Origin of the sequence: Sphingomonas sp. NFR04 (genome assembly GCF_900114095.1) — a bacterium.
In the GTDB taxonomy this organism is placed as follows: Bacteria; Pseudomonadota; Alphaproteobacteria; order Sphingomonadales; family Sphingomonadaceae; genus Sphingomonas.
Map to the genome: position 1 here is coordinate 170871 of NZ_FORV01000008.1, position 53972 is coordinate 224842.

Sequence of the window (53972 nt, forward strand, 5' to 3'; positions counted from 1 at the left end):
GAGGCCGGTCTGCAGCCCCGCGACGAAGCCGCCACTGGCGCAAGGGAGGGCAAAGCCCACCTGCGCCGGCGCATCCCAGCTCTTCTTGTCGCCGGTGGCGGGATCATAGCGGTGGATCTTGTGGCTCTTGATGTCGACGAACCACAGCGCCGCGTCGCGCTCCACCCAGACGGGGCCTTCGAGAAGCGGGGCACCGAGCCCCCACACGCTCTCCGGCGCCGATACCACCACCTTGTCGGTCATCTTATCTCCAGCCTGCATCCACGAAGAATTCGTGGCTCGTTATCAGGCGTGCATCGTCGGATGCAAGGAACAGTGCCAGCGCGGCGATGTCGTCGGGCACGAGGCGGCCGGGCAGGCACTGCGCCTTGACGATCTCGGCCTCGCCCTCGGGCGTGTACCACTTCATCTGGCGCGGCGTCTTGACGTTGCCGGGAACGATGCAGACCGAGCGGATGCCGTCCGGGCCGAGCTCACGCGCCAGGCTGCGGGTGAGGCCCTCGATCGCGGCCTTGGCGGTCTGGTAGAGCGTCAGCTCCTCCAGCGCGAGGTGCCAGGAGATCGAGCCGAGATTGATGATCACGCCGGCGCGCTTCGCCTTCATCGCCGGGATCACCGCCTGCGCCATGAAGAACTGGTGGCGCAGGTTCACGTTCATGCGGTTGTCCCAATACTCCGGGGTCACCTGCTCGATCGTGTGGCGGTCGTCGTTCGCGGCGTTGTTGAGCAGCACGTCGAAGCCGCCCTCGGCATCGATCAGCGCCTGCACCTGCGCCTGCGCGGCGCGGATGTCGGTGAGGTCGACCTTATAGAAACGCGGCGCGATCGCAGCGCCCGACAGGCTGGCGACCAGCGCCTTCGAATCGTCTTCGGCGATGTCGAAAAAGGTCACGTCCGCGCCCTGGCGGACGAACCCCTCGACCAGCCCGGCGCCGATCCCCGAGCCACCGCCGGTAATCAGGATGCGCTTGCCCTTCAGGCTCGGATAGACGGCACGCTCAGCGGCCGGGATCGGGCCCTGCTGGAGATCGGCTTGCGACATGGACACCCTTATGCGTTGGAGAGAAGGCCGCGCGCGGCGAGGTTGCGCATCAGATCGCGGATGCCGAACGTCCAGGGCGCGGCGGCCTTGGAGGTGGTGACGCGGTTGACGAGCGTGCCGAGCTTCGGCGTCGAGATGCGGACGACGTCACCCGGCTTGTGGGTGAAGCCGCGGCCGGGATGGTCGCGATCCTGCACCGGCGCGAACAGTGTGCCGAGGAACAGCGCGAAGCCGTCCGGATACTGGTGCTCGCTCAGCGTCTGGCGGACCAGCTCGGTGGGATCGCGGCTGATCTCGCTCATCTTGTTGGTGCCCGAGAGGCGATAGCCCTCCGGCCCGTCGATGGTGAGGTCGACCACGGCGCTGCGCACGTCGTCCATGGTGAAGCTGTCGTCGAACAGGCGGATGAACGGCCCAATCGACGTCGAGGCGTTGTTGTCCTTCGCCTTGCCGAGCAGCAGCGCGCTGCGGCCCTCGAAGTCGCGCAGGTTGACGTCGTTGCCGAGCGCGGCGCCCTTGATCGCGCCGTTGCGGTCGACGACCAGCACGACTTCCGGCTCGGGGTTGTTCCAGTCGCTGTCCGAGCGGATGCCGATCTCGGCGCCCCAGCCCATCGCCGACAGCACCGGCGCCTTGGTGAACACTTCCGCATCCGGCCCAATCGCGACTTCGAGATACTGCGACCACATGCCGGCGTCGATCAGCGCGGCCTTGAGGCTGGCGGCCTCGGGCGTGCCGGGGACGACCGAGCGGATGCCCGAGCCGACCTTGGCTTCGAGGTCGCCGCGGATCTCGGCCGCCTTGGCAGAATCGCCGCGGGCGCGCTCCTCGATCACGCGCTCCAGCGCCGAGACCGCGAAGGTGACGCCGCAGGCCTTCACGCACTGCAGGTCCACGGGCGCGAGGATCGCCGGCGCCGACTCGGTGCCGAGCGCGTCGACGCTGCACAGCACCTCGCCGCTCAGCGTGGCGATGTCGTCGCGCTCCAGCAGGTCGGCGACGGTGGGCGCGGTGGCCGACACGTCGATCACCTGGCCGTCGCGGAGGATCACGGGGCTGGGGCCGGCAGCGGTCTGCACGCGACCGACCAGAATCGCCTGCGCATGATCGGCAGGCAGCATGTCTCTAAGCGCTTCCAAGGGACCTCTCACCAACTCGTTTCGGATTGTGATAGCGCTACCATTGGCGCTCCGGCAAAGCAAATGTCAAGCCGGGCATAGCCGGGTTCAGCGCGGTTTCAAATATAAGATAAAATTTCGCCGACGATCGCCTCGGGCGCCCGCATCGCGCCATCCTCGCTGGCGCGGACGACCTTCCACGGGCCGAGCAGGTCAGCCGCGACGATCGCCTCGTAATTGCCGCGCACGCGCTGCTGGAGCGCGATGTCCGCCTCATATTCGTCGAAGCTGCGGTCGGTATAGCTGCGCTGTGCCTTTTGCAGGATGAGTTCGCGGGCAAGATCCCAAGGCGTGTCGAGATAGATCGAGAGGCGCGGGCGGGGCAGGGCGAACTGCCCGGTCTCGAGCGCGAGGATCCAGTCCATCAGCGCGCGGCCTCCGTCGCCGCCCAGCTTGGCGCCCTGATAGGCCATGTTCGAGGCGATGTAGCGATCGAGCACGACCACGTCGTGCGTGGCCTGCGCCTCGAGCAGCGCGTCGCGCCACTCGAACCGATCGAGCGCGTAGAGCACGGCGGCAGCATGCGGGGTGACGGGGACGGGGAGTTCGCCGGCGAGCATCTTGCCGATCGTCACGCCCGCGACGGTCTCGCCATAGCGCGGGAAGCCGAGCACGGTGGCGGTGCGGCCCGATGCCTGCAGTGCCGCGCACAGCCCGCGCGAGGCAGTGTTCTTGCCGACGCCGTCGGCGCCCTCGATTGCGATGAGTTCACCCATAAGGGCGCCATAGCATGCTGCGGCAGGTTGTCATCAAGACTCCCCGGACGGTCGGCGGGAAGAGGGCGCCGCGGCACAACGATCGTCATTCCCGCGAAGGCGGGAATCCATTTGCCAGGCCGCTTAGGGCAGGAACCGCAGCTTCAGCGCCAATGGATCCCCGCCTTCGCGGGGATGACGGCAGTGTGTGATGGCCGGCTTCCAACTGCGAACGCTGGAGCGATCAGATCCTCAATGAAACGACGCGGTCTCCGGCGGTGCGCACAACAGTGCGCAGGGGCCTTCGCCGTCGAGCGGGAGGATCGCGGTGAGCGCGCCCTGTCCCCCGGCATGGTGCATCAGCCAACCGGGCTCGGCCACGGCGGGACGCTCGGGCGAGAAGGCGACACCGATTCCGTCGGTGATCACGCCCAGCCGGCGGGGCGGGGTGGGCCAGCGGCCGGAAAGATAGGTGATGCAGGCAGCGGCCGCGTCTTGCAGCGCGCCCTCGTCGCTGTCCTCGGGGCAGAAGCCCTCGGGGGTGGCGTCGATCTCGGCGACCAGGCGGAAATCGTCGCCCCGCCACCAGATCATCCGCAGCGATCCGTCGGTTTCCTGCTGCAGACCCAGAAAAAGCCGACCGCCGGCCGGGAGCAACGGTTGCGCACAGCGCACCATTTCCTCGGCCAGTTCGGTCAGCTTGTAGTTCGACCGGGGTAGCATCTGCATCGCACCTCGGCCGATCGTCTGGGAGTTTCGGGGCATCGGGTTGTTCCGAAGGAAAGGTTACCCTTCCCTTATAGAACGCTTTTGCCCCGATCGGGTATCAATGCAGCGCAGCGCGGTTCGCAAGCGGCGCGGCGGCGATCGCAATCGCTTCCACGGTCTCGCGGTTCGCCTCGGCGGCAACCACCATGTCGATGCTCGCGGCGTCGATCGCGACGACGCTGGAGAGCAGGTTGTGCGGCTGGCTGGCGTCCGGCAGGATCGGCGTGGCGGTGCGGGCAGCGGCCGGCTGGCGGCGCTTGGCGGTGGCGGGCTCGCCATATTCGGCCATCACCGAGAAGCGCGGATCGGCAGCGGCGATCTCGGCGATCACCTTGGCGGCGCGCTTGGTGATCTGGCGGACACGCTCCTTGGTCACGCCGGTTTCCATTGACAGGTCGTCGAGCGTGGCGGTCTGGAACACGCGGCGGGCGACGATCTCGCGGTCGCGCTCCAGCTTGGCTTCAAGCTTCTCGAGCTCGGCGGGATCGATGCCGTGAGTGGCGGTGCGGAGACGCGGGCCTTCGCGGCGCAGCGCTGCCTCTTCCCGCTTCGGGCGGGGACGACGGCGGAGCTGTTCGATGCCCACCTTGCGGAGGTGATCGACATAGGCCTCGATCAGCGAGGAGATCGCGCCATCGGCGAGATAGTCCGACGCGGCGCTCTCGGTGCGCTCCAGGGCGTCCTCGTCCTCGATCATCGCTTCGGGCGACATTTCGTCGCCATCGGCGGAGCTGACCATCGCGCTGAGCGAAACGGTGGTGGCTTCGACCTTCTTCGCCGAGGGGCGCTGGTCGGTCATCAGGCGGAAGCGCAGGCTCTGCAGCTCGCCGCGGATCTGCCAGTTGACGAAGGTGGTGAACTGGGCCTTTTCCGGCTCATAGGCCTGGATGGCGCGGTGCACGGCAATGGCGCAGCACTGCTCGGCGTCGTCCCAGTGGGCGGTCAGGCCGTACTGGCGGATGAAGTGACGGATGCGGGGAGCGATCAGCTTCAGGATGCGGGCAAAGGCGCGATCGATTTCAGCGCGCTGACGGTTGGTCTGCTTGCCGTCCTTGGGCGCGTTCTCGATGACGGTTTGGACTGCGGCCTCGAGAGCGATCGTGATCTTCGACATCTGTATTCCCCTGGTTCAGCGCCGGTCCGATCGTTTCGGCGCCGTCGACAGGAGACACATTTCGTCTGAAACCTTTAAAGGAGTGCTAATCGGGGACTTAGGTAGTTTTCCGCAAACGCACTCCCAAGCTTTATAGCAACGCCGATTCGCTTGGCGACCTAAGTGCCTGAAAAAATGATGGTTAACCGCTGTTTAGCGGAGCCGCTAACGCACGAAAAAACGGCCTAAATGGCGGTTTTAGGAGGCAAATTTGTCCGGTTGGACGTGGCGATCGATGAAATCGAGTAACCATTGCCGGTGCGCGCGGGTCGCATCGCCGGCGTTGGCGATGCGCTGATCGGCCGCCGATCCGCCGACTTGCGCGGCCAGCAACGTGCGTGCGCGCTCTGCATCAATGTTGCCGGCAAGAAACTTCTTTGCGTCCCCAAGCCCCAGATGGTGGCCCAGATAGGCCGCCTTGGCGAGGGTTTCCGAATCGGCGCGGACGTTGAGCCCTGCCGATTCGAATTGTTGCAAATTGTTCTTCGCCATGTCGGCGACACTCAGGATCGACGCCTGCGGATCGTAGCGGAGCGCCAGCAGTTCGCTGCGGCGCGAAGGATCGACCTTGCCCTTTTCGGTCAGCCAGCCGCGCGCCTTGGCGACATCGTTCAGCCAGGTGCCGCCCTGTTCGGCGAGCGTCTGCCAGGTGCCGCTGAGGAACTGGCCGAGCCCTGCCGCGCTCGATCGCGGGTTGCGCGACAGCGGATTCCAGCTGCCGTCCTGCCCCTTGCCGGCTTCGGCATCGACGATTGCAGCGATCGCGGAGCGCGGGATGCCGCTGCGCGCCTCGGCGGCGGCAAGCGTATCGGCGTAGCGGGCGTTGCTGCCGAGCGCGAGCGGGCCCGAGGCCTCGGCCGGCTTGGCGGACGTGCCGCCGGAAAGCGCACCGACGATCGAGCCGGTGCCTGGCATGGTGCCCCGGTCTACCGCGGCGGCGGCATGCGCGCCGTTCAGGGCACGCTTGGCGAGCGCGGCGATATCGTCGGGCGCATCCTCGTCGTTGCACGAGCAGGCGCACTGGCACTTGCACTTGCCCTTGGCCGATTTCGGCGCCTGGGTGCCGAGCAGCTCGAGCAGCGAATCCATCGCCATGTCCGATCCGCCGCCCAGCGGCGACTTGCCCTTCTCGTTGTCGCGGTCGCCATCGCCGATCGCGGCGCGCCACAGGCGGGTCGAGAGTTCGGACTGGGCCTGCGCGTAGATCACGTTGGCGCGCTGCGCCGGCGTGAGCGCGGCAAGGTCGGTACGGTGGATCATGCGGCCTTCACCAGCATCCGCTTGCGCTCGCGCAGGAAGCGCGCCGCGGCAATGTCATCGATCGCCGCCTGTTCGGCGGCTTCGGCTTCGCGCTCGGCATCGGCGCGGAAGCGTTCTGCGGCGCTCTCGATCGCGCGGCAGGTGCCATAGGCCTCGCGCGCAAGCTCGCGAAGGTTGAGCAGCCGCGCCTGTTCGGCCACGACTTCCTCGGCGATGCGCGCCTGGGCGTGCTTGGCGGTGGCGAGCCACGCGTCCGAGGCGAAGGGCAGGGCGTGTGCCAGCACGCGCTCTTCACGGACGCGCGCAACGAGGTCGCGGCCCTGCTGTTCCAGCTCGGCGATGCGCTCGATCGCGGCGCCGATCTTGACCTTGAGGTCGTCGACGGTGCGCTGCTGCATGCGCAACGCGGTATCGAACGGCGTCTTCATGCGGCGAGACCCACGTCATGGCCATGGCGCGGATCGCCCGAGGCCTCGCCGGAAAGGATCGCGGCCAGCTCGGCAAATGCCGCCTCGGCATGGCCCTGGTCGTTCTTGCCCTGGTTGAGCAGCGCCTCGATGCGGGGCGCCAGCGCGACGGCGCGGTCGACATCCGGCGAAGAGCCGGCCTTGTACGCACCCAGCCGCACCATCTCTTCCATGTCGGCATAGGTCGACAGCAGCTTGCGCGCGGCGAGGCGGGTCTCGTTCTGCTCGTGCTCGAGGCAATGGGGCAGGGTACGCGACACCGATTTGAGGATGTCGATCGCCGGATAGCGGCCGCGCTCGGCGATCGCGCGGCGCATCACGACGTGGCCGTCGAGGATACCGCGCACCGCGTCGGCGACGGGCTCATTATGGTCGTCGCCGTCGACGAGGACGGTGAACAGGCCGGTGATCATGCCCTGGCCGGGGGCGCCGGGGCCGGCGCGCTCCAGCAGCCGCGGCAGCTCGGCGAAGACGGTGGGGGTATAGCCCTTGGTCGCGGGCGGCTCGCCCGAGGCGAGGCCGATCTCGCGCTGCGCCATCGCGAAGCGGGTGACCGAGTCCATCAGGCACAGCACGTTGAGGCCCTGGTCGCGGAAATGCTCGGCGACGGCGAGGGTGGTCCAGGCGGCCTGGCGGCGCATCAGCGCCGGCTCGTCCGAAGTGGCGACGACGACGACCGAGCGGGCCATGCCCTCGGGCCCCAGATCGTCCTCAATGAATTCCTGCACTTCGCGGCCGCGTTCGCCGATCAGCCCGATCACCGCGACGTCGCACTGGGTCCAGCGCGCGAGCATCGAGAGAAGGACGGACTTGCCGACGCCCGAACCGGCGAACAGGCCGAGGCGCTGGCCGCGGCACAAGGGCACGAAGGTGTCGAGGCAGCGGACCCCGGTCTCGATTCGCTCGGCAACGCGCGCGCGGCCGGCGGCGGCGGGGGGCGAGGCCTTGATCGGCTGCGGATCGGCGCCGTTGACCAGCGGACCCTGTCCGTCGACCGGGCGGCCGAGCCCGTTGATCATGCGGCCGAGCCAGGCCTTGGAGGGGCGGACGGTGAACTGGCCGGCGCCGAGTTCGGCAACCGCGCCCAGGCCGACGCCCTGCGGGTCGACGAAGGGCAGGCAGAGCGCCACGCCGCGATCGAGCGCGGTGACTTCGGCTTCCACCTTGCCGCTAGGGGACTGGATCTCGACGCGGCTGCCGATCTGGGCGACGCCGGTCAGGCCCTCGACTTCGATGAGAGCGCCGCGCACCGCCACCACACGCCCGAAGCGACGGTCGGGGACCATCTCCTTGATGGCGCGCGCGGCACTGGCGAGCGTCTGCATCGCGCGGGCTCCTTCAGGCGGCCTGCGTCGTGGCGGGGTCAGCCGCGGCAGCGTCTTCCATGGCGATCAGCTCGCGGGCGGCGGCGAGGGCCTTGTAATATTCCACCTGGGCAAGGTCGTTGGCGAAGCGGATGCACAGCTCGCGCGCCTCGGGGGTGCCCAGGCTGCCGATCAGCAGGCTGAGCAGCTGGACCACCGCGTCGTGATGCGCGTCGCGCCCCGCGGGATCGATATAGGCGAGCATCGTCGCGAAATAGAGCTGCCGCGCAGGCGTGGTCGCTTCCTCGGGCCGCATCACTTCGCGGCCGCGCAGGATCGATACCATATTCTCGACGGCGATCTGGGTCCGGCCCACGGCGCGCAGCACTGCACCGTTGACGATCGCCTTTTCACCGTCCCGGAGCGTGATGCGAAGCATGGAACTGGCCTTTCGATAAGCGTTCCTCAACTTATAGGCGCGTTCGGGGCGGAGATGGACAAACACCCGGCAAATTTTGCCGCCTTACAATCGTAACCGGCAAAATCGCCCCTTTGATTTGGGCGATGCCGCCAGCCCTCTACAATGAGGATGTCGCCGGCGTGGGGATCGCGCGGGCATCTCGAGGAGTTTTGAACTTGAGCCTCTATTCCGCTCTATACGCTGGCGTTTCCGGGCTGAGCGCGCAGTCGAGTGCCATGGCCACCGTTGCCGACAACATCACCAACATCAATACCGTCGCCTATAAGGGCGTCGAGGCCCAGTTCCGCACGTTGGTGACCGATGGTCGCACTTCGGCGAGCTACTCGGCAGGTGGTGTCGCGGCCGCGCCGCTCGCACAGGTTTCCAAGCAGGGCCTGCTCCAGGCCTCGGGCAGCAGCACCGATCTCGCGATCGATGGCGGCGGGTTCTTCATCACCCGCAGCGGCCTGAATTCGAACGACCCGGTCGCCTATACCCGCGCGGGCTCGTTCAAGCCGGACGAAGAAGGCTATCTGCGCAACTCGGCGGGCCTGTACCTCTATGGCTGGCGCCTGGACGCCACCGGCGGCTACACCAACACCGGCAACCTCGACACGCTGACGCCTGTGCGTCTGACCGACCTGGTCGGCACCGCGGCGCCGACCAACAAGCTGCAGGCGCACATCAACCTCCAGTCGAGCGCAACGAACTACGACCCGACCTCGCCGACGGGTGCCTACTCCGCCGGCAAGATGGCGGATGGCACGATCACGCCGCAGTTCTCGCGTTCGTTCACCGTCTACGACTCGCAGGGCAGCGGCCACGAGATCAAGATGTCGTTCCTCAAGACGGACGCGAACGAGTGGCAGATGGAAGCCTATGCGGTTCCGGCCAGCGACGTGACCGCCACCAACGGCCTGCTGCGTTCCGGCACGGTGAAGTTCAACGGCGACGGCAGCCTCAACCTGGGTGCGTCGACCGCAGGTCTCTTCAATCCGCTCACCGTCACCTACACCAACAGCTCCAGCTCGGTCCCGATCACGCTGGACATGGGCAAGGATGGCGGCACCAACGGCCTCACCTCCTTCGGTGACCCGTCGTCGCTCGTCACGGGCGGCACCAACGGCGGTACGCTGGGCAACATCGCGGCGACCGAAGTCTCGTCGGACGGCGTGGTCAGCGCGATCTTCGACGATGGCGCCAGCCGCCAGGTGTTCCAGCTGCCGATTGCAACCTTCCCGAACGCGAACGGCCTCACCCGCATCTCGGGCAACGCCTATTCGTCGAACCGCGCCTCGGGCTCGATGACGATGAACCCGCCCGGGCAGCTGGGCGCAGGCAAGATTTCGTCGAGCACGCTGGAGGCCTCGACCGTCGATCTGGCGGGCGAGTTCACCAACATGATCCGCTTCCAGCGCGCCTACAGCGCATCGTCGAAGATCATCACGACCGTCGACGACATGCTGCGCGAAGTCAGCGACCTGAAGCGCTGACGAATAAGGCCGGGGGACGCACGACATGGCGCTGAACGATATCCTAGGAACCGCCGCTTCCGGCCTGGCTGCTGCCCAGGCCGGGTTGAAGGCGGTATCGAACAACATCGCCAATGTCGGCGTCACCGGCTATGCCCGCGAACGGGTCAACCTGACCACCTCGGTGATGTCCGGGAACGTCACCGGCGTCTCGGTCGGCGAGTTCGAGCGCGTTGCCGATCGCTTCCTGGAAGCCACCGTCTATCGGCGGGCCGGCGACTATGGGAAGGCGGAAGTCACCTCCGGCTATCTCGACCGGCTGCAGTCGCTGCTCGGTGAACCCGGCGCCAAGTCGGGCCTGCCGGCGCGGCTGGACGCGATCAACGCCTCGGCGATCGCGATGACCGGCTCGCAATCCTCGGCGCAGACCAGCGCCGTGTTCATCGGCAACGTCTCGGACGCGATTTCGTCGATGCAGCAGATCACCAAGGACGTCGAAGGGCTGCGCAGCGATGTGGAGTCCGAAGTCGGCTATTCGGTCGACAAGATCAACACGCTGCTCCAGCGCATCTATGATCTGAACGGCACCGTGTCGCAGGCCACCGGCCTCGGCCGCAACGCCAGCGGCGCCGCCGACCAGCGGATGAGCGCAATCGAAGAACTGAGCGGCATGCTCTCGGTCAACGTCCGCGACCAGCCGGACGGCCGAGTGATCATCGAGACCACCTCGGGCCAGATGCTGCTGGATTCGCGCCTGCGCCAGCTCGACTATCCGAACAAGGACAGCGGCGTCGGCAACGCCCAGGCGACCTACCCGGACATCTCGATCCGCTTTTCGGACAAGAACGGCAATCAGGGCGCGCTCACCGGCGAGAAGCTCGATTCTGCCGCCGTCGGCGGCAAGCTCGGCGGCCTGCTCGACCTGCGCGATCGCACGCTGCCATCCTTCTCCGAACAGCTGGGCGTCACGTTCAGCGGCCTTTCGGAAGCGCTGAACGCGGTTTCGAACGAAGGTACCACCGTGCCGCCACCCGCCAGCCTCAATGGCCGGCAGAGCGGCCTGGTCGGCACCGATCGACTGGGCTTCAGCGGCAAGGCGACATTTTCGGTGGCGAGTTCCACCGGCACGATGGTCGCCAAGACCGAGATCGATTTCGACGCGCTCGGGCCCGGCGCGACCGTGAACGACATGGTCAACGCGATCAACGCCGGCCTCGGCGGCGCGGCGACCGCCAGCTTCACCAACGGCGTGCTGAGCTTCACCGCCGCGGGCGCCGGCAATGGCGTGGCGATCTCGCAGTCTGCAACCTCGCCGAGCAGCCGTGCCGGGATCGGCGTGTCGCAGTATTTCGGCATGAACGACCTTATCCAGAGCGATAGCAGCACGCTGGTGCCAACCGGCTTCAACGCATCGGACCCGCACGGCTTCACGACCGGCCAGAGTGCGCAGGTGATCCTGCGCGACTCCTCCGGGCTGGCGCTGACCAGCTACACCCTGCAGCCTACCACCGGCGGCACGATGGGCGACGTCATCACCGAGCTCAATGGCAGCGGTCTTGGCAAGTTCGGCTCCTTTTCGCTGGATAGCCGCGGGCGGGTCCGCTTCGATCCGGCAAGCGGCCTGTCCGGCGCTTCGCTGCAGATCGCGACCGACTCCACCGACCGCTTCGGCAGCGGGCGCACCTTCTCCTCCCTGTCGGGCCTCAGCGGGATCAACAGCGGCCTGGACGTGGCCCAGGTCCGCACCGACATCGCCAACACCCCGTCCAAGCTGCCGCTCGCCCGGGTCGACACCAGCGTTGCGGTCGGCAGCAAGGCGATCGGCGCCGGCGATACCCGAGGCGCTACCGCCTTTGCCGACAAGCTGGCGACCGCGCTCGATCTCGGCAAGGACGGCGTCGTCACGGTAGGCCGCTTCTCGACGGCGCTGCTCGGCCGCGCCGGCCTGGAGGCCAGCCAGGCGCAGAGCCGCTTCGACGATGCCGACGCGCGCAAGTCCGACGCGGTCAACCGCCGCGACAGCTATTCGGGCGTCAATATCGACGAGGAACTGTCGCAGATGGTCGTCCTGCAGAACAGCTACTCGGCTGCGGCGCGGGTGATGAGCACCGCGACGCAGATGTACGACACTCTTCTCCAGATGGTCCGTTAAGGGGAGCTGACCCATGACCCGTGTTGCCACCATTCCGCTCCAGCGCACCATGGCCGGCGCCATTTCGAGCGCGCAGGAAAAGCTCGCGATCACCCAGAAGCAGCTGTCCACCGGCAAGAAGGCGACCGATTTCGCCTCGCTCGGCACCGAGGCGGTGCGCAACCTCTCGGCACACACGCTGCTCGAACAGCAGAAGGCGCAGTCGAACGTCGCCAAGCGCGTCGGCACCACCATGTCGCTGTACCAGGGCCATATCGAAGGCGTGCAGACCGCCAACACCGACCTGCGCAAGCAGATCCTGACCGCGATCGGCACCGGTCAGTCGGCGGGTCTGCAGCAGGCGATGGAGAGCGCCTTCTCCCAGATGCGCTCCTCGCTGAACGCGACCGAAGGCGGCGTGCCGTTGTTCGGCGGCTCGCAGACCGACAGCGCGCCTTTCTCGGTCGCGACGCTTGCCGATGCGGCGACGGTACCGGCCGACCAGGCCTTTCATGACGACAATGTGCTCGCCACCGCCCGCGTCGCTGACGGCCTCGATGTCCAGTACGGCGTCAACGCCAGTTCGTTCGGCTCGGGTCTGTACGACGCCTATCGCGCGATGGCGCAGATCGGCCCGATCGGCGACAAGCTTACCGACGCGCAGGTGACTGCGCTGCAGGGAGTCGTCACCAAGATGGATGCGGGCCTGAAGCAGCTCAACGCCGTCAACGCCGACAATGGCCGCAAGCAGAGCCAGATCGAAGACCTGACGGCGCGGGGCGAAGATCGTTCGCTGCTGCTGCAGCAGGTGATCGAGGACAATGAAGACGCCGATCTCGGCCAGGTCGCGATCGACCTGTCGCAGCAGAAGACGGTGCTCGAGGCCAGCTATTCGGTGTTCTCGCAGCTCTCCAGCCTGAGCCTCGTCAAATATCTCTGAGCGCGATCGCGCGTTCGAACACGGCGGTCAGCATCGGCTCGGTCAGCCGGCCGATGCTCTGATTGTACCGCGATACGTGATAGCTATCGAGCACCGTCTGCCCCTTGGGCAGGCGGTGTTCCGCGCCGTGCGCGAAGCGTGCCTTGGGCAGCTTGCCGCCCAGCGCCTTCACCGTCGACTGGTGCGCGATCTCGCCCAGCGCCACGACGATCGGCGCGCGCAGCTGCCCGGCGAGAAACGGCCGGCAGGCATGGATCTCTGCCGGGGTGGGGCGGTTCTCCGGCGGCAGGCAGCGCACCGCGTTGAGGATCTGCACGCCTTTCGGCTCCCCCGCCTCCGCCAGCCCGAGCTTCTCCAGCACCGCGAACAGCAAGGCACCGGAATCGTCGCCGGTGAAGGCGCGGCCGGTGCGGTTCGCACCCGTCCGCCCAGGCGCCAGCCCGACGATTGCGATCGGCGCTTCGGGATCGCCGAGCATCGGCACCGGCGCATTCCACCATTCGGGCTGCTCGGCGCGCAACTGGGTGCGCAGCGCGACGAGGCGCGGGCAGAGCGGGCAGTCGCGATCGGGTTCTAGGCTTGGCGTGGACATCAGGGGGCGATAGGCGCGGGGGCGTGTCCGTCACAAGCTACATCCTCGCCCTGGGCTCCAACCGCCGCGGCCGCCATGGCGGGCCGCGTGCCGAGCTGCGGGCGGCGCTGGCGGCGATCGGCGGTGTACGCGCGGTCTCGCGAATCCACGAGACCGCGCCGCTCGGCCCGTCGATTCGGCGTTTCGCCAACGCCGTCGCCGCGATCGAGACCGACGAGGCACCCGAGGATCTGCTGTACCGGCTGAAGACCATCGAACGCGCATTCGGCCGGCGGCGGGGGCAGCGCTGGGGGGCGCGGGTGATCGATCTCGACATCGTGCTGTGGTCGGGCGGCTGCTGGGCGAGCCCGACGCTGACGGTGCCGCACCCCGAATATCGCAAGCGCCGCTTCGTACTGGCGCCGCTGGCGGAGGTAGCGCCCCAGTGGCGCGATCCGGTGACGGGCCGCACGACGCTTCCGTTGCTGCACGCGGTTGACCGGCGGCGCCCCTGCGCCTAGGTGGCGGGATGTGGGTCCGTAGCTCAGTCGGTAGAGCAAGCGACTTTTAATCGAGAGGTCCCGGGTTCGAATCCCGGCGGACCCACCAGCCTCTCCGGACACCCAAGGACATCGAAGGACACAAGGTTGCGGAAACCCTCGGTTTCTGTTGAGCCTCGACGTGCGTCCAAGGACACCCAGGGACACCCGAGGACGGGGCATCCGGGGGCATTTTTGGGGGCATCGTTCCGAGATTTGGGGGCATCCGTTCCGTGCCGTTGACCGACACCCAGTGCAAGAAGGCCGCGCCAGCCGAGCGCGATTACAAGCTCTCCGACGCCGGCGGGCTCTACCTGTTCGTGACCACCAAGGGGCACAAGTCCTGGCGGCTGAAGTACCGCTTCGCGGACAAGGAGAAGCGGCTGATACTCGGCGCCTATCCGGACATGCCGCTGCGCGACGCGCGCGACGCCCGGGAGGAGGCAAAGCGCCTGCTGCGCGAGCACCGCGACCCGGCGACCGAGCGGCGCAAGCAGAAGATCCTCGCGCACGCCGCGGCCGGCGCGACCTTCAAGGTGGTGGCCGAGCGCTGGTACACCGCGCAGTTGGGCCGCTGGTCGAAGGTGAACGCGACCAAGATCGACCAGGCGCTCAAGCGCGACGTGTTCCCGGAGATCGGCGCGCTGCCACTCAGCGACATCGACGGGCCGACGGTGCTGGCGCTGCTGCGCAAGATCGAGCGCCGCGGCGCTATCGACAGTGCGAAGCGGATCCGCCAGCATATCTCGGCCGTGTTCGGCTACGGGATGGCCGAGGGCTTCTGCGATCGCGACCCGGCCGGTCGGCACCTGGTGAAGGCGATGCTGCCGACGCCGGTGGGCGGCAGCCAGCCGGGCCTCAGCAGTATCGAGGAGATCCGGCAGCTCCACGCGAAGATCGACGCATCGACCGGTGGCCCGCTGACAAAGCTGGCGTCGCGCCTGCTCGGGCTCACCTTCGTGCGGCCGGGCCTGGTGCCGACCGCGCGCTGGACTGAGTTCGAGGGCATCGACTGGACAGACCCGAGCGGGGGAGGGGACAGCTTCGAGCCGATCTGGCGGATCAGCGCCGACCGCATGAAGCTAGAGCTGGAGAACAAGGCCGACGAGGCGTTCGAGCACATCGTGCCACTGCCCGCCCAAGCCGTCGACGTGCTACGGGCGGTGTACACGCTCAGCGGCTGCTTCCCCTACCTCTTCCACAGCGTGCGCTCGACGCACCAGCCGATGTCGAACAACACGATCGGCTATCGCTACAACCAGTGCGGCTATCGTGGCCGGCACGTCCCCCACGGCTGGCGTACCGCGTTCTCGACGATCATGAACGAGCGTGCGACGCAGCTTGGGCTTGAGGGCGATCGCCCGATCATCGATGCCATGCTCTCCCATAAGCCGAAAGGGGTGTCCGCCGCAGAGATGGCGTACAACCGTGCCCGGCACATGTCTCGGCGGTGGGAGCTGGCGCGCTGGTGGGCCGACCAAACCCTCTCAGATCTGCCCGCCGCCAGAATGTTACTCGTAGGTTTCTCACGCGCAGGGTGAACAGCCGAGCTCAGCACGCCCCGGAAATCAAGTACTTGGCCAAGGTGCTGCGGGAGATCCTCCGTTATCCATCACTCTGAAACACCATCGACGTTGGAACAATCATCGAACGCCATTGCGTTCCGAGGGGTTAGTGTGTATGGTGATTCGCATGGACCAGAACCCTGTAATAGCTGCGATCCAAAGCCAGCTTGCTGCACTCACTAATGAGCGTGAGCGTTTGATGGCCCGTGTGCGTGAGATTGATGAGAATCTTGGGAAGGTAGTTCGGAATTTGGGGCTCGAACCGGAAAAGCTGGTCGCCTCCCATTCCGATCTACCTCGCCTTGCGAAGCCGGATGCCAGGAGCAACGGCACAATGGCTGCTAAGATGCTCGAGATTTTGATGGCCGCTGACCACGGATATTCCAGAAGCGAGATGAAGGACGCGTTGTCAGCGGCGTCCCCGCTTTTTCGATCGCAGATCGAGAAGAACGTCAACACATTCTACAACAACGTGAGCCGCTACCTTAAGGCCGGTAAAATAGTGGACGTGGAGGGCTATCTCTACCACGCTTTGCGTGCGCCGTCCGACGACACATCAGAGGACGATGGGGCGGATAACGGAGTTGTGCGGCTGGTGCCGCGAGAGAGCAGATTGGATCTAGGAAATTGAAACGGGGCCGGACGCTTCCACGGCAATCGCGACCCCGTCTCATATTGCACTAACTAGGAAGGAGACCACTGATGCGGCCGCCATAGTACAGCTTTCGAGCCAATAGGGGGAAACAGGTCTGCAACACCTGCCAACCTCTCAGCGTAAGCAGTCGCCAACATCATATTACGTACTGCAGCCGGGGCCCGTGCGGTTCCCGGTTGCTTTGTATGTATCAGATCTAGAACAAATTGCAATCGCCGAAGCCGTTGATGGCCTCGGAGATGAGCTGCTTCGCTGCAAACGGAAGACCTGCCTTAAGCCTCACGATTGGTGGAAAATGGCCGTAGCGGAGCTGGATATCTCGTCGCATTCCGTCGTCGAAGCGAGGACACTAAGCGCGCAAGTCATGCGGCCGCGGTCCAGCACATCGGATTGGCCATCCACTCGCGCAGATCACTCTCACGCCAGCCAACCGCATTGGCACCGAGCCTTACGCTCTTTGGGAACTCGCCGCGTGCCATCTTCCGGTAGATCGTCTTCCCCGACAGTCCTGTGCGGGCCTCGACCTCCCGTAGGCGTACGAACGCTGCGACAGGCGCTGGTGTCGTGCTAGGGTAGCTAGCTGCGAGCGTACTTTTGGAGACACGGCGGTCAGGCATGAAGGACCTCGACTGGGATCAGGACGCGGGCTTGTCGCGATCGGTGCTCGGCGACGGATGGCCTCTTCCGATGGGCGAGGACGTCGCCCAAGGCACTCTCTACGATATGGTGAGCCGCTATCTCGAGTTTCCCGAAGCTCAGAGGTCCATGATGACGATCACGATCGACGGTGGCTTTCACCTGGATGGGGTCGAGATCGAATATCTTGCCGAGCGTCGTCAGCGAGAGCGACCGCCTTCCATTTAGCGAGCCGCAGGGCGCCATGTTGTAGCGGCGCCAGCGGCGGGCTTCTCCGGCTGAAGATGTTGCGCTAACTTGTTGAGCAAGGAGGAGGCGCGATGCGACCTCGATCCAGCCGGGTGCGCAATTGCTATGCGGTGCGGAGCGATCGGGCATGAATGACCTCTTCTGGAAGCTTAAAGCGGAGCTTTCGCGAACCATCATTTTCGACGGATTGGGCGGCTGGCCCTTCTCGATGGGTGATGACATCGCGAAAGGCACCGTCGCGGAGATGTTGGACAAGTATCTTGAATTCCCCGAGGAGGAGCGCTCGCGGATGATGATCACGACCGCCAGTGGCTTCCGTCTTGAAGGCGAAGAAATCGACGCGCTCGTGGCGCGACGTCGCCGAGAAATGCCCCCGAGCGAGGGCTGAGGGGCAGGTGCCCAGGCGGTACCTTTGCCAGTAGCGGTCCCACCTGGTAGCCGCGCCGGCTGCCATCACCGCACACGACAGGTCGCGACCGTCCGGCAGGCGGCAGCGGGCGACGATGCGGTTGTAGCTGGGCTCTAATGCTTGACAGCTCAGCTTGCGGCGCAGCACCAACGCCGACACCATCCGCTGGCTCGCCCGTGCTCGCGCGTCGCTGCAGACGTACCCGGCGCGGCGTTGGCGGCACGGCTCGGCGGACTCTAAGTCAGGCGCCTGGACGCCGGCGATGCGGACCTTCGGCCCCTCCGCGCACCAAAGCGGCCCGTCCCCATCATGAACGCGGGTGACCGTACAGGAGAACGTTTGCGGCGAACCGAGGCCGACTAGTAAAAACACGATATCGATCATGATCATGGGTTAGCCGATTGAAGCGCGATCAGCGTTAGCCGAGGGTCGGGCTTTGAGCAGATCGCAGCACAGTGCAGATGAAATTCGCGATGAGCTGGAGCGGGTTGCCGCCAGCCTGAGCGCGAACGATGAGGATCTCGACCTTGATTTCCGACGGCCATTCTTGGCCGGTCCGCACTGGCCCTTCGCGCACAACTGGGACGTTCGCGTCGCGGTGCCTGACGGCTTGGAGGACCTCGCATTCCGAGTGATCGATGAAGTCGCCACCCGCTGGAATCTGGAAGAGAAATGAACGGGCCCGATGTCCATCGGCTGAGCGCCGGCACCGTCACCTTTCAAATGCCCCTCCACCGGCCGGCTTGGTCGTACGACCACGAGGCGCTCGACCGGCTTGTCGATGTCGAGGTGGAGGTGCGCGCACTGCTGCGATTGAGCAGCTCGGCCTCCGGCACGTACGTCACGAAGCCTACGCTGGCGGGTAACCGGCAGTTGGTCGAGCAAGTCGCACGGCGCATTATCGATCGAGAAGGGCCCAGCTTCGTTCAGCCCGTCCGAGTGACAGCGAAGGACGTCTAACTGCGCCGCGCCTCTTGGAGCAGGGATAAGCAAACTCGCTTTAGAATTGCACAGGGTGGAATAGTCATACGACGACTTAAGCGATTCCCCTAAGTTCATCTGATTTGCAGAACGCGCGATAGCCATCTCATGCGTAACAGTAGTGGGGTTGCCGTGGGGATTGTCGCTTTTCAGATGCCGTTGACGAGAGCTCGATGGTTCTATGAGAATCAGGATGCTAGCCGAAATGTGGATGTGGAAGTTGACCTCGCTGCGCTGGAGAGGCTGAATCAATCGAGCATCGGTGATGCGCCGCCCTCTGCGATCTTCGCCGCTAACCGAGCCGCAATCGAGCGCGCTGCCCGCAACATCATCGACCGCGAGGGGCCGAATTTCGCCGAACCCATCCAGGTCACCGCCAAAGACGTATAGCCCCGCCACTGTTTGGGCGCGCTGCATAGGTGGTGGTACCGGACGGCCTCGGCGCCCGGTACCGTTGCGACCCGTTCCGCAAGTTTGGAGTTTGCCGAGGCACGGGGGTATGGCTACTGCGCGCCGGCGGGGGTGAGCATCGCCGGCGCGAGGAGCAGGTAGCTCGAATTTTAGACGACGCGGCAACACGATAACCACATCACGCTGCCTTGCGGTGGATGAGAATAATGTTGCGCTCGCCATCGTCAGGGTCGTCACCAGCTTCAGCCGACGTCCAACGGCCGCAGAAGCGGCTCTCATGCGTTTCGGGGTACATCGGCACCGGAAAGCGTCCGGCGCCTTGAACCACCACGGGCGGATTGATCTGGCAGACGCCAAGTTCAGGGCCCGCAGATGGATCGCGGACGGCATTTGCCAGCTTTGGCCCCGAGCGCGTCCACCAGGCGCAGGTGGCACAAACTCGATCGCAGCTCATTGCGGTGCTCCAGAAGGACCGGCGCCTCGCTTGTGCTCGGCATAGCGCTGTGCCTGATCGGTCAAAGCGATCTTCGGGTCGGCGACAAATTCGCCGCACTGCTGATCGGTGTGCACCTCGGGAAAAACTGAGGAGACCGTCACCCCGCCGACTTCAGACCACGTGGGATTGAAGACCTTGGGCGGATAGCGCCGGCAGATGCCAATGCGCGCAGGGGCCGCTTTCGGCTCAGCCGTGGCGTCCGGGACGCCGCGACCGAGAAAGTGCGTGCAGGTCCCGCAGCTCATGCGAGCACCATCGAGCGCTGCTCAGCGCCCTGCTGTGAGAGATCGATGCCGCCGATGCGGGCCAGATCCTCGATGCAATCCCAAAGCAATTGCTCGTTCGCATCGCTATGGCTCCGGATCCCATTGACGAACTCGGGGTCAGTAGGATCCACAACCACCAGATCCGACCAAGACTGACATGCGATGTGCTGGAATGCAACGCGGAGCTTCGCGACCACGCCCTCAATCGTTCGAGCTCGAGCAGCATGAACCTCGTCATCGAATGCGGCGCACATCCGCTCCCAGTCGGGAACGCGATCGTTGAGGTCGTGCCTCATACCTAGCAAATACGACATGCCCTGACGAACACCCGCGAACGCCGCCAAAAGCTGAGCGTCGGGGGAGGCGACGCCCTTGTCGCCGAACGCGAGCGCGCGCACCAGCGGCGAGCGGGAGAGCAAAGCGTCCCGGATCGACAGCGTAACACGGTCGTGAGAGGAGTTGTTACCTTCCAGTTCAGCCCAAGATCGAAGGCCTTTCCCGAGAGGTGCAGCGTCCAATAAGTCGAGGAGATCGAGGAACGTGACGACGTCTTCGTCTGAGGGCGTCTCGCACTTCGTTTCCCGGATGCGATTGACGGCGTCCTGCTCGTGATCGCCGAGCATGATGTAGCCGTCGTCGTCTTCTCCTTGGTACGACCAGTACGCGATAGCGGCATCCAGCCATGCCAAAAAAGCGGCGAGCATACCGGGCGACAGATCGCGACTGGCGATCTCCCGAGCTTCCTCGAAAGTGCATCCTGTGAGGTTCTCAAGCACGGCATCAGCGATGCCGGCGGGCAGGGCTCCGAGCGCTTTGCGGACGCTCACGACGGCGCCCGTCGGTGGCAGCGCTAGAACCGGGGTGCCGAATGCGAGAGGCGTGGAAGCGGTGATCTGACCGTACTGGAACGTCATGTGCTTGCTCCTGCAAGGGTGTCCCGCAGGAGATGAGCGGAGGCTGCGAAGGCGAGCGCGCGATCTGGTCTGCGAGGCCGCGAAAGCGACTGATGCAGAGGTATTGGAAATTTATCATGGTGTCAACACAGGATGATAAATTTCCAATGTCGGTAAAGGTGCTTTCCGCCTTTACAAAGGTGCGATACACCTTTACCGGAAAGCCTATGATCCTCGATTCCTTTACGCGTGCTCAGGTCAGTGAGCTCACAGGGCTGTCCAACGACGTCCTCGCTCACTGGACTAAGGAGGGCATTCTTCGGCCGGCCGACCGGAGCACCGGGACTGGCAAGCATAAGTTCTTCAGGCGCCGCGAGGTTAATAAAGTTGCGATACTGTCTAAGCTTAGAGAGTTCCATTGCTCAATCAGTACCATCCGTTGGTTGAGTGAACGGATTGATCAGGCTTACGCTATACATGATGCCTGCGGAGGAATGGACCCTTACCAACTATATTCGGCTCCATCGATCACGTCATATCTCAAGCGATTCCGATCTGGGTTACCGACTCGCCGCCGCTATCGCTTTTATGATTCAGACAGTGATAGCATAATTTATGCTAAGAGCGAAGAGGAGATCATAAACCGAGAGGATACCGAGCTAAGCGAACAGGAATACGATATATTTAAGCGCATTATATTCGAGCGCTTAGATGATGATGACGCGGAGATTGTCTTGCAGATTGCGGCGGACCTTTCTGAGACGGCCATATCCCATCAGAGTATCAGGAATATATGGCTGCTTTGGCCTGAGTCTGGCGGATGGAAGTTATTCTCTGACACGGATGAGAATCTGTCCGGGCTGAGACTATCTCCGCCTGCCGCTATCTATCTGCACGTGACCCGTGTTGTTCGAGCAGTCTGGGGGATGAAATATACATCTTCGTGGGGCGAGGAGGACCAAAATGGATGAAGAAAATCGATCACCATTGGTAAAATCCTCCCCTTGCTGCCGTTTGTGTATGGCGCGGGAGATGCAGCTTAAATGGTGGACCGCAGAATTTCAGCGCCTGGTTCGGCATCGGCCGCGCTCGCAGGGGTCTCTGTGGTATGACTGGCGCGAAGATTTTCTGGAAGCGCAAGAGCATCTCGCACGGCTTGCGCTAGATACTCCACACGCCGGTCCGTTTTTCTCGGTAGCCCGGGCAGAGCTAGAAGTATCGCGGACGCAATCCTATCCTCGTCTGGTCTCTCAACAATTCTACCCTCAGCCTCATCAAGAAAGAACTCGGACAGGGTGATTCCCACAACTTCCAGCACTAAGCGCAAGTTGCCAATGCTAGGCTCGCTTCCATTGCGCAGATTGGTGAAAAAAGATGTGTTAACACCCGCTCTCGTAGCCCACTCATTGTTCGAGAGATCGTCAGGTCGCGGTAGCTTCATAAGCTTTTCGTAAATCTGAATCGCCCGCCGTGCGGCTACCTCGCGCTTTCCACCTCGCACCTTCATGTTGGAAATATCCCACAGTCGCAGCCATAATCCCATTTGATAAATTTATCATGACGGCCTTGCGACCGTTGGAAATTTATCATAGCTTGTTTGGATGCTGCCTACCGATGCCGACATCCTCGAGCAAATTGAAGCCTTTCTTGAACGGAGCGGCGTCAGTCCGACGCGCTTCGGTATTGCTGCGATTTCCGATGGCGCTCTCGTCGGCCAGCTAAGGCGAGGCACGAGGTCGCTTACGCTGAAAACGGCACGTAGAATCGCAGACTACATGTCCGAGAATCACCACTTGGATGGGGCTCGAGCGGATCTCAATCATTGCTCGCCACATCCCGCCGCAGCACGAACACGAGCCCGAGCATGAGCGTCTGCGGTTCTCCGTACAGCACCTGCGAGAAGCCGTCCTCAAGCTGGTCGAGGAAGTGATGGACCGCTTCGTTCGGCAGCTGCGCCGCTCGCATCGAGTCCACAATTGCCCCCATGACCACGCCAATCGCGCTGATCGTGAGGAAGCCCATGTTCCGCGCTTTTCTGTCTTTCGTCATGCTCCTGGAGTTATTCGATGAATGCACCGTACATCCACGGGCGCCGACGGACTCTGACCGCGTCTGGCGCGATTGACGCTCAGAACAAGATCCTCACCGCCATCAAGGAAGAGGATGGCGCGACCTGGATCGACATCGGTCGCGCGCTCGGCAAGTCGGATGACCGCGCGGCTGCCTATGGCAACACCGCGTCCGCGATCGATCTGCCCACGTTCCTCGCCGGCTGCCATGAATGGGGAGCTCGCTTCGCCGATCCGCTGCTCGCCCTGGTCGGAGGCAAATGGGCTGACGTCGGCGCGTACTGCACCAGCGACGAGAAGGCGGCGTTGACGCTTGCCTCTCTGCTGCCGGCCATCATCGAGGTTGAGGCGGACGGCCGGACAGAGCCGCGCGAGTTGCTACCCCACGAGGCGCTGATCCGCCGCGTCCACGCGCTCACTTCGGCCTGGCTGGAGATGATTGCGGCTGAGCGGGGCCGCGGGTGACTGCCCGTCGCACCACACAATCAACTCGACGGCTGTCCGGCCGGTTGAGCCCGGCCGACTTCGACCGGCTGATCAGCGACGCCCTTGGACGGCACAACCTTTCCGACATCATCGGACGGCACACGAAACTAAAGCGTCGGGGCGCGCGCGAGCTGGTCGGGCTATGTCCCTTCCACCAAGAGCGCTCCCCCAGCTTCGAAGTGAATGACGGGAAGGGGACGTATCATTGCTGGGGCTGCGGTGCCGCTGGCAACGCGCTCCAATTCCTCCAGCACAAGGAAGGATTGTCATTTCGCGACGCTTTCGAGGCTCTATCTGGCGACCGCTTCCCGGTCATCTCTGATGAGGAACGCGCGAAACGGAAGGCCGAGGACGCGGCTGCTCGCGCTGCAGCGATCGCCGAAGCTCGCGCGCTTTGGAAAACGACGGCGCCAACCGTCAACACACCTGCTGAGCGCTATCTGCGATCCCGTGGGATCACCGCCGCTATGCCACCGTCGATCCGCTTCGGGCGCGTCCCGCTGAGCCGTGATCGAGATACGGGAGAATGGCGCGAGCGGATGCCTGCGATCGTTGGCGCGATCACCATGGCCGGCGAGCTTGTAGCGATTCAACGGATCTTCCTGCAAGACGACGGCAGCGACAAGCGCTGGCGCAAGCCGCGCAAGTCTAAGTTCAGCCTCGGACGTCTGCTCGGAGGCGCGCTGCGGCTTGACCACGGCATCGGCGGCTCGGAGATCATCATCACCGAGGGGCCGGAAGACGCGCTCACCCTTATGCAGGAGATGCCCGGCCGCCGCGTGTGGGCCGCGCTGGGCACCGACCTGATGCCGTCTGTCGAGTTCCCGCCAGAGGTGGATAGCATCGTCATCGCCGGGCAGAACGACACCGCCGGTCGCGCTGCCGTGGAGCGTGCGGGCGAGGCGCTTCTGAGCCGCGGCTACGCCGTTCGAGACACCTATCCGCATCCAGACTTCAAGGACTGGAACGACCAGCTGCGGGGGATCCGGCAATGAGCGGCATTCACGCGCAGTTCGCCCAGGCAGAAAGCATCAACCCGCTCGCCAACCCGGAGGCTGAAATCAGCCTGCTGAGCGATCTGATCGCCAGCAACAAGCTCATCGATCCGGCAGCGGACAAGCTGCGGCCGGTCGACTTCTCCGTCCCGCTTCATGGCCTCGTGTTCGGACGCATGGCTGAGCAGGCGGCGAAGGGCAAAGCGGTCGATGCGATCACGATTGCCCCGTCCGTTCAGGAGGATGAGGGCTGGCCCAAGCTCCAGCGCGTGTTGGCCGCTGCGCATCTGAACGCGGGGCCGCCTGCGCGGACAAAGACGTACTTAGAGCAGATCATTGACCTGGCGCGCCGCCGGCGAGCTGTTGATGGCCTGCAGGACGTGATCCATTCCCTGCGCACGCCGGGCGGTGAACTCGACGAGCTTGTTGTCCAGGCTGACGAAGCCGTGGCGGAGCTTGCTGACGAAACTGCCGAGATCGAGCAGGCGTCCGCTGGCGACCATGCTCAGAGTGTCATCGAGAGCTTCGGCAAGCCCATCGTTGGAGTCCGCTGCGGCGTCATTGGCTCCCTGGACGATGTCATGGGCCCGCTGCGTCCCACCGAGTTGGCTGTTGGCGGAGGGCGCCCCGGTATGGGCAAGACCGCCACCGTCACCAGCTACGCGCTTGGTGCCGCCGGCCTAGGACACGGCGTGCTGATGTTCAGCCTGGAGATGTCGGCCGACCAGCTCACCCGCCGCATTCTCGCTGATATGTGCCACTCGCCCGCCAACAGCGTTCTGTACGAGCGGATCCGCGACGGCAATGTGCGCGGGCCCGAGTTGGACCGCGTGCTGGCAGCTAAGAAGCGCCTGGACGCCTTGCCATTCGAGATCAACGATCGCGGCGGGCTGACGCTCGCCATGCTCAACCGGCGGGTACGCCGTCACAAGCGCCGCCTCGCTGCCCAGGGCCGCAAGCTAGACTTGGTGATCGTCGACTATCTGCAGCTGATGTCGCCGAGCCGCGCGGGCATGTCGCCGTACGAAAGCGCCACCGAGATCAGCAAGGGACTAAAGATGCTCGCAAAGCAGGAGCACCTCGCCGTGTTCGCGCTCGCGCAGCTGAGCCGCGATGTGGAGAAGCGGACCGATAAGCGCCCGATCCCGAGCGACCTTCGCGACAGCGGCCAGATCGAGCAGGACGCTGACGTGCTGCTCTTCCTCTACCGGGAGGAGGAGTACCTCCGGAGATCGAAGCCCACTGACGAGTACAGCCCCAAATATGGCGAGTGGCGCACGGACATGGATGCCGTGAAGGGCAAGATCGAATTCATCGTCCCGAAGCGCCGCAGCGGCCCCACAGGCGAGGCCGTCGGCTACTTCTTCGGGGAATACGCCGCAGTGCGCGGCAACGACTTCTACAGGCTTGGAGAGGGTCCCACACATGGCTGAGTTCCCCGCACTACCGCTCTGGACGGACGCCTATTTGGCGGACACCCGGCACCTCTCGACGCTCGAACACGGCGCCTACCTGTTGCTGCTGATGGAAGCGTGGCGGCGTCCGTCGTGTTCGCTGCCCGACAACGACGTCATGCTGGCCCGCCTCGCCGGCGTCAGCGATGAGCAGTGGGCAGGCATTCGCGACATCATCATGTCCTTCTGGAAACTCGACGGAAGGAGCAAAACTTGGACGCAGAAGAGGCTTCTGGAACAGCGTGATTTTTCACGTAAACGCAGCGAGTCTCAGCGGGGTAAAGCGGTAAAGCGCTGGAATAAAAAGGAAAAAGAGGATGCCACGGCAGTGCCCGAAGCATGCCCGGCGGATGCCTCCATATCCATATCCATAAGTTCCGTATCTAAAGATACGGGCGCTGAGGCGCCGCCAGATCCTGTGAAAGAGCTGTTCGACACCGGCGTCGCACTGCTGACCGGAACCGGCACGCCGCCGACCAAGGCCAGGTCGGTGATCGGCAAATGGCGGAAAGAGCAGGGAGACGCGCAGACGCTCGCTGCCATCGTCGCGGCGCGCGACCACGGCGTCAGCTCGCCTGTCGAGTGGATCACTGCCCGGTTCCGCAAGGTCGGTGACGAGGAGGACGAGGCCGCTGCGATCCGCCGTGCCACCATCGAACGCTACCGGCGAATGGGCATGGTCGACGTGCCCGCAAGACACTGAAACGAGAAGGAAAGACGAATGGCGAAGGGGCGCAAGCGCAAGCTGGGCAAGCGGACAAAGACCGGTCAGCTAAGCCGGGCAGGGCTGGCGACGGCGCGCATCGATCGCGGCAACGACCGGGCGCAGGCCATGCGCGCGCTGTACGGAGACAACTGCAGCGACGCGATAGGCCGAGCTTTCGAGCGCGGTTTGCTGGGCAGCGGGACCGAGGCGAAGTCGATGCTCGACACGGCGCGAGCCATCCACCGAGCCTATTGGGCCTGGTACGCCAACGGACCCGTCCGATGTGCGCTCGCGGATCGCAGCGGGGTGGCTGTGCAGAACGACGTCGAGCGAGAGCGGCGGCAGGAGGCATGGCTCAACGACATGCTCCGAATCGCCGGGCGGAGCGGCCATTCCAGCCGCGTGCTCTTCGATCAGCTCGTGGTGGACATAAATCCGGATTGCGGGCCTCCATGGCTAGACCGGCTGCTGGCTCGCCACGGTAGCGACGACGATTGGGGGCGGCTTTCCGCAGCATTGGTCGTGCTGGCCGAGTGCGCGGGCATTCGACACATGGAAGCCAAGTGCGCGTAAACTGATCAGTTTCATCTGATACGGGATGGGCAAGGAACTACCGTGGAAAACTATGGTTTAACTTGATTAACTATCATTTTGCCGCGATGTAAGTTGCTGCACTGCATCATGTTGAGCTAGTCACCGCTTGTCATTATCAAGTCCATTGTGGACCGGAGGAGACTTCACAGTGAGCGCAGAAGACGGCGTAGCCGGTCAGGAGATCATCAGGAACGTCGAGCTAGCCCTTGGCGATGGATCTACCGTCTCAGTGTACATCAGGGGGCGCAGCGAGCCTGTTTCCGTGGTTCGGGTGCACCGCACGCCGCTCACTGTGCGCCTGGAGGGTACCGGCAACGCGGTGCATGATGTGACCTACAGCGCTGTTGTAGGAGCAAAGTACTCTCCTCGGGCACTGCGGACTGTCGACGGCATGGCGTGAATAGCGAAGCTGCGACGAGGCTGCTATCGTTCTCAGAAGAGCAGTTGCAGAGCTCCGCATGAAAAGGCTCGAACGTTCAATAGCTTGCTTGCTATGCTCAACGCCCATACTCTGCTCTCGATGACGAAGCACCGACACCAGCTCGCCGCGCTTGATTCAGATTTTCTGAAGGTCTTAGCAGGCCGCACGAGGATTATGCTTCTCTGGGAGCTTTATGAAGGCGAGAAGTCAGTCGGCGATGTCGCCAAGGCGATCAACATACAAGACACGGCCGCTTCGCAACAGCTGAGCATCCTCAAGGCTGCAGGGCTCGTCTCGACGCGCCGCGAAGGGCAAAGAACTTTCTACTCGTTGGTGAATGAGGATGCACGACAGCTTCTTGCTGCCGTCCGAGAGATGACGATGAAGAGCGAGGCAGAGGCGGTAGAGTAGGGCGAGACACGGCCCCCCGCTTCAGTTCCAGGACGATTCCTCCGGGGACAGCGCATGTAGCCGATCTCGACGGGGGCTGCGGTGATCATCAGCGGCGCTCAGTACCTCAGTGGCGAGGGCAAGGGTCTCATGCATCAAGCCTGACAACTTGCGAACCCAATCTGCCAGCTTCGGATCCTCCACATCACGAGCCAAGGCTTCGAGCTGTGCTAGCCGGGCAGTGAGGTCCGTTAGGGTAGCAGTTCTATAGTCGGTCATGCGCTGCTTCCAGCCTGAATGATCCCACAAAGCTTCAAGTGACGCCTCAAATGAAAAAGGGCGACCCCGAAAGCGGAGCCGCCCTGTCTCAAGTCACGCAGATTGTGCCTTACGCGTACGTGACCTTGACGCTGCGACGGCGACGCACAGCTGCGCCAGCCATGCCGGCACCAGCGATCAGCATGCCCCAAGCTGCCGGCTCAGGAACGCCGCTCGGCGGCGAGGCGAGGGTGTAGCTGCCCGACACGGCCGCGCCAGCGCCGCCGGTCTGGGTGAAGCTGAAGGTAAGCGATGCCGCACCCGGATCAAAGCCGGCGAGCGCGCCCGTCGGGGTGAAGGTGCCCAGCGTGTACAGCGAGACAACGCTGCTGGTGCCAACGCTCGACAGGTCGATCTTGGAAATGGTGCCGACGAACGTGCCGAACGCACCGCTGAGGGTGACGGCCGAACCCCAGGTGGCAGTGACGCTGGAGAGGTTCAGCGGCGTGAAAAACGAGACGGGGCTCAGATCACCCGTGCCGTTGCTGGTCGTGATCGAGGCGCTGTTGGTGAAGGTGGTGCCAGCGCCGATGACCGGCGTCGAGCTGCCGACATTGAACACTGCGCCGGCGAGAGTGCCGACGATGGTGGCGGCCGAAGCGGCCGTGGGTGCTACAACCGCTGCCGCAGTGGCAGCGAGCAACGCGAAAACACGAGTGCGCATACATTCCCCTACTGGTTAACAACCGGTTAATGCCGGCAGAGGAGCAGTCTCCGTGGGTCCACGCCATGTCAATCGTAAATTATTGCGTTTGCGAGATGCCGTTGTCTCACTTTGGTTATCTAACTGCAAAACAGCGATATTTTTCTTTAGCGCATCTGCGAGAAGGTGCAGGCATTTCGGGGGCAAATATCTGCAATTGCAGCGATTTTTAGCGCGGGCGTAGTCAACTCATGTAGACAGTCTTCGGTTCCGACCCTATCTAAGTTTTGCCGTCCCCTCCCGTGCGCAATCGGGCCCTAAAATCGAAGTGATTCGTCATTCCGATTGGGGGCGGCAACTTCCACATCTCATGCAGCTAAGTGCTCGGGCTCCTGTCTGCAGCACGCTGGCGAGCGTGAGGCGACACTTGCCTAGCGAAAGATGCTCCCGTCAGCTTGACATTCCCTCCCACATAGCGCATGAAAAAGAGGTTGGCGGACTGCGCCTACAATCGGCTCGGCGGCTTAGGCTCCGAGCCGTTTCTCTTTCCGGTGCATTGTTGCGCCGACGCTCTTGCTGCACCAATCCTCAGGGTCTCGGCGGGCGAGATAGAGCTAGTCAGACAGAGTCATAGGTTCGTTCTCTGTCCGCTCGAACTGCATTGCCAACGCTGCTTGCATTAGCCCTTCTGCCGCTGGGTTGGAGATGGAGTAGAGCCGCCGCTGACCATCTCGTCTTTTGGAGACGAGGCCTGCCGAGCGAAGGAGCGCAAGCTGCTGCGAAACACCGGTTTCCGGCTTCTTGACGTTCTCGGCCAGGCGCCTGACCGAGGTCTCGCCGTCAAGCAACGCGACCAACAGAGTTAGGCGATGGTGGCCTGAGAGCAGCTTGAGAAGCACGGACGCTTCGTCCGCACGATTGTGTAGATTTTCAAGGGTCATGCGGGTGATCGCTCAAGCTTCAATGGGCCGCCCATGGAGCATATCATGAACAGAAGGCGCAAGGCTGTTCGAATAGCCTAAGTGGCTCGTGACGCGGGTGAAAACGTTCTTTCTTTGGATGGTACCTTCATGCCTAACCGTCCGCCTCAACTGCTGCCGCAGCCCGCACGCACCATCAGCAACTGGGATCGCCGAAAGAGCAGGCACGAGCGCGGCTACGGCCGGGAGCACGAGGCAATGCGCCGCATCGTGCTGAACGAGGAGCCGCTCTGCCGCGCCTGTCTGGGCAAGGAGCCGCCACAGTATGTGCCGAGCACGATCGCCGATCACATCCGACCGAAAGCAGAAGGCGGCACGGACGATCGCGACAACTATCAGGGGCTCTGCTCACCATGCAGCAAGGCGAAGACGGCGCGCGAGAGTGCCCGGGCGAGGAAGCGGTCAAGGTGATTACCGGTGTCGACCTGTCGACCTTGGACGACCTGGCCGCTGTCGCTGTTTGCGATCCCCTCCGAAGCACGGTGGAGTTTAAGGCGGCCGCCGCGGGATGCCTCGACCTCTGCTTCAACCCGACCTCGATGGGCTGGGCTTATCAGCGGTTCGCCCTGCGCCCGCTCGACAACGACGTGTTCACCTATGAGGCGCCGCCGCCGCTCTGACCACCGCAGGGTGGGGGGGTGTCAAAAGCTGTCACCCTGCCGCCGCCCGTACCGCACACGGGGCCTTTTTTCACGCGCCCGAATTAAACTTTCGGGCCGAATTAAATTTCGGAGGCCACGATGAAGCGCGGGCCGAAGGCTAAAGCGCCGGCAGAGAAAGCGGCCGCCGGGACCCTCCGGCCGTTCCGCGATGCCGGGAAAACCGAAGTTCTCGTGCCGGGCGATCCCCCGGCGATGCCGGATTATCTGACCGCTGGCGCTATCGACGTCTGGCAGGAAGAGCTCGGCCGCGTGATGGCGGCGGGCATCGCCGAAATCGATAGCTCCCTGTTCGCCCGCTACTGCTCGCTCGAGGCCTTGGTGCGCGAGGCATTCGCCGAGGCTGGCGAGCCGCCGCCGGCCGCGTACCTGACGGTACTGCGCCAATATGCGGAGCTGCTGGGCATCGCGGGTCGGAAAAGCCGGGTCGGCAAGGTGGGCGATGACCCGATCAAAAACCGGAACGTCTTCGCGCGAAACGGCGCGCGGGCGCGGAGCTAAGCCGGCGCTCACATTCGAGCCGACCGAGCACGACCGCAACTATAGCGAGATCGCGCTCGGCTATGCGCGCGCCGCGGCGGCCGACAAGCGGCAGCAATCGCATTGCAAATGGGTTCGACTGGCCGCCCAGCGGCACCTGGACGACCTGAAACGGTCGAAAACCAAGGCGTTCGAGTTCTATTTCGACCCCTGGCACGGCAACGATATCTGCGATGTCATCGAGAAATTGCCCCATATCGAGGGCAACTGGTGCACCTGCCCGTGCGCTGCCGACGACATTCACAGCGATCGATGCGGTAAAATCGACCTCGAGCCCGCGCAGATCTTCATCCTGAGCACGGTTTTCGGCTGGCGGCGGAAGGGAAGCGGGCTCCGCCGCTTCACCATGGTCTACGAGGAGGTCGCGCGGAAGAACGCGAAGTCGACCAAGACCGCCGGCGTCTCGCTCTATTGCCTCGCGTGCGAGAATGAGACTGGGCCGCAGGTGCTCACCGTCGCGACGACGTTCGACCAGGCGAAGAAGGTCTTCCACCCGGCCAAGCGCATGGTGGAGAAGACGCCGGACCTTCAGGAGGCGTTCTCTCTGATCGCCTGGGCCAAGTCGATCGAGTGCAAGGATAATGGCGGCTACATGCAGCCGCTTCACGCGAAATCGAAGAGCCAGGACGGCCACAACCCGCACCTGGTGACGCTCGACGAGTTCCACGCCCACAAGGATCGAGGGCTGTTCAACGTCATGCGGTCAGCATTCGGCGCCCGCAAGCAGCCGCTGATGTGGATCATCACGACTGCGGGATCGGACATCAACGGGCCCTGCTATGAGGAGCGGGCATTCGCTACCAAGGTGCTCGAAGGCACAATCGTTGCCGACCACTATTTCGTGATCATCTTCACCCTGGACCGCGCCGAGGATTATGGCGACGGCCGGAAGGTGGGCGACGACCCGTTCGACGAGACGAAGTGGTGCAAGGCGAACCCGCTGCTCGGCGCCGCGGTGCAGCTTTCCGAGCTCCGGCAGTACGCGATCGAGGCCAAGTCGAACCCGGCCGCCGAGGGCGAGTTCAAGACGAAGCGCCTCAACATCTGGATCGGCGCGCTATCCGCCTGGCTGAACGTCACCCAGTGGAACCTCTGCGGAGACGCTAGCCTGACGCTCGACGATTTCGCCGGGCTCGACTGCTACATCGGCGCCGACCTTTCGAATGTTGACGACTTGTCGGCGCTGGTGCTGGCGGCGGTCGACAAGGGCGGCCGGCTGCTCGTCAAACCGTGGTTCTACGTGCCCGAGGCGCGGCTGCAGAGCGTCGACACCTCGGTCAAGCAGATCACGGAGCTCTACAAGCGGTGGGTTGCCAGTGGGCACCTGACCGCCACGCCCGGCGACTTCATCGATCACAACACCATTGAGGCCCAGATCCGCGAACTGAAGGCGCAGCTCGCCGCGCGCAAGGTCACGTTCGACCAGTGGAACAGCGGCCTCGCCATGGCTGTCCGGCTCAATGAGGAGTTCGGGGAGCCGGACAATCCATTCGGCCTTCAGATGGCGAAGAATGCGCGCAACTACACCGATCCGGCCAGGGCGATCGAGGCGCGGGTGAAGTCCGGCCCCGCTCGTCTGCGGCATGACGGCAACCCGGTCCTGACGTGGATGGTGGGGAATGCCGTGGTGGATCGCCGGACCGACGGCAGCATCCTGCCGAAGAAGGAAACGGCGAACAGCGCCAACAAGATCGACGGGGTGGATGCCATGCTCAACGCTATCGCCCCGATGCTGCTCCCCTCCGAAGACGATGGCGTCGACGAGTGGATCAAGAGCCTCGCCGCATGAGCTTCTGGGGTAGCATCCTCTCTGCCCTCGGCTGGGAGCCCGGCGCGCAGGACGGTGATAACGTCCGAACGGGCACGATCACGACCGAGCGCGCCGGCGACCAGGAGAATGGCACGTCGTTCCTCGGGCTGTCGGCGACCTGGGCATGCGTCAACTTCTGGGCCGGCAACATCGCCGGCCTGCCGGTGACCGTCTATCGCAAGGGCCCCGGGGGCGTGGCCGTAGAGGCAACCGACCACCCGCTCTACTCGGTGCTTCACGACAGCCCGAACTACGACCAGTCAGCGTTCGACTTCTGGGAGTTCATGGTCGCGTCGATTGAGCTGCGCGGCAACGCCTATGCGGAGGTCGCGAAGCGCTTCGACGGCAAGATCGTGTCGCTCACGCCCATCCGCCCGGATCTCGTGCGGGTGACGCGGCTGCCGAGCGGCGATCTGCGCTACGCCTGGACCGATGACGGCACGGATCGCGTCGTGGGGCAGGAGGAGGTGCTCCATATCCGGGGCTTCGGTGGTGACCCGCTCGGCGGTCTCTCGCCGCTTGCCGTGTGCCGCCGCACCTTCGCGGCAGCCTCGGCCGCCGATCGCGCTGCCCGCGCCATGTTCGCCAATGGAGCGCGCCCGTCTGGCACGCTTTCGACCGACAAGCCGCTGAAGGGGGAGCAGCGCCGGGAGCTCGAGGATCTGCTGCGCGAGAAGTTCGTCGGCGCCGCGAACAGCGGTCGTCCCATGCTGCTCGACAATGGTCTGACCTGGCAGGCGCTGTCGCTCAGCCCCGAGGACGCGCAGATGCTGGAAAGCCGGCAGTTCAGCGTCGAGGATATCTGCCGCGTTTTCGAGGTGGATCCGCATCTCGTCGGCCACACGGCCGGCAACACGAAGCTCGGCAGCAGCATCGGCGATCAGACGCTGTCGCTGCTCAAATTCAAGATGCGGAAGCGGCTCAAGCGCATCGAGGGCGCGCTGGAGAAGCAGCTGCTCAGCGCCGCAGATCGCGCGAACGGGGTGTCGATCGAGTTCAATCTCGAAGGCTTCCTCCGCGCTGATTCCGAAGGACGGGCGCGCTTCTACGATCTGATGAAGCAATTCATGACCGTCAACGAGGTGCGCGCGCTGGAAGGGCTCGGCCCCGTTCCCGGCGGCGACGTCATCCTCGCGCAGATGCAGGACATCCCGCTCGCCGCGGCGATCGCCAACACGAAGGAGCCGGCACAGTGACCGAAGATCCCCGCCTCGCCGCGCATCGTGCCCAGATGCAGGTTGCCGGTACCCAGATCATGACCGCCGACGAGATCCTCGCCGGGCAGTCGCAGGCAGGCGTGCCCCGTCCGCGCTGCCTGAAGGAGCATGAGGACGACGGCTCGGTGCAAAGCCTGGTCGCGGGAGGTGTCCAGTGAACGAACTCGATTTTGAGCTCGACACCAAGTCGATCGGCGACGACGGCACTGTCGAGGGGCTGGCAATCGGCTATGGCAATGTCGACCATGGCGGCGACCAGGTCATGCCGGGCGCGATCACCGCGTCGCTGGCGGGCCGGAAGTCGCTGCCGATGCTCCTCTATCACGACCAGAAGCGCCCCGCCGGCGTGTGGAACAGCTGGCAGGAGACCTCTGAAGGCCTGCTCGTGAAGGGCAAGTTCGCCATGTCGTCTCCGACCGGCAAGGAAGCCTACGGGCTGACGAAGGACGGTGCGATCGGCGGCCTGTCGATGGGCTTCAAGACGCTGAAGCAGCGGATGGAGGCCAAGACGCGCCAGCTGATCGAGGTGGCGCTGCACGAAATCTCGCTGGTGACGATCCCGATGAACGATCGGGCGCGGGTCATCAGCGTCAAGGACATCGGAGATCTTCGCGACCGCTTGGCAGCCGGGGAACGGCTGACGGAACGTGAATGGGAGGGGCTGCTCAAGAAGAGCTTCGACCTCTCCAATGCAGAGGCTGAGCGCGCCGTGCGTCTCAACCTCAAAGGAGGCCAGGGGGAGCCTGGCGGCACGGCGAGCGACCAAGCGCGCAGCTTCTTCGAGGCTCTGCGCTCCTAACTCCACCGGGCTCAAGCGCCAGAAGGCGTCGCCCCTCCCAGACGGAACACATTCCATGCGTAAATTCATGATTTCGAGCAGCGCGCGGGCGCTGCTCGGTGCGATGACGCCTGCCGAACGTGCCCGCGGGCGCTACATGCGCGCGCCGGACGATCACGGCGGCAAGACGGTCGCCGAACTGGCCGCCGAGACCAAGCAGCTGTTCGAGAAGAAGCACGACGAGGTCAAGGAGATCGCCGAAAAGGCGCTCGCCGAGGCTGCGAAGGGCATCCCCATGGCCGAGAAGGCCAAGGAGGTCGCCGATCAGGCGCTCACCGGCATGAACGAGCTGAAGGGCCTGCTCGACACGCTCGAGCAGAAGGCCGCGCGCCGCGGCGGCGGTGACGAGCGCCAGCAGAGCATCGGCGAGCAGTATGTCGAGAGCGACGAGTACAAGTCGGCCTTCGCGAACGGTGCCCGACAGGGCCAGAATGTCGGTATCGAGGTCAAGGCGATCACCTCGCTGACCACCGACGCCAACGGCTCGGCCGGCGACATGGTCCGTCCGGACCGCGTGCAGTCGCCGATGCAGATGCTGCCGAACCGGCAGCTCACCATCCGCAACCTGATCGCGCCGGGCCAGACCGCGTCCAGCTCGATCGAATATGTCCAGGAAACCGGCTTCACCAACAACGCCGGCATGGTCGCGGAGGGCACGCTGAAGCCCGAATCGACCCTGAAGCTGGATCTGCGGAATGCTCCCGTGCGCAAGATCGCGCACTGGTTCCTGGCGTCGGCAGAAATCCTCTCCGATGCGCCGGGCCTGCGCTCCATGATCGACAATCGCCTCCGCTACGGCCTGGCGTTCGTCGAGGACGTGCAGCTGCTGAAGGGCGATGGCACCGGCCAGAACCTGCTCGGCATCAAGCCCCAGGCGTCCGACTATGCGGTACCCGCCGGCCTGACCGGCTTCGCGACGCCGTCGATGATCGACAAGCTGCGCATCGGCCAGCTTCAGGTCGCGCTGGCGCTGTACCCGGCCGATGGGCAGGTGCTGCACCCGATCGACTGGGCCATCATCGAGATGATGAAGGACGGCGAGGGTCGCTACCTCATCGGCAACCCGCAGGGCACGCTCGCCCCCACGCTGTGGGGCCTGCCGGTGGTGCCGTCGATGGCCCAGACCGTCGGCGAGTTCACCATCGGCGCGTGGAAAATGGGCGCGCAGCTGTTCGACCGCGAGCAGTCGGGCGTGATGGTCTCCACCGAGGACGGCGACAACTTCCGCAAGAACATGGTCACCATCCTCGCCGAGGAGCGCCTGGCGCTGACCACGTATCGCCCGGAAGCCTTTGTCGACGGCGCGTTCGCGAACGCCTGAACCACCTGACCGGGGCGGGCCATGCGCCTGCCCCGGCAACGGGAGCATCGTCCGATGTCCGACAAGAAGATCAAGTATGAGGTGCGGCGCTCTATGCAGTGCGGCGCCGAGAGCTTCGAGCGCGGCGATACGCGCGAGCTGACCGAGGCCGAGGCGCTGCCGCTGCTGAAGTCCGGTGCACTCTGCCTGCCCGGCGAAGAGCCCGCCGAGCGCGAGCTGGCCGTGCAGCACACCTTCGGCGCCGCGCCGCAGGAAAGTCCCGCCGACTACACCGTCGCCAGCCCGGATAACGCGGTTCAGTTGCCCAAGCGGCAGCAGGGCGCGAAGAAGGCGAACTGACCATGGCCGACAACATCACCACGCCCGTCGCGGACGGGAAGACGCTGGCCGCCAAGGACATCGGTGCTGCCGGCGTCCTCTACCCGTGGAACCTGGTTGCCGACAGCGCGGGCGCCGATCTCTTCGGCCTGGTCACCGCGACCCCGACGGCTTTTTCGGTGCTGGGCCGCCTCAAGACGATCGCCGACGGCGTTCTCGCGGCAACGCCTGCGGGCGAAAACTACATGGGCAAGATCGGTGGCGACGTGCTGCAGAGCGCGCCCGCCGCGCCGCCGGCGGTCAGCGCCTCCGCATATGCCGCCGGGCAGGTGATCGGCGCCAAGTTCACGCTGCCGAATGCCACGCGCGTGGCCGCCGGTGCAGGTCTGATCCAGGCAGCGAGCATTTTGTCGAAGACCGCGACCACGGCCGCCATCGACATCCTCATCTTCTCTGCCGACCCGACCGCGTCGACGCTAACCGACAAGGCGGCGCCCACCATCGCCGCCGCAGACCTCGATAAGGTGGTCGGCGTGATCCACCTCACCGATTGGACCGCCCTGGGCGCCGCGGCGCTGGCGCAGAACCTCGCCGTAGGACTGCCGTTCCGCCTTCCGGCCGGCACCACCCTCTATGCGGTGCTGATCGCCCGCGCGGCGATCACGCCGGGTTCCACGTCCGACCTGCTCCCGGCGGTCCGCATCATCCCAGGCTGATAGGAGGTTCGCGCCATGCTGACGCACCTGATCGTCCTCGGCTTGCTCTCTGCTCCTTCGGGGGCCGGTATCGGCCCAGTGATCGCCACGCCGGACCGCACGGCGAGCATGGCAATCATCCAGCCGACGGCGTCGCGCCCCAACAATATCCCGCTGGGCGCCGTCACCTGGTCGCAGCCCTATGATCCCGGCGACCATGCGCCCTATGCTATCAGCTTCAAGGACCTGCTCGACGAGGGCGAGACGATCGCCAGCATCGACGCGATCAAGGTTTCCTCCTCGGCGGCGCTGCTCGGGATCTCGGTCGACACGGCCGCCGCCTATGCCCCGATCATCGATATCGCCGGCGACAAGATCCAGCTTTGGTTCCTGGTCGACCAGTCGGCATGGGAATCGGCGGCGTTCGCCGCGGCAGGCGTGCAGGTCGCGATCACCGTACGCGTGGTGACCAGCAGCGCGCCAGCGAAGCGCTATGAGCGCACGGCCGTGCTGACGGTGCGTCAGCTGTGAACGTCGACAACGGCAGCCGCGTCCGGCTGGAGATCGCAGGCGTGTTTGAGGGCATCGCCGGCGTGCAGGGCAATCGAGCAACGTTCGTGCCCAACCGATCCTCGGCGCGCCCCGAGACCGTCAAGGGGGGGGCTGCTGGACGGCAAGCCGGTCCTGCTCACCACCACCAAGGAAGCAGATGGCCCCATGTACGTCGCGCGCTTTCAGGTGATCGAATGACCCTCGCCGAGATGCGCGCGATCGTCGGCCTCGACGACACCGCGACGGACGCGCAGGTCGTTGCCGCATATGCCGCGCTTGTCGACGATGGCCCGCCCGCAGACCTGCCGATCGTCGAGCCCGTCACCGTCGAGCAGGTGCGCCTGCACTGCAAGATCGAGGAGGACGAGGAAGACGACCTGATCGCGCAGAAGATCAGCGCGGCGCGCGAGTGGGTGGAAGATTATACCGACCGGATCGTCGCGCAGCGCACGCTGGTGCAGCACTTCCGCGCCTGGGGAACCTATCTCACCCTCTACAGCCGCCCAGTCGTGTCTCTCGTCTCGATCGCCTACGACGGAGCGGATGGCCCGGCGACGATCTCCGACGCCGCCTATTCGATCGGGCCCAGCCCCGTGCGCATCTATCCGCCCGCCGGCGGCTGGCCCGCACTTCGCCCAGGCGGGGGTGTCACCGTCGCCTACACGGCTGGCTATGATGCCGGCGAAGCGCCGCACGCCATGGTCGAGGCCATCATCGTGCTGGTCGGGGGCATGCTCGACGAGCGGGCTGGAGCATACGACAATGCGGTGCGCGCGGCTGAGCGCTTGCTCGTCCGGCTGACGCAGGTCGCGATCTGATGGCGGACGTGTTCGACCCGTCCAAGCTGAACCGCCGGGTGCGGATCGAGCGGCCGGTGGCGGACACCAGCTTGGACGGCGCGGGATCGGGCACCTGGGCACTGGTGAAGGAGGTATGGGCGGAGGTGCAGGACACTCTGCCCAGCCGCAGCGAGAAGCTGGCGGACGGCATCAACGTCACCGCGCGTCCGGCGCGCGTGCGGATCCGATACCGCGACGATGTCGCTTCCAACATGCGGCTGGTGCTGCTACGCAAGAAGGTCCCTGTCCGCACCATGCAAATCGTCTCCGGCCCCGCCGAGTTGGGCACGCGCGAAGGCCTGGAGATGATGGTCGAGGAATATCGCCCGGCCGGGAACCTGGCCTGATGGTGACGGTGAAGGGGCGCGAGGACGTGAAGCGCTTCCTCGCCACCCTGCCGAACGAGATCGAGACGAAGCTGCTCCGCGGCGCGGGTCGCGCGGCGGGCAAGGTCGTGAAGGACGACGCCGAATCGCGGGCCCTGTCGAAGGAGGTCCGCGAGGATCTCGTCCTGAAGACCTCGGCGCGCGACGGCCGCATCGTAGTGAAGGTCACCGTGAAACCCGGCTGGGGCTATTCGCTCGGCGTCTGGCAGGAATGGGGCACGGCGCCGCACTTCATCCGTGTGGCCGAGGATCAGCGCCAGGGCCGCAGCATCGGTCGGATCAACAAGCTGTCGAAGGAAGGCTCGCTGGTGATCGGCGGGCAGTTCGTCGGCGCGACGGTGTTCCATCCCGGCGCCCAGGCGCACCCGTTTCTGCGGCTGGCACTGGACCTGCGCGGCGGCGAGGCGATCGCGGCGGCGCAGGCGTACATCAACAGGCGGATCGCTGGCGGCAAGATCGTCGGCACGGCCGAGCCCGAGGACGACGCATGAGCGAGGGCATCGAGGGTGCGGACATCGTCGGCGCGCTGCTGCGCGCGGATGCCGCCATCACCGCAAAGGTGCCGGAGGACCGGATCAAGATTGCCGCGCTGCCGGAGGGCGAGGTGCTGCCGCATATCCTGATCGGCACCACGACCACGCTCGAGCGCAAGACGCTGATCCGCGAGGCGGTCGTCCGGACGGTCGAACGGGTGTCGGTGCGCGTGCGGGCGGAAAACCTGCGCGACCAGCGCCTGCTGCGCCGCCTGGTCGTGCGCTGCTGCGCGGGGCGGACGGGCGACATCGGCGGCGGGTCTTCCGTGTCGATCACCACCGACGGCGCGGGCCCCGAGGGCCGCGGCACCGACAACGCCTTCGAGCGCGTGCAGGACCTCCGCGTCAGCCACGACGCCACCGTCTGACCACCCAGGAGAACAGCCATGTCGAACAAGAAGGGCGTCGCGAAGCAGGACTTCAACGACGTCGGGACCGGGAAGCATTTCGAGGCCGGCAAGGCACCGAACTGCACCGCCGGTGAATATGAGAATTATCGCGCCGCTGGGCTGATCGAAGAGCCCGGCCAGGCCGACAACACCGATACCAAGGGCGGCAAGACCGCCGATTGATTCCGCCCGACCGGGCTGAATAGCCGGCGCCGCCGGCTCGCCACACCAGGAGAACCATCATGACCATGACTGCGGCGGGCTCGGCGCTCGCCATTTCCGCAAACGCGCCCGCCACCCAGGACGCCACCGGCTTTGCCGCGCTGACGTTGACCGAGATCGGCGGCGTGGAAAATCTTGGCCCCATCGGGCCGGTCTTCTCCAAGGTCGAGACTAACCCACTCAAGGGCCCGAAGGACAAGCTTAAGGGCAGCGTCGATTACGGTTCACTGAACCCTTCGATCTACTACGATCGGGCGGACGCAGGGCAGGTTCTACTGAAGATCTCGGCCAAAGATAAGACCAACAAGCTCTACAGCTTCCTGGCTACCCTGCCAAATGGCGAGAAGTGGTATTTCCAGGGCCGTGTGTTCGGCATGCCGATCGATATTGGCGGTGTGGACAGCCTAATCATGTCGAAGCCCACCATCGAAATCTGCACCGAGCCGGTCGAAGTCGCCGGCTCCTGATTTCACCCCGGGCGCCCGCGACGCCGTCTTCTCTCTGTCCCACCTGACCCGTTTTCGCGGGATGCGGGTCAGGTGGGGCACCAATCCCGCGAGAGGTTACCCCCATGTTCGATATCACCACCCAGGCGGTCGCCGACACTGCCGCCCTCCATCTTAAGAACGCCGCCGGCGAGCCGCTCTATGCGGATGCCGAGCGCACCAAGCCGGTGCAGATCATCCTGCACAGCCCGGGTAGCAAGGCATTCTCGGCTGTCGAGACCGCGCAGTCGGCGCGCGCCGTCAAGCGCCTGAAGGCCAACGACGGCGAGATCACCGCCACCACCGCCGAGGAGCGGCTGCAGCAGACCGCCGACGATCTGGCGATGCTCACCGTGCGCTTCGAGAATTTCGCGTATCCTCCCGCTGGCGACGCGCAGGGCGCCGAGCTGTTCAAGGCGGTCTACGCCGATCCCAAGCTCGGTTTCATCGCCAAGCAGGTCTCCAAGTTCCTTACCGACTGGAGCAACTTCACGGGAAAGTAACCCGCCAGCTGGTGCTCTACGTCCGGCACATGGCATGGCTCAACGCCGTGCCGCGGCCGGCGGAGGGCGCCAGCAGGGCGCGGACCAACGTCCCCGTGCCCACCCTCAGCCGCGCCGCACAGATGCGGGCGAACGGCATCCGCAACCCGCTGATGCCGCCGAACCCACTCCCGCACATCGTAGACCGGCTGCTCGAGCTCGGGCTCAACGAAGCGGCGGGCATGGGTATCGGCCCGGTCAGTTGGCTGACGATTGACGCTTGGCGGCGTCAAACCGGCGTGCACCTGCACCCGTGGGAGGTCCGACTGATCCGGCGGCTCTCGATCGAGTATGTCGCCGAGCAGCGGCGTGCGGAGAGCGAGAACTGCCCGCCGCCCTGGCGTTGGGAGGTCACCGAGGCCGAGAAGAAGGCCGAGATGGCTGGACTGGCGCTTATCTTCGGGTGAAGGTACGATGCGCGCATGGAAACGGCTTTCGCGCGCTCGTGGTGCTGCCTCTTGTCATGTGCGGCGGATGTGACGCCCACATCCCGAAAGCGAAGAAGATCGTTGCGCGCGACTTAGGCGCGCCTAAGATGATCGACTTCAGAAGCACAAAGTCGAGTGCAGATGGCAAGAAGGTATGTGGTGAGGTCACCGCAAGTGACCGCCCGCATGCTGGGTGGCGGCATTTCGTAGCTTATATCGACATCGAAAAGGCAGCCATCGCGGCTGACGACAGTCCCATGGGTTCGGATGCGGAATTGAACAATCCGCTTCTGCGCGGCGCCGCGTACGGGTTCATGCACGCCTGCGACTGAATCGCGCAGATTCACCCGATTGCCAATCGTAGCACCCCGCTTCGGCGGGGCTTTTTTCGTGGAGGTCGCCATGGAAGACGGCTCGCCCGCTCTTGAGGTCGGCTTCGCAATCGACATGGGCAATGCGTTCGACGACCTTGCGCATCTGCAGCAGGCGATGAACAGCACCGAGGCGAAGATCGTCGCCGACGCGAAGAGTGTCGAGAAGGCGACTGGCTCGATGGTCAACCTCGGCGCAGCGACCGCGCAGTTCTCGGCTTTCGGCACCGCCGCAACACGCGAGCTGCGGAGCGCAGCACAGGAATCCCGGAGCGCCGAAAAAGCGGGCGAATCGCTGGCTCGTCAGCTGGAGCGCCAGGCGGAGACCTATGGCAAGACTGCATCGGAGATCCGCAGTATGCGCGCCGAGCAGCGCGCGCTTAATGCGGAGCAGCAGGGCCTTACCGAACTCGCCGGTCGCATCCGCGCTTTGAACGCTGAGCTGGTGCGGCTCGAGGCTGCTGGTGGTCGCAGCGCCGGAGCCGTGCGCGGCAATGGCTCTGCGATGGCCGCGCTCGCACCGCAAGCGCAGGACGCATTTACACAGATCTCGATGGGCACGAACGCTCTGAACGTTTTAGCCATCCAGGGTGGCCAAGCTGCCGGGCAGATGATCTACCTTGGGGGCGCGGCGGAGAAGTTCGGGCGCTTCATGCTAGGGCCTTGGGGCCTCGCTCTCACTGGCGGCCTGCTTGTGCTGGGCGCGCTCACCAAGGGCATGTTCGACAACCACGATGCCGCCGAAAAGGCTGCCGAGGCGATGAAGAAGTTTCAGGAGCGCCAGTCCGATATCGGCAACTTCATCGATGATACGACCGGCCGCCTCAAGGAGCAGAACAAGACGCTGGTTCTGAACGCGATCTTGACCAGGCAGGCGCAGATTGCCGCCAACGAGAAGGATATCGCGGAGAGCCGTAAGAAGGCCTTTGCCCGTGCCGGTCAGGCCGTGCTGCGCAGTTCACAGGCCGCATCGGGCTCGACCACGTCCGGCGTCAGCTTCACCGACGATGTCGACGTTCAGCGCGTCATCAAGGCGGCCGGCAACGATACGGCAAAGCTCGCCGAGGGGCTGGCGACGCTGGCAAAGGCACGTCCTTCGCTGGCGAAGGTTGCCATCGACGTCAGCGGAATTGGTGGGCAGGCGATCCTTGCGCAGCGCGAGAACGAGAAGCTGTCGAAGGAGCTGCGCGGCCTCGGTGGCGACACCAAAGCTTTCGCGAATGCCTCCGTAGATGCGGTCAAGCGGCAGGCCGCGCTCGCCGCCGCGACCACGCCCCTGGAGAAGGCGCGAGCTCAGCTGGCGATCGTGGAGGCGGAGGGCACCTCGGCGGTGAAGGCGGGCGGCGCTGCCGTTGACCAGTACCGCCAGAAGCTCGTCAGCGCGACGCTGGCGGTGAAGGCCGCCGAGGACGCGCAGAAGAAGCAGACAGCAGCTTCCCGCGCCGCGGCCGCCGCCGGCCGTCGCGAGGAGACGCAGGCGGAACGTCTCGGCCGAGAGGCAGACGCGACCAATGCGCAGACCAAAAACCTCTACGCTCTCGCCGATGCCTATGGGCAGTCCGGCGGTGCGGCGCTGGTGGCAGAGGCGCGGGTCAAGGCAGAATCCCAGGCGATCAAGGAGCACGGCGACGTCGCCGCGTTCGTAGCCCGGCAGGCGAACCTCGTAATCGCCCAGCGGGTCGCAGACGCGGTGAAGTCCACCGCCACGCTGCGGGCTCAGGCCGATGTACAGGCGCAGGTAAATGCGGCCGTCGCCGCTGGCACCGTACCGGCATCGGAAGCGGCGCGGCTGGTGCGTGACCAGATCGCTGACCTCCCGCTGCTTCAGGCGGCCGAGGCAGCGCAGCAGCAGGGTCTTGCCACTGAAGCAAAGCGTGCGACTGCGGCCTTGGCCGATCAGCGCGCAGAGCGTCAGCGTCTCACCGCTGAGGAGGATCGCGCCAGGATCGCCAGCGGGCTGCAGACTGGGTCGGATCGACTTGCTGAGCTGCGCGAAGAACTGAGGCTGATCGGCGCAACCGATGAGGCGCGCGCGAGAGAGATGGCCGAGTTCCGGGGACGGCAGGAGGTTTCGACCATGAAGGGAATCGACCCTGCTCAGGCGGCCGCATATGTGAAGCTGCAAGGCGATGTAGCTGCTCAGATCGAGCGCAACCGCGCAGCGCAGGACGACTACAACGCATTGCTGACGTTCGCAGCTGACAAGTGGGACTTGATCGCACGAAACGTGCAGCGCGCCGGGCAGGGCATGGCTGATGCGTTCGGCAGCGCCGGCCGGGCCGTCGGCGATCTCGCGACGATATATGCCGGGTTCAACGCCGATCGTACGCGGCTGGAAGAGCAGCACAAAGCGCAAATCACGAAGGCGGACAAGGACCAGGGCAAGATCGCACGCGAGAATGCTCGCTACGCGCTCCAGAGCTCCACGCTCCAGATCGGCGCCTATGGTGACATGGCCCGGGCTGCCAAGGGCTTCTTCGGCGAGAACACGGCTGGCTATCAGGCCCTCGCCACGGCGGAAAAGGCGTTCCGCGCCGTCGAGTTCGCGCTGTCGGTTCGCGCCATGGCGCAGGACGCAGCAGAGACCGTCGGATCGATCGCTCGCAGCGGCGCGCGCGCGGCGGCGCATGGCGTGGAGGCGGTGGCGAAGGCCATCGCATCGCTGCCCTTCCCGCTCAACCTTGCCGCCGGCGCTGCGACGGCCGCTGCCATCGCCTCGCTGGGCATCGCCATCGGCGGCTCGTTCGGTGGCGGCGGCGCACGCCCGGAACCATCCAACACCGGCACGGGTACCGTGCTCGGTGACACCACCGCCAAGAGCGATAGTGTGAAGCGTGCGATCGACCAGCTCAAGCAGGTTGACACCCTCACCAACGTCTACTCGCGGCAGATGCTGGAATCGCTGCGCTCGATTGACAGCCAGATCGGCGGCGTGGCGGCGGTGATCGTCCGCGGCGGCGACATCAACGCCAGCGCGGGCGTGGCCACCGGCTTCAACAACTCGACCGGCAAGGCTGCCGGCGGCGTTGCGGGCGCCGCGTTGGGCGGCGCGCTCCTCGGCCCCCTCGGCGCGCTTGCGGGCGGCGTGATCGGCAAGCTGCTCGGCGGCCTGTTCGGCACCCGCACGGACGTGACCGGCAGCGGCATCTATGGCGGCGCGCAGTCGCTGGAGAGCATCCTGGGCGGCGGTTTCAACGGCCAGGCCTATTCGGACATCACCAAGACGAAGAAGTTCCTCGGCGTCGTCTCCGGCCGCTCCTACTCCACGCAATACGGCGCGCTCGACCCCAGCCTGTCCAACCAGTTCACGCTGATCCTGCGCAGCTTCAACGATTCCATCAAGGCCGCCGCCGGCCCGCTCGGCGAATCCACTGAGGAAATCCAGAAGCGGCTGAACGGCTTCGTCGTGAATATCGGCAAGATCGACCTGAAGGGCCTCACCGGCGAGCAGATCCAGGAGAAGCTCAACGCCGTGTTCGGCGCCGCCGCCGACAACATGGCGACCGCCGCCTTCCCGCTGATCTCGCAGTTCCAACGCGTCGGCGAAGGTGCTTTCGAGACGCTGACCCGCGTTGCGACGACGGTGGAGCAGGTGACCACCTCGCTCGACCTGCTCGGCAGCAGCGCGCAGGCGATGGGCCTAGCGGCGAAGCTGGGGCTCGCCGATCAGTTCGACAGCGTCTCGGCGCTGAACGACGCCGTGAACTCCTACTTCGAGGCCTATTACAGCACGCAGGAGCAGGCTGCCGCCAAGACGGCGCAGCTGACGAAGGTGTTCGGTAGCCTGGGCCTGGCCGTGCCGCCGTCGCTCGCTGCATTCCGCCAGCTGGTGGAGGCGCAGGACCTCACCACGGCCGCCGGCCAGGCGACCTATGCGACCCTGCTGAAGCTGGCCCCGGCCTTTGCTGACCTCCAACAGTCGATGGCGGGCGCGAAGAGCGCGGCCGACGTGCTGAGCGAGCGGCAGGACCTGGAGCGCCAGCTGCTCGAGCTGCAGGGCAAGACGGACGAGATCCGCAAGCTCGACCTCGCCAAGCTCGACGCCAGCAACCGCGCGCTCCAGCTGCAGATCTACGCCATCCAGGACGCACAGGAGGCCGCCAAGGCCGCCGACGAGCTGCGCCAAGCGTGGAGCGCGGTGGGCGACAGCATCACGGACGAGATCAAGCGCATCCGCGGGCTGAGCGACGCCACCGGCTCCAACACCTTCGCAAGCCTGCTCGGCCAGTTCAATGCCGCCACCGCGGCGGCGCGCGGCGGCGATCAGGAGGCGGCGAAGTCGTTGCCCCAGCTGTCGCAGGCGCTGCTCTCGGCGGCGGCCGATGCGGCGACCAGCCGGCAGGAGCTCGACCGGGTGCAAGCCCAGACCGCCGCCAGCCTGCAGCAGACCTATGACGCGATCACCGCCTTCGGCGCGGCGGCATCGGCGCAGGCAGACACCGCCCGGCTGAACGCGGCGGCGACAGCCCAGGCGGCGGCCGGCGGCAGCGCCAACGACAATGCGGCGGCGATCTCGACCCTGCGGACGACGCTGGAGGCCCTGATCGAGAAGGTCGAGCTGCTGCGCACCGAGAACAATGCCGGCAACGCAGGCATCATCAGCCGCGGCGAGCGCGCGGCGCGCGTGCTGGAGAATGTGACGCAACAGAGCGGCGGAGACGCGATCTCGATCATCGCCAACGAGCCGCTGCCGACGGTGGCAGCATGAAGGTCCTGATCCCGATCCCGGCGACCAACGCGACCTTCGTTTCCAGCTCTTTGGCGGAGGCCGACTATCCCGCCTGGTCCTCGGGCGCCACCTATGCCGCCGCGGCCAAGGTGATTTCGACGGCGACGCACCGGATCTACGAGAGCAACGCCGGCGCGAACACCAACAACGACCCGACGGTGCCCGGCAGCACGTTCTGGACCGATATCGGCCCGACCAACCGCTGGGCGATGCTCGACCAGGCGGTCGGCACCCAGTCGATCGGCAGGGGTTCGATCACCGTCACGCTCGCGCCCGGTCGCGCCAACTCGCTGGCGGTGCTGGACACGACGGCCGACACCGTGCGGGTGATCGTCACCGTCGACGGCACGACACTGTTCGACCAGACGCGCAGCACCAACGCCTCGGGCGGGGTGATCACCGACTGGTATGCCTATTTCACCGCCGAGACGGGGCGCGTGAACAGCCTCGTGATCGATGGCCTGCCGAGCTACGCGAACGCGCAGGTGCAGGTGATCCTCACCGGTGCCGATTCCTCCGGCCCGGTCGCGGTCGGCACGCTGCTGGTGGGCAAGGTCGTCGAGCTCGGCATCACCGAAGCCGGGCCGTCGGTGGGGATCACCGACTTCAGCCGGAAGGAGACGGATGCCTTCGGCGTCACCACCGTCGTCGAGCGCAGCTGGGCGAAGCGCATGACGCTGCGCTCGCTGATCGAGACGCGCGCTGTCGACGGCATCCAGCGGACGGTCGCCGGCCTCCGCGCCCGGCCGGCGCTGTGGATCGGCGAAGAGGGCTACGACAGCCTCACCGTCTACGGCTTCTTCAAGGACTTCAGCGTCGACCTGGCGCTCGAGCAGATCAGCTATTGCAGCCTCTCCATCGAGGGGCTGATCTAGGAGACCTCCATGGCTATTACGCCGCTCCCCGATCCGCCCTCGCGGGCGGACCCTTCGGGATTCTCGGACCGAGCCGACGAGTTCCTCGGCGCCCTGCCGCTGTTCGCCGAGCAGGTGAACGAAACGGCGACCGCGATGCAGGCCGCCGCCGTGACGGCGATCAACGCACCTGGCACCAGCGCGTCCAGCACCACCAGTCTCGCGATCGGTACAGGCTCGAAGACGCTGACGCTGGCGGAGACCGGCAAGGCATTCGCCATCGGGCAGTTCGTGATCATCGCGCGCACGGCTGCACCGACGACCTACCTGCACGGCCAGATCACCGCCTACAACAGCGGCACCGGCGTGATGACCGTCTCGGTGGGCAAGACCGGCGGCAGCGGCACCTATGCCGCCTGGACCATCTCGCTTTCGCTGCCGCAGATCGCGCTGGCACTCAGCGGCAATGACGAAGTGACCGGCCCCGTCCGATTCGCGGTGCAGGTGCGCGTCGGCGGCGACCTGCTGCTCGACGGCGCCAGCCCCTCTATCCAGTTCGGCACGAGCGGCCTGTGGACGTGGGCGCCGGCGACGAACGCGATGGCGATCGGCACCTCCGACAAGTCCGCGCACCGGATCTATATCGATCCGTCGGGCCAGGTGAATGTGCACGGTCAGCGCGGCTCGCAGGGCAACATCCAGGCAAGCGGGGCCCTGCGCGTGCTGGCGAGCTTCGTCGGCGGCTATGCGATCAGCACCTATGACGTGAACAATTACACGGCCGTCCAGTTCGTCCGCGACGTCGGCGGCGTCGCGCAGCAGACGGGCTCGATCACGGTCAGCGAGACGGGCGTCTCCTACAACACGAGCTCCGACTACCGCCTCAAGGAGAACCTCCAGCCGTTGGCGGGCGCGGTCGAGCGGGTGCTCGCCGTGCCGGCGCGGCGGTTCAGCTTCATCGGCTCCGCGGATCGTATCGTCGACGGCTTCCTGGCGCACGAAGTCGCCGAGGCGGTGCCGGAGGCGGTTCAGGGCCAGAAGGACGCGATGGTCGACATCGGCCGCGCCACGCCGCCCCCGCAGCCCGCCCCGATCGTCGACGTCCGGCAGGACAAGGCACCGGTAGGCTGGGCGTGGTCGGCAACGGGTGAGCAGGACGGGGAGCCCGTTGGCACCGCGACTCCGCCGGTCGCGCCCGCGCCTCTCGCCGGTATCCCGCAGACGCAATGCCCGCCGGGCTGGTCGTGGACGAAGACCGGTGAGGTCGAGGCCTATCAGTCGATCGACCAGGCGAAGCTGGTGCCGGTGCTCTGGGCAGCGGTGCAGGAACTCGCCGTCGAAGTCGCGGCGTTGAGGGCTCAGCTGGGGGCACCAGCATGAACATCACCATGAAAGGGGCTATGCCGATGACGCCGGTATTCGAGACGGTGCTGGCGAAATACGGCTGGATCCTGATTGGGATCACGTTCGGGTTCGCGGCAAAATATGCGCTTCTGCTGAAGCGAGGAGTGCAGGTGAAGGCGCGGCTCGTCTTCGCCGACCTGCTACTGCTGCCGATGGTGGCGCTGATCGCATACTGGCTCGCGACGCGCGCCGGGGTGGAGGCGGAGGCGGCCGCGCTGTTCTCCGCGTTCTCGACTGTCGGCGCCGATCGGCTGGTGAAGCTGCTCACCGATCGCTTCCTCGCCCGCGTCGACAGCGAAGCCGCGGCGATCGCGAACAACATCATCGGCACCGCACGGAACACCGCCCAAGCGGAGCTCTCGGCCCTCGCCGTGGTCGAGGCCGCGCACGAAGGCCGCGCGCCTGCCGAATATGTGGCGCTGAAGCCGCACCCGCAGGCGCCCAGGCTGGACGGCTGACACTCTCCCTACCGGAGGCCAACATGACAGAGCTGAGAGACATTCAGCGGCACCTCGGTGTCGCGCCCGACGGCGTGCTCGGGCCCGCGACGCTCGCCGCGATCGGCACGGCGCTCGGGATCGGCAAGCCGCGCGCGCTGGCAGATCCGGCCGCGTTCTTCGCAGGCGTGCGCACCGTCACCGGCCAGCTCGAGCAGCCGCAGGTCGACACGATCAACGCGCTGCTTGCCACGGCCGCGGATTGGTCGGTGGCATGGCTGGCCTATGCCCTCGGCACGAGTTGGCACGAGGCGCGGCTGGTGCCGGTCGAAGAGATCGGCCGGGGCAAGGGCAAGCGCTACGGCGTCGCCGGCGCGCGGATGAAGCCGGTTCCCGGGGCGTCGAGCTATGGTGGCCAGATCCCGTATGGCCGCGGCCTCGTCCAGCTCACCTGGTGCGACAACTACGAGCTCGCCGATCGCGAACTCGAGCTGGGCGGGGCGCTGCTGAAGAACTTCGACTTGGCGCTCAGCACGGACGTCGCTGTCCGCATCCTCGTGCGCGGCATGGAGGAGGGATGGTTCACCGGTAAGGCGCTACGCGACTATCTGCCGGGGCCACTCGGCGCCGCCGACCAGTTCGCCGCCGCGCGCCGTATCATCAACGGGACCGACCGCGCTGACATGATCGCGGCCTATGCGCTGAAGTTCCAGGCGGCGCTGACCGCCGGGGGGTGGGCATGACCGACGATCCCAAGTTGATCGGGCCGCCGCCCGCTGAGGGCAATCGCTTCCGCGCCGCGGTCGGCATCGCCGCCCTATCGGCCGGGCTGCTGGGGCTGATCCTGCTGTTCTTCGTCGAGATCCCGCCGCGCAACGAGAACGCAGTGCTGCTGGCCCTGGGCATCGTGCTCGGCTGGGGCGGCTCGGTCGTGCAGTCGGAATATGGCGCCAGCACCACCGGCCGCAAGGCGGCCGACCTTGCGCTGCGGAAGGCAGGTGAACGATGATCGCCTGGCTGATCCCCATCGTCGGCGAGCGCTATGCCAAGCGCGTCGCCATCGGCCTCGGCGTGCTCGCTGCCGTCATCATGCTCGCGGCCGGGCTCTGGCTCTGGCTGCACTTCCACGACCGCCGCGTCGTCGCCAACGATCGCGCGGCTGCAGCGGCCGAGGTGGGGCAGCGGCAGGTGCGCGCCGAGCGCGCCGCCGGCGCCGCCCAGGCGTCCCGAGACACCGAGATCCGCAACGACCTAGCTCAACAGGAGGAACGTGCCCATGAAGCGCGCCGCAATCGCAGCTCTGCTCTCGATGATCTGCACAACGGGCTGTAGCGCCCCGCGCGCGCTGCCGGTCACACCCGATCCCGCAACGCTCGACGTCTGCCCGGCGGCGGACGCTGCATTCCCTGTCCTGCCGCCGCTGCTGCCGGTGACGATCCCGGCCGGCACCGCGGTGACCGATGCCAGCGGCGCTCGGCGCGTGCTCGCTGCGCCGCTGGATGTCGTCGGCTTCGACCTGGTGCTCGATCGGGATGAAGCGACGGCGGTGTTCGTCGTGCGCGAGCGCGCCGAGAAGAAGCTTTGCCGGTCAGCCGTCCAGTATGTTCGCGACTGGTCGACCGCGATGGCCCGGAAGCCGTAGCAGCTCGCCTGCGACCACCCGCCGCGCCGCGCGGACCACTCCCCACCACAACATAGGAGCGCGGCCATGCGCCTTAGCGCCTTGAATTTGTCAGTTACCAGCCGCGCTTTGTTCGCAGGGAGGCCATTCCAGACGCCACCACTTCCTCCGCTTCCGACCTTCGCATTCCCCGCTGTGCAGAGCAAAATGGCGGCAGGCCAGCGCTCGCAGATCGCCATCGTTGGCGATAGCGCGGTTGCAGGTTGGGGTTCGGGTGTCGCGACCGGCACGACGACAGCGGGGACGGGTGCGGGAACGTCGCCTAACTATCTGCGCGCGAAGGCCTGGCCGCAGCAGCTCAAAGACCAGCTCGTCGCGCGCGGTATCCCCTGCCGGGCCGATGCGTATTTCTCGTCGCAGGTCAACAGCGTCATCGCCGACATGGTCGCCGCCAACCCGAACATTCAGGTCGGCACTGGGTGGACTTTGTCCAATTATAGCCTCTCGGGGACCATGCTGACATGCGCGAACACGGTGACCACCGCGTCGGTATTTATTCCCGGCGACGCTGCGGCCGATTCTTTCGACATCATTCACGCCGCGCAATCTGGCTTGGGGACCATCACGTTCACGGACGAGGATGGTTGGACCCAGTCGATTAACTGCGGATCGATCGCCGGTGCGCAAGTGACCAACTCGGCGGGTACGCTCGGCTTGAAGCGCACCACGATCAGCCGCCCGACGGCCAGCCAAAAACCGATCTCGATAACCCGCAGCGCCGGCAACCAGATCCTTATCGTGGCCATCATCCCCTACAACTCGGCCAGCCCGGCGCTCGAGCTGCTGAACATGGGTTGGCCGAGTTCAAAGGCATACGGGACCACCGGTTCGGGGCACTGGAACATCTATTCGGACTCGACCACGATGAGTGCCGCGACACCCTACAATGCGCTCGGGGCGCTCAATTCCGATGCGTACATCATCGAGCTGGGCACGAACGACCAGGCTAACGGCGTGATCCCCGCAGACTTCCAGACCGCGATGACGAACATCGCGTCGAAGCTGAAGGGGCAGGCTGGCGGCAACGGCGCCAATGTGGCCCTGGTCAAGTGCCGAACGACGATTGGCGGGTACGCGAGCTACAATATGTCGTCTGACATGCTGGCTGTAATCGATACCGTCACGACCAATCTCAGCCTCGCTCCGATCATCAACTACAACGCCATCCCGTTCACCAGCGATACCGATCGCTTCGACGGCACGCACCTCTCCGCGCAAGGCTACGCCAAGGAGGCAGCCGTCGCGCGGCAGGCGCTCATCGGCGCGTGATCCCCACCGAATTCCCCTCAGCAAAAGGAGACCACCATGTTGCGATATCTCGCTGCCATCCTGCTTATGGCGGCGCCCGCCACCGCGCGCGCCGTTACCGTTCCTGTCGCCACGCCGGCGCAGCTCCAGGCCGCGTGGAAGGTGGCCAAGCCCGGCGACACGATCCTGCTCGCGCCGGGCAATTATGGCGGTGCCGGCATCAACGATGCCCAGTACGACGGCACCGTGACGGTGAAGAGCGCCGACCCCAAGCGCCCGGCGGTGTTCACCCGGATCACGCTCAACAGCGCCCGCAACATCACCTTGTCGGGTCTGGAGTTTGCCTATGTGCCCGCGCCGGGCGAGGCCAACAGCCAGTCTATGATCCGCATCAACAACGGCTCGGGCATCGTCCTCGACGGCATCTATGTGCATGGGGTGATCGACGGCGATGTCAGCCGCGACGTGAATGGCGTCACCGCGGTCGGCACCGATGGCCTGACGGTCTCCAACTCGCGCTTCGTCGAGATCAATGCCGGCATCAAGACGGACACCAGCCGCAACGTCGTCATCCGCGGCAACGACATCGGCTTCATCGGGGCGGACGCGATTGAGATCCCCGGATCGAATGGGGTCACGATCGCCTGGAACACGATCCACGACTGGCGCACGAATGCCAACGTCCACCCCGACGGCGTGCAGTGCTGGACGACCCGACAGCCGTCCGGCTGCAAGAACGTGCGCATCTTCCGAAACGAGTTCATCGGCAGCCCTGGCCATGAGCCCCAAGGCATCTTCTTCGGCGACGAGGACAAGGTCGGCGGCTACGAGAACATCGAGATCACCGGCAACCGGTTCGTCTGCACCATGTGGCACGCGATCAAGCTCTATAGCGCGCCGAGGAACGTGGTGATCCGGTTCAACGAGGTGGTGGCTGGCCCGAACTTCACGCCCTGGATCGCGGTCGATGGTCCAGCTTCGATCGAGGGCAACGTCGCGCCGACGTTTCTCATCAACAACGCGAAGGTGCCGATGCTGCCCGCCGGGAACTACATCGGCGGGCGGTTCGGGCAGTAGCGCTAGCCTAGGCGGTTGCGATCATTGAAATGGCAGCCGTAGCAGTCTCAGCAGACTTGATGGACCGGCTTTTCCCCGGGATACCGGTGCATGCCCTTCAGCGGCCTCGGGAATGATCTTGCCCAAACGATCAAATAGATCATGCCGTATAGGGCCGCCGCCAGGAACACTGCCGCCCTCGCGTCGGCGTTCAAACTTCCGAGAGCTGAGGGCTGCCGATCGACCGCTCCCGGCGCCTGAGCCATGCATTCTCCAGCTTCTTGAAGACGCTCTTATACTTCAGCGCCGGTTTTTCGATGTAATGCCAAGAGAAGGCGGCGAAAGCGGCGCTGATGATCGTCGCGACGAGGCCGTTGACGTACCAGATCCGGCCCGGGCCCGGGAAATAGGCGATCGCCTGCTGGATGACGAAGCCGTACAGATACAGGCCGTAGGAATAGTCCGCGCCTTTGAGCAACGCGATCTTCCTGGGCATCAGCAGGCCCAGATAGACGGTGACATAACCCATCGCCGGCACGGTGATAAGGTCGCCGAAGGTGGTGAAGCGAAACGCCCAAAAGATATAGGCGGAGCACGCCAGGAACAGCCACAAGCGATGCGGCACCTTCTCGCGATACAGGTAGAAGGCGACCCCAACGAGGAAGCACGATATCAGGACGATCCCCGGAACATGCGTGGGGAAGATCGCCCATTGATCCCCATGGCGATAGACCCGATAGGCGCAGCACAGCGCCAGGAAGAAGAACGATCCGACGATCGCGATCACTGGCCGCTTCAACAGACCGATGGCGAGCAGGACC

At 65.2% G+C, this 53972-nt stretch carries 67 protein-coding genes and 1 tRNA gene (2 of these 68 cut by a window edge); 49 read left to right on the forward strand and 19 right to left on the reverse strand.

The window, feature by feature from the left end; genetic code table 11:
- The 10 genes from BM009_RS19650 to BM009_RS19695 form a co-directional block, all read right to left on the reverse strand.
- Nucleotides 1–243 carry the 5' portion of an SMP-30/gluconolactonase/LRE family protein gene (locus BM009_RS19650; RefSeq protein WP_093298783.1) on the reverse strand. It extends 651 nt beyond the left edge of the window, so 243 of the gene's 894 nt are visible here — the first part of the coding sequence; it begins with the start codon at nucleotides 241–243; its stop codon lies off the left edge, out of view.
- 1 nt (nucleotide 244) lies between these two features.
- Nucleotides 245–1042: a D-xylose 1-dehydrogenase gene (locus tag BM009_RS19655; protein ID WP_093298785.1), complete on the reverse strand. Its 798-nt coding sequence runs from the start codon at nucleotides 1040–1042 to the stop codon at nucleotides 245–247.
- Nucleotides 1043–1050: 8 nt separating this feature from the next.
- The gene (locus BM009_RS19660; RefSeq protein WP_093298786.1) at nucleotides 1051–2163 is read right to left on the reverse strand and encodes a fumarylacetoacetate hydrolase family protein; all 1113 of its coding nucleotides are present in this window, start codon (nucleotides 2161–2163) and stop codon (nucleotides 1051–1053) included.
- Between the two features lie 116 nt (nucleotides 2164–2279).
- Nucleotides 2280–2936, reverse strand: coding sequence for a dTMP kinase (locus tag BM009_RS19665; RefSeq protein ID WP_093298788.1), 657 nt, complete (start codon nucleotides 2934–2936; stop codon nucleotides 2280–2282).
- 231 nt (nucleotides 2937–3167) lie between these two features.
- Nucleotides 3168–3680 carry a hypothetical protein gene (locus tag BM009_RS19670; protein WP_254772370.1) on the reverse strand — a complete coding sequence of 171 codons (513 nt, stop codon included), beginning with the start codon at nucleotides 3678–3680 and terminating at the stop codon, nucleotides 3168–3170.
- 61 nt (nucleotides 3681–3741) lie between these two features.
- Nucleotides 3742–4797 carry a sigma factor-like helix-turn-helix DNA-binding protein gene (locus BM009_RS19675; protein ID WP_093298789.1) on the reverse strand — a complete coding sequence of 352 codons (1056 nt, stop codon included), beginning with the start codon at nucleotides 4795–4797 and terminating at the stop codon, nucleotides 3742–3744.
- Nucleotides 4798–5034: 237 nt separating this feature from the next.
- Entirely contained in the window at nucleotides 5035–6096 is a 1062-nt protein-coding gene (locus BM009_RS19680; RefSeq protein WP_093298791.1) for a peptidoglycan-binding protein, read from the reverse strand.
- Nucleotides 6093–6524, reverse strand: coding sequence for a hypothetical protein (locus tag BM009_RS19685; protein WP_093298792.1), 432 nt, complete (start codon nucleotides 6522–6524; stop codon nucleotides 6093–6095). The genes BM009_RS19680 and BM009_RS19685 overlap by 4 nt, the downstream gene beginning before the upstream one ends.
- Nucleotides 6521–7888, reverse strand: coding sequence for a flagellar protein export ATPase FliI (gene fliI / locus BM009_RS19690; protein ID WP_093298794.1), 1368 nt, complete (start codon nucleotides 7886–7888; stop codon nucleotides 6521–6523). The genes BM009_RS19685 and fliI overlap by 4 nt, the downstream gene beginning before the upstream one ends.
- Nucleotides 7889–7901: 13 nt before the next feature.
- Entirely contained in the window at nucleotides 7902–8306 is a 405-nt protein-coding gene (locus tag BM009_RS19695; protein WP_093298795.1) for a flagellar biosynthesis repressor FlbT, read from the reverse strand.
- Between the two features lie 197 nt (nucleotides 8307–8503).
- Between BM009_RS19695 and BM009_RS19700 the strand changes: the two genes are divergently transcribed.
- The 3 genes from BM009_RS19700 to BM009_RS19710 are packed head-to-tail and all read left to right on the forward strand — an operon-like array spanning nucleotide 8504 to nucleotide 12870.
- Nucleotides 8504–9820: a flagellar hook protein FlgE gene (locus tag BM009_RS19700; RefSeq protein ID WP_302847374.1), complete on the forward strand. Its 1317-nt coding sequence runs from the start codon at nucleotides 8504–8506 to the stop codon at nucleotides 9818–9820.
- Between the two features lie 25 nt (nucleotides 9821–9845).
- Nucleotides 9846–11951, forward strand: coding sequence for a FlgK family flagellar hook-associated protein (locus BM009_RS19705; protein WP_093298798.1), 2106 nt, complete (start codon nucleotides 9846–9848; stop codon nucleotides 11949–11951).
- 13 nt (nucleotides 11952–11964) lie between these two features.
- Nucleotides 11965–12870: a flagellin gene (locus tag BM009_RS19710; protein WP_093298800.1), complete on the forward strand. Its 906-nt coding sequence runs from the start codon at nucleotides 11965–11967 to the stop codon at nucleotides 12868–12870.
- Here BM009_RS19710 and BM009_RS19715 read toward each other — a convergent pair.
- The gene (locus tag BM009_RS19715) at nucleotides 12857–13462 is read right to left on the reverse strand and encodes a uracil-DNA glycosylase (RefSeq protein ID WP_093298801.1); all 606 of its coding nucleotides are present in this window, start codon (nucleotides 13460–13462) and stop codon (nucleotides 12857–12859) included. The two genes, BM009_RS19710 and BM009_RS19715, sit on opposite strands and share 14 nt — an antisense overlap.
- A gap of 23 nt (nucleotides 13463–13485) precedes the next feature.
- Here BM009_RS19715 and folK point away from each other — a divergent pair, with 23 nt between their 5' ends.
- The 4 genes from folK (at nucleotide 13486) to BM009_RS19735 (ending at nucleotide 16176) form a co-directional block, all read left to right on the forward strand.
- Complete coding sequence (gene folK / locus BM009_RS19720; RefSeq protein ID WP_093298803.1) at nucleotides 13486–13962, forward strand: 2-amino-4-hydroxy-6-hydroxymethyldihydropteridine diphosphokinase; 477 nt, start codon at nucleotides 13486–13488, stop codon at nucleotides 13960–13962.
- A gap of 12 nt (nucleotides 13963–13974) precedes the next feature.
- Nucleotides 13975–14050 (forward strand) — tRNA-Lys (locus BM009_RS19725).
- A gap of 163 nt (nucleotides 14051–14213) precedes the next feature.
- Complete coding sequence (locus tag BM009_RS19730) at nucleotides 14214–15521, forward strand: tyrosine-type recombinase/integrase (RefSeq protein WP_254772371.1); 1308 nt, start codon at nucleotides 14214–14216, stop codon at nucleotides 15519–15521.
- A gap of 139 nt (nucleotides 15522–15660) precedes the next feature.
- Entirely contained in the window at nucleotides 15661–16176 is a 516-nt protein-coding gene (locus BM009_RS19735) for a hypothetical protein (protein WP_093298806.1), read from the forward strand.
- A 386-nt stretch (nucleotides 16177–16562) separates the two neighbouring features.
- Here the strand turns inward: BM009_RS19735 and BM009_RS19740 are convergent, their stop codons facing one another.
- Nucleotides 16563–16817, reverse strand: a complete 255-nt coding sequence (locus BM009_RS19740; RefSeq protein WP_093298808.1) for an AlpA family transcriptional regulator — start codon at nucleotides 16815–16817, stop codon at nucleotides 16563–16565.
- On the opposite strand from BM009_RS19740, the gene BM009_RS19745 reads away from it, so the two are divergent.
- The 5 genes from BM009_RS19745 (at nucleotide 16816) to BM009_RS22735 (ending at nucleotide 18865) form a co-directional block, all read left to right on the forward strand.
- Entirely contained in the window at nucleotides 16816–17064 is a 249-nt protein-coding gene (locus BM009_RS19745) for a hypothetical protein (RefSeq protein WP_093298809.1), read from the forward strand. The two genes, BM009_RS19740 and BM009_RS19745, sit on opposite strands and share 2 nt — an antisense overlap.
- A 148-nt stretch (nucleotides 17065–17212) precedes the next feature.
- Entirely contained in the window at nucleotides 17213–17473 is a 261-nt protein-coding gene (locus tag BM009_RS22730) for a hypothetical protein (protein ID WP_175488134.1), read from the forward strand.
- Between the two features lie 457 nt (nucleotides 17474–17930).
- Nucleotides 17931–18170: a hypothetical protein gene (locus BM009_RS19755; protein ID WP_093298811.1), complete on the forward strand. Its 240-nt coding sequence runs from the start codon at nucleotides 17931–17933 to the stop codon at nucleotides 18168–18170.
- Nucleotides 18167–18454, forward strand: coding sequence for a hypothetical protein (locus BM009_RS19760; RefSeq protein ID WP_093298812.1), 288 nt, complete (start codon nucleotides 18167–18169; stop codon nucleotides 18452–18454). Before BM009_RS19755 ends, BM009_RS19760 begins: the two co-directional genes overlap by 4 nt.
- A gap of 228 nt (nucleotides 18455–18682) precedes the next feature.
- Nucleotides 18683–18865 (forward strand): hypothetical protein, encoded by a 183-nt coding sequence (locus BM009_RS22735; protein WP_093298814.1) that lies wholly within the window; start codon nucleotides 18683–18685, stop codon nucleotides 18863–18865.
- A gap of 199 nt (nucleotides 18866–19064) precedes the next feature.
- Here BM009_RS22735 and BM009_RS22380 read toward each other — a convergent pair whose 3' ends face one another.
- Genes BM009_RS22380 through BM009_RS19770 form a run of 3 tightly spaced genes read right to left on the reverse strand, consistent with a single transcriptional unit; the run spans nucleotide 19065 to nucleotide 20562 of the window.
- The gene (locus tag BM009_RS22380) at nucleotides 19065–19340 is read right to left on the reverse strand and encodes a hypothetical protein (RefSeq protein WP_139216684.1); all 276 of its coding nucleotides are present in this window, start codon (nucleotides 19338–19340) and stop codon (nucleotides 19065–19067) included.
- Nucleotides 19337–19627: a hypothetical protein gene (locus tag BM009_RS22385; RefSeq protein ID WP_139216685.1), complete on the reverse strand. Its 291-nt coding sequence runs from the start codon at nucleotides 19625–19627 to the stop codon at nucleotides 19337–19339. The genes BM009_RS22380 and BM009_RS22385 overlap by 4 nt, the downstream gene beginning before the upstream one ends.
- Nucleotides 19624–20562: a hypothetical protein gene (locus tag BM009_RS19770; RefSeq protein ID WP_093298815.1), complete on the reverse strand. Its 939-nt coding sequence runs from the start codon at nucleotides 20560–20562 to the stop codon at nucleotides 19624–19626. Before BM009_RS19770 ends, BM009_RS22385 begins: the two co-directional genes overlap by 4 nt.
- A 116-nt stretch (nucleotides 20563–20678) precedes the next feature.
- Here BM009_RS19770 and BM009_RS19775 point away from each other — a divergent pair, with 116 nt between their 5' ends.
- On the forward strand, nucleotides 20679–21512 hold the full coding sequence (locus tag BM009_RS19775) for a MerR family transcriptional regulator (protein ID WP_175488135.1): 834 nt from the start codon (nucleotides 20679–20681) through the stop codon (nucleotides 21510–21512).
- Nucleotides 21513–22356: 844 nt separating this feature from the next.
- Here BM009_RS19775 and BM009_RS19780 read toward each other — a convergent pair.
- Nucleotides 22357–22563, reverse strand: a complete 207-nt coding sequence (locus BM009_RS19780) for a hypothetical protein (protein ID WP_093298818.1) — start codon at nucleotides 22561–22563, stop codon at nucleotides 22357–22359.
- Between the two features lie 44 nt (nucleotides 22564–22607).
- On the opposite strand from BM009_RS19780, the gene BM009_RS19785 reads away from it, so the two are divergent.
- The 6 genes from BM009_RS19785 to BM009_RS19810 all read left to right on the forward strand — a co-directional run bounded on the left by BM009_RS19785 (nucleotide 22608) and on the right by BM009_RS19810 (nucleotide 27677).
- Nucleotides 22608–23075 (forward strand): hypothetical protein, encoded by a 468-nt coding sequence (locus tag BM009_RS19785; protein ID WP_093298820.1) that lies wholly within the window; start codon nucleotides 22608–22610, stop codon nucleotides 23073–23075.
- A gap of 44 nt (nucleotides 23076–23119) precedes the next feature.
- Nucleotides 23120–24091, forward strand: coding sequence for a CHC2 zinc finger domain-containing protein (locus BM009_RS19790; RefSeq protein ID WP_175488136.1), 972 nt, complete (start codon nucleotides 23120–23122; stop codon nucleotides 24089–24091).
- A complete protein-coding gene (locus BM009_RS19795; protein WP_093298822.1) occupies nucleotides 24088–25524 on the forward strand; it encodes a replicative DNA helicase in 1437 nt (478 codons plus the stop codon). The genes BM009_RS19790 and BM009_RS19795 overlap by 4 nt, the downstream gene beginning before the upstream one ends.
- Nucleotides 25517–26248, forward strand: a complete 732-nt coding sequence (locus BM009_RS19800) for a DUF1376 domain-containing protein (protein ID WP_093298823.1) — start codon at nucleotides 25517–25519, stop codon at nucleotides 26246–26248. Before BM009_RS19795 ends, BM009_RS19800 begins: the two co-directional genes overlap by 8 nt.
- Nucleotides 26249–26266: 18 nt before the next feature.
- On the forward strand, nucleotides 26267–26824 hold the full coding sequence (locus BM009_RS19805) for a hypothetical protein (RefSeq protein WP_093298825.1): 558 nt from the start codon (nucleotides 26267–26269) through the stop codon (nucleotides 26822–26824).
- 514 nt (nucleotides 26825–27338) lie between these two features.
- Nucleotides 27339–27677: an ArsR/SmtB family transcription factor gene (locus tag BM009_RS19810; RefSeq protein WP_254772372.1), complete on the forward strand. Its 339-nt coding sequence runs from the start codon at nucleotides 27339–27341 to the stop codon at nucleotides 27675–27677.
- A 367-nt stretch (nucleotides 27678–28044) separates the two neighbouring features.
- On the opposite strand, the gene BM009_RS19815 is transcribed toward BM009_RS19810, so the two are convergent.
- On the reverse strand, nucleotides 28045–28638 hold the full coding sequence (locus BM009_RS19815; RefSeq protein ID WP_093298826.1) for a PEPxxWA-CTERM sorting domain-containing protein: 594 nt from the start codon (nucleotides 28636–28638) through the stop codon (nucleotides 28045–28047).
- Between the two features lie 593 nt (nucleotides 28639–29231).
- Nucleotides 29232–29558: an ArsR/SmtB family transcription factor gene (locus BM009_RS19820; protein WP_093298827.1), complete on the reverse strand. Its 327-nt coding sequence runs from the start codon at nucleotides 29556–29558 to the stop codon at nucleotides 29232–29234.
- Between the two features lie 81 nt (nucleotides 29559–29639).
- Here BM009_RS19820 and BM009_RS19825 point away from each other — a divergent pair, with 81 nt between their 5' ends.
- From BM009_RS19825 to BM009_RS19970, 30 genes are all read left to right on the forward strand, one after another.
- On the forward strand, nucleotides 29640–30008 hold the full coding sequence (locus tag BM009_RS19825; protein ID WP_254772373.1) for an HNH endonuclease: 369 nt from the start codon (nucleotides 29640–29642) through the stop codon (nucleotides 30006–30008).
- Nucleotides 30005–30217, forward strand: a complete 213-nt coding sequence (locus tag BM009_RS19830) for a hypothetical protein (protein ID WP_093298829.1) — start codon at nucleotides 30005–30007, stop codon at nucleotides 30215–30217. Before BM009_RS19825 ends, BM009_RS19830 begins: the two co-directional genes overlap by 4 nt.
- A gap of 120 nt (nucleotides 30218–30337) precedes the next feature.
- Nucleotides 30338–30757 carry a hypothetical protein gene (locus BM009_RS19835; protein ID WP_093298831.1) on the forward strand — a complete coding sequence of 140 codons (420 nt, stop codon included), beginning with the start codon at nucleotides 30338–30340 and terminating at the stop codon, nucleotides 30755–30757.
- Nucleotides 30699–32585, forward strand: coding sequence for a terminase large subunit (locus BM009_RS19840; RefSeq protein WP_093298832.1), 1887 nt, complete (start codon nucleotides 30699–30701; stop codon nucleotides 32583–32585). Before BM009_RS19835 ends, BM009_RS19840 begins: the two co-directional genes overlap by 59 nt.
- Nucleotides 32582–33802 (forward strand): phage portal protein, encoded by a 1221-nt coding sequence (locus BM009_RS19845; protein WP_093298834.1) that lies wholly within the window; start codon nucleotides 32582–32584, stop codon nucleotides 33800–33802. The genes BM009_RS19840 and BM009_RS19845 overlap by 4 nt, the downstream gene beginning before the upstream one ends.
- Nucleotides 33799–33981, forward strand: a complete 183-nt coding sequence (locus tag BM009_RS19850) for a hypothetical protein (protein WP_093298835.1) — start codon at nucleotides 33799–33801, stop codon at nucleotides 33979–33981. The genes BM009_RS19845 and BM009_RS19850 overlap by 4 nt, the downstream gene beginning before the upstream one ends.
- A complete protein-coding gene (locus tag BM009_RS19855) occupies nucleotides 33978–34622 on the forward strand; it encodes an HK97 family phage prohead protease (RefSeq protein WP_093298837.1) in 645 nt (214 codons plus the stop codon). The genes BM009_RS19850 and BM009_RS19855 overlap by 4 nt, the downstream gene beginning before the upstream one ends.
- Nucleotides 34623–34677: 55 nt before the next feature.
- A complete protein-coding gene (locus BM009_RS19860) occupies nucleotides 34678–35982 on the forward strand; it encodes a phage major capsid protein (RefSeq protein WP_093298839.1) in 1305 nt (434 codons plus the stop codon).
- A gap of 54 nt (nucleotides 35983–36036) precedes the next feature.
- Nucleotides 36037–36321 carry a hypothetical protein gene (locus BM009_RS19865; protein ID WP_093298841.1) on the forward strand — a complete coding sequence of 95 codons (285 nt, stop codon included), beginning with the start codon at nucleotides 36037–36039 and terminating at the stop codon, nucleotides 36319–36321.
- 2 nt (nucleotides 36322–36323) lie between these two features.
- Nucleotides 36324–37016, forward strand: a complete 693-nt coding sequence (locus BM009_RS19870) for a hypothetical protein (protein WP_093298842.1) — start codon at nucleotides 36324–36326, stop codon at nucleotides 37014–37016.
- 15 nt (nucleotides 37017–37031) lie between these two features.
- Complete coding sequence (locus BM009_RS19875; protein WP_093298843.1) at nucleotides 37032–37526, forward strand: hypothetical protein; 495 nt, start codon at nucleotides 37032–37034, stop codon at nucleotides 37524–37526.
- A 215-nt stretch (nucleotides 37527–37741) separates the two neighbouring features.
- Nucleotides 37742–38365, forward strand: coding sequence for a head-tail connector protein (locus BM009_RS19880; RefSeq protein ID WP_093298845.1), 624 nt, complete (start codon nucleotides 37742–37744; stop codon nucleotides 38363–38365).
- Nucleotides 38365–38733 carry a phage head closure protein gene (locus tag BM009_RS19885; RefSeq protein ID WP_093298847.1) on the forward strand — a complete coding sequence of 123 codons (369 nt, stop codon included), beginning with the start codon at nucleotides 38365–38367 and terminating at the stop codon, nucleotides 38731–38733. Before BM009_RS19880 ends, BM009_RS19885 begins: the two co-directional genes overlap by 1 nt.
- The gene (locus tag BM009_RS19890; RefSeq protein WP_093298848.1) at nucleotides 38733–39263 is read left to right on the forward strand and encodes a hypothetical protein; all 531 of its coding nucleotides are present in this window, start codon (nucleotides 38733–38735) and stop codon (nucleotides 39261–39263) included. The genes BM009_RS19885 and BM009_RS19890 overlap by 1 nt, the downstream gene beginning before the upstream one ends.
- Nucleotides 39260–39673, forward strand: coding sequence for a tail completion protein gp17 (locus BM009_RS19895; protein WP_093298849.1), 414 nt, complete (start codon nucleotides 39260–39262; stop codon nucleotides 39671–39673). Before BM009_RS19890 ends, BM009_RS19895 begins: the two co-directional genes overlap by 4 nt.
- 18 nt (nucleotides 39674–39691) lie before the next feature.
- Nucleotides 39692–39877 (forward strand): hypothetical protein, encoded by a 186-nt coding sequence (locus BM009_RS19900; protein WP_093298850.1) that lies wholly within the window; start codon nucleotides 39692–39694, stop codon nucleotides 39875–39877.
- 59 nt (nucleotides 39878–39936) lie between these two features.
- Nucleotides 39937–40383 carry a hypothetical protein gene (locus BM009_RS19905; RefSeq protein WP_254772374.1) on the forward strand — a complete coding sequence of 149 codons (447 nt, stop codon included), beginning with the start codon at nucleotides 39937–39939 and terminating at the stop codon, nucleotides 40381–40383.
- A 104-nt stretch (nucleotides 40384–40487) separates the two neighbouring features.
- A complete protein-coding gene (locus BM009_RS19910) occupies nucleotides 40488–40904 on the forward strand; it encodes a hypothetical protein (protein WP_093298852.1) in 417 nt (138 codons plus the stop codon).
- A 29-nt stretch (nucleotides 40905–40933) separates the two neighbouring features.
- Nucleotides 40934–41350, forward strand: a complete 417-nt coding sequence (locus BM009_RS19915) for a phage tail assembly chaperone (RefSeq protein WP_254772375.1) — start codon at nucleotides 40934–40936, stop codon at nucleotides 41348–41350.
- A gap of 128 nt (nucleotides 41351–41478) precedes the next feature.
- Nucleotides 41479–41703 (forward strand): hypothetical protein, encoded by a 225-nt coding sequence (locus BM009_RS19920; RefSeq protein ID WP_139216688.1) that lies wholly within the window; start codon nucleotides 41479–41481, stop codon nucleotides 41701–41703.
- Between the two features lie 70 nt (nucleotides 41704–41773).
- A complete protein-coding gene (locus BM009_RS19925) occupies nucleotides 41774–46450 on the forward strand; it encodes a coiled-coil domain-containing protein (protein ID WP_093298854.1) in 4677 nt (1558 codons plus the stop codon).
- Nucleotides 46447–47346, forward strand: a complete 900-nt coding sequence (locus BM009_RS19930; protein ID WP_093298855.1) for a hypothetical protein — start codon at nucleotides 46447–46449, stop codon at nucleotides 47344–47346. Before BM009_RS19925 ends, BM009_RS19930 begins: the two co-directional genes overlap by 4 nt.
- A gap of 9 nt (nucleotides 47347–47355) precedes the next feature.
- Nucleotides 47356–48705 (forward strand): tail fiber domain-containing protein, encoded by a 1350-nt coding sequence (locus tag BM009_RS19935; RefSeq protein WP_093298856.1) that lies wholly within the window; start codon nucleotides 47356–47358, stop codon nucleotides 48703–48705.
- A 26-nt stretch (nucleotides 48706–48731) separates the two neighbouring features.
- Complete coding sequence (locus tag BM009_RS19940) at nucleotides 48732–49187, forward strand: hypothetical protein (RefSeq protein ID WP_126001567.1); 456 nt, start codon at nucleotides 48732–48734, stop codon at nucleotides 49185–49187.
- A 23-nt stretch (nucleotides 49188–49210) separates the two neighbouring features.
- A complete protein-coding gene (locus BM009_RS19945) occupies nucleotides 49211–49909 on the forward strand; it encodes a lysozyme family protein (RefSeq protein ID WP_217644224.1) in 699 nt (232 codons plus the stop codon).
- Nucleotides 49906–50175 (forward strand): hypothetical protein, encoded by a 270-nt coding sequence (locus tag BM009_RS19950; RefSeq protein ID WP_093298858.1) that lies wholly within the window; start codon nucleotides 49906–49908, stop codon nucleotides 50173–50175. The genes BM009_RS19945 and BM009_RS19950 overlap by 4 nt, the downstream gene beginning before the upstream one ends.
- The gene (locus BM009_RS19955; protein ID WP_093298859.1) at nucleotides 50172–50498 is read left to right on the forward strand and encodes a hypothetical protein; all 327 of its coding nucleotides are present in this window, start codon (nucleotides 50172–50174) and stop codon (nucleotides 50496–50498) included. Before BM009_RS19950 ends, BM009_RS19955 begins: the two co-directional genes overlap by 4 nt.
- The gene (locus BM009_RS19960) at nucleotides 50443–50808 is read left to right on the forward strand and encodes a hypothetical protein (RefSeq protein WP_139216689.1); all 366 of its coding nucleotides are present in this window, start codon (nucleotides 50443–50445) and stop codon (nucleotides 50806–50808) included. Before BM009_RS19955 ends, BM009_RS19960 begins: the two co-directional genes overlap by 56 nt.
- Before the next feature lie 186 nt (nucleotides 50809–50994).
- Entirely contained in the window at nucleotides 50995–52116 is a 1122-nt protein-coding gene (locus BM009_RS19965) for an SGNH/GDSL hydrolase family protein (protein ID WP_093298861.1), read from the forward strand.
- Nucleotides 52117–52152: 36 nt separating this feature from the next.
- Nucleotides 52153–53172 carry a right-handed parallel beta-helix repeat-containing protein gene (locus tag BM009_RS19970; protein ID WP_093298862.1) on the forward strand — a complete coding sequence of 340 codons (1020 nt, stop codon included), beginning with the start codon at nucleotides 52153–52155 and terminating at the stop codon, nucleotides 53170–53172.
- A 190-nt stretch (nucleotides 53173–53362) separates the two neighbouring features.
- Here the strand turns inward: BM009_RS19970 and BM009_RS19975 are convergent, their stop codons facing one another.
- Nucleotides 53363–53972, reverse strand: partial view of an acyltransferase family protein gene (locus BM009_RS19975; protein WP_217644225.1) — the 3' portion only. Its footprint extends 491 nt past the window's final position; only the last 610 of its 1101 coding nucleotides appear in the window; the start codon falls outside the window, past its right edge — the gene reads right to left on this strand; its stop codon occupies nucleotides 53363–53365.

Coding starts and splice junctions, on each gene's coding strand:
- BM009_RS19735 (WP_093298806.1), top strand. CDS start 15,661: ATGGTGATTCGCATGGACCAGAACCCTGTAATAGCTGCGATCCAAAGC.
- BM009_RS19665 (WP_093298788.1), bottom strand. CDS start 2,936: ATGGGTGAACTCATCGCAATCGAGGGCGCCGACGGCGTCGGCAAGAAC.
- BM009_RS19865 (WP_093298841.1), top strand. CDS start 36,037: ATGTCCGACAAGAAGATCAAGTATGAGGTGCGGCGCTCTATGCAGTGC.
- BM009_RS19920 (WP_139216688.1), top strand. CDS start 41,479: ATGATCGACTTCAGAAGCACAAAGTCGAGTGCAGATGGCAAGAAGGTA.
- BM009_RS19805 (WP_093298825.1), top strand. CDS start 26,267: ATGGCGAAGGGGCGCAAGCGCAAGCTGGGCAAGCGGACAAAGACCGGT.
- BM009_RS19675 (WP_093298789.1), bottom strand. CDS start 4,797: ATGTCGAAGATCACGATCGCTCTCGAGGCCGCAGTCCAAACCGTCATC.
- BM009_RS19890 (WP_093298848.1), top strand. CDS start 38,733: ATGGTGACGGTGAAGGGGCGCGAGGACGTGAAGCGCTTCCTCGCCACC.
- BM009_RS19925 (WP_093298854.1), top strand. CDS start 41,774: ATGGAAGACGGCTCGCCCGCTCTTGAGGTCGGCTTCGCAATCGACATG.
- BM009_RS19705 (WP_093298798.1), top strand. CDS start 9,846: ATGGCGCTGAACGATATCCTAGGAACCGCCGCTTCCGGCCTGGCTGCT.
- BM009_RS19795 (WP_093298822.1), top strand. CDS start 24,088: ATGAGCGGCATTCACGCGCAGTTCGCCCAGGCAGAAAGCATCAACCCG.
- BM009_RS19940 (WP_126001567.1), top strand. CDS start 48,732: ATGACGCCGGTATTCGAGACGGTGCTGGCGAAATACGGCTGGATCCTG.
- BM009_RS19880 (WP_093298845.1), top strand. CDS start 37,742: ATGACCCTCGCCGAGATGCGCGCGATCGTCGGCCTCGACGACACCGCG.
- BM009_RS19915 (WP_254772375.1), top strand. CDS start 40,934: ATGGCATGGCTCAACGCCGTGCCGCGGCCGGCGGAGGGCGCCAGCAGG.
- BM009_RS19935 (WP_093298856.1), top strand. CDS start 47,356: ATGGCTATTACGCCGCTCCCCGATCCGCCCTCGCGGGCGGACCCTTCG.
- BM009_RS19845 (WP_093298834.1), top strand. CDS start 32,582: ATGAGCTTCTGGGGTAGCATCCTCTCTGCCCTCGGCTGGGAGCCCGGC.
- BM009_RS19655 (WP_093298785.1), bottom strand. CDS start 1,042: ATGTCGCAAGCCGATCTCCAGCAGGGCCCGATCCCGGCCGCTGAGCGT.
- BM009_RS19950 (WP_093298858.1), top strand. CDS start 49,906: ATGACCGACGATCCCAAGTTGATCGGGCCGCCGCCCGCTGAGGGCAAT.
- BM009_RS22385 (WP_139216685.1), bottom strand. CDS start 19,627: ATGAGCTGCGGGACCTGCACGCACTTTCTCGGTCGCGGCGTCCCGGAC.
- BM009_RS19695 (WP_093298795.1), bottom strand. CDS start 8,306: ATGCTTCGCATCACGCTCCGGGACGGTGAAAAGGCGATCGTCAACGGT.
- BM009_RS19815 (WP_093298826.1), bottom strand. CDS start 28,638: ATGCGCACTCGTGTTTTCGCGTTGCTCGCTGCCACTGCGGCAGCGGTT.
- BM009_RS19770 (WP_093298815.1), bottom strand. CDS start 20,562: ATGACGTTCCAGTACGGTCAGATCACCGCTTCCACGCCTCTCGCATTC.
- BM009_RS19905 (WP_254772374.1), top strand. CDS start 39,937: ATGACCATGACTGCGGCGGGCTCGGCGCTCGCCATTTCCGCAAACGCG.
- BM009_RS19860 (WP_093298839.1), top strand. CDS start 34,678: ATGCGTAAATTCATGATTTCGAGCAGCGCGCGGGCGCTGCTCGGTGCG.
- BM009_RS19945 (WP_217644224.1), top strand. CDS start 49,211: ATGACAGAGCTGAGAGACATTCAGCGGCACCTCGGTGTCGCGCCCGAC.
- BM009_RS19710 (WP_093298800.1), top strand. CDS start 11,965: ATGACCCGTGTTGCCACCATTCCGCTCCAGCGCACCATGGCCGGCGCC.
- BM009_RS19660 (WP_093298786.1), bottom strand. CDS start 2,163: ATGCTGCCTGCCGATCATGCGCAGGCGATTCTGGTCGGTCGCGTGCAG.
- BM009_RS22730 (WP_175488134.1), top strand. CDS start 17,213: ATGAATGACCTCTTCTGGAAGCTTAAAGCGGAGCTTTCGCGAACCATC.
- BM009_RS19740 (WP_093298808.1), bottom strand. CDS start 16,817: ATGCCTGACCGCCGTGTCTCCAAAAGTACGCTCGCAGCTAGCTACCCT.
- BM009_RS19900 (WP_093298850.1), top strand. CDS start 39,692: ATGTCGAACAAGAAGGGCGTCGCGAAGCAGGACTTCAACGACGTCGGG.
- BM009_RS19685 (WP_093298792.1), bottom strand. CDS start 6,524: ATGAAGACGCCGTTCGATACCGCGTTGCGCATGCAGCAGCGCACCGTC.
- BM009_RS19785 (WP_093298820.1), top strand. CDS start 22,608: ATGAATGCACCGTACATCCACGGGCGCCGACGGACTCTGACCGCGTCT.
- BM009_RS19870 (WP_093298842.1), top strand. CDS start 36,324: ATGGCCGACAACATCACCACGCCCGTCGCGGACGGGAAGACGCTGGCC.
- BM009_RS19780 (WP_093298818.1), bottom strand. CDS start 22,563: ATGGGCTTCCTCACGATCAGCGCGATTGGCGTGGTCATGGGGGCAATT.
- BM009_RS19955 (WP_093298859.1), top strand. CDS start 50,172: ATGATCGCCTGGCTGATCCCCATCGTCGGCGAGCGCTATGCCAAGCGC.
- fliI (WP_093298794.1), bottom strand. CDS start 7,888: ATGCAGACGCTCGCCAGTGCCGCGCGCGCCATCAAGGAGATGGTCCCC.
- BM009_RS19835 (WP_093298831.1), top strand. CDS start 30,338: ATGAAGCGCGGGCCGAAGGCTAAAGCGCCGGCAGAGAAAGCGGCCGCC.
- BM009_RS19965 (WP_093298861.1), top strand. CDS start 50,995: ATGGCGGCAGGCCAGCGCTCGCAGATCGCCATCGTTGGCGATAGCGCG.
- BM009_RS19885 (WP_093298847.1), top strand. CDS start 38,365: ATGGCGGACGTGTTCGACCCGTCCAAGCTGAACCGCCGGGTGCGGATC.
- BM009_RS19810 (WP_254772372.1), top strand. CDS start 27,339: ATGCTCAACGCCCATACTCTGCTCTCGATGACGAAGCACCGACACCAG.
- BM009_RS19820 (WP_093298827.1), bottom strand. CDS start 29,558: ATGACCCTTGAAAATCTACACAATCGTGCGGACGAAGCGTCCGTGCTT.
- BM009_RS19970 (WP_093298862.1), top strand. CDS start 52,153: ATGTTGCGATATCTCGCTGCCATCCTGCTTATGGCGGCGCCCGCCACC.
- BM009_RS19930 (WP_093298855.1), top strand. CDS start 46,447: ATGAAGGTCCTGATCCCGATCCCGGCGACCAACGCGACCTTCGTTTCC.
- BM009_RS19745 (WP_093298809.1), top strand. CDS start 16,816: ATGAAGGACCTCGACTGGGATCAGGACGCGGGCTTGTCGCGATCGGTG.
- BM009_RS19840 (WP_093298832.1), top strand. CDS start 30,699: ATGACCCGATCAAAAACCGGAACGTCTTCGCGCGAAACGGCGCGCGGG.
- BM009_RS19680 (WP_093298791.1), bottom strand. CDS start 6,096: ATGATCCACCGTACCGACCTTGCCGCGCTCACGCCGGCGCAGCGCGCC.
- BM009_RS19715 (WP_093298801.1), bottom strand. CDS start 13,462: ATGTCCACGCCAAGCCTAGAACCCGATCGCGACTGCCCGCTCTGCCCG.
- BM009_RS19895 (WP_093298849.1), top strand. CDS start 39,260: ATGAGCGAGGGCATCGAGGGTGCGGACATCGTCGGCGCGCTGCTGCGC.
- BM009_RS22380 (WP_139216684.1), bottom strand. CDS start 19,340: ATGAGCTGCGATCGAGTTTGTGCCACCTGCGCCTGGTGGACGCGCTCG.
- BM009_RS19670 (WP_254772370.1), bottom strand. CDS start 3,680: ATGCCCCGAAACTCCCAGACGATCGGCCGAGGTGCGATGCAGATGCTA.
- BM009_RS19875 (WP_093298843.1), top strand. CDS start 37,032: ATGCTGACGCACCTGATCGTCCTCGGCTTGCTCTCTGCTCCTTCGGGG.
- BM009_RS19910 (WP_093298852.1), top strand. CDS start 40,488: ATGTTCGATATCACCACCCAGGCGGTCGCCGACACTGCCGCCCTCCAT.
- BM009_RS19800 (WP_093298823.1), top strand. CDS start 25,517: ATGGCTGAGTTCCCCGCACTACCGCTCTGGACGGACGCCTATTTGGCG.
- BM009_RS19760 (WP_093298812.1), top strand. CDS start 18,167: ATGAACGGGCCCGATGTCCATCGGCTGAGCGCCGGCACCGTCACCTTT.
- BM009_RS19960 (WP_139216689.1), top strand. CDS start 50,443: ATGAAGCGCGCCGCAATCGCAGCTCTGCTCTCGATGATCTGCACAACG.
- BM009_RS19775 (WP_175488135.1), top strand. CDS start 20,679: ATGGTGTCAACACAGGATGATAAATTTCCAATGTCGGTAAAGGTGCTT.